Source organism: Bradyrhizobium sp. (assembly GCF_047605465.1).
Classification (GTDB): domain Bacteria; phylum Pseudomonadota; class Alphaproteobacteria; order Rhizobiales; family Xanthobacteraceae; genus Bradyrhizobium.
This window is the reverse complement of sequence record NZ_JASGFS010000048.1, coordinates 1-50,719: the sequence shown is the minus strand read 5'-3', so window position 1 is coordinate 50,719 and position 50,719 is coordinate 1. Positions and strand designations below refer to the sequence as shown.

Annotated in this window: 50 protein-coding genes and 1 pseudogene; 28 read left to right on the top strand and 23 right to left on the bottom strand. The window is 65.0% G+C overall.

The window, feature by feature from the left end:
• On the bottom strand, positions 1 to 162 hold a 162-nt coding region (locus tag QM712_RS26925; RefSeq protein ID WP_415026184.1), incomplete at its 3' end, for a 2Fe-2S iron-sulfur cluster-binding protein.
• A 152-nt stretch (positions 163 to 314) separates the two neighbouring features.
• Entirely contained in the window at positions 315 to 761 is a 447-nt protein-coding gene (locus QM712_RS26920) for an SRPBCC family protein (protein ID WP_415026183.1), read from the bottom strand.
• A 183-nt stretch (positions 762 to 944) separates the two neighbouring features.
• On the opposite strand from QM712_RS26920, the gene QM712_RS26915 reads away from it, so the two are divergent.
• From QM712_RS26915 to QM712_RS26905, 3 genes are all read left to right on the top strand, one after another.
• Positions 945 to 2,309, top strand: a complete 1,365-nt coding sequence (locus QM712_RS26915; protein WP_415026182.1) for a 3-carboxy-cis,cis-muconate cycloisomerase — start codon at positions 945 to 947, stop codon at positions 2,307 to 2,309.
• A gap of 15 nt (positions 2,310 to 2,324) precedes the next feature.
• Entirely contained in the window at positions 2,325 to 3,107 is a 783-nt protein-coding gene (pcaD, locus tag QM712_RS26910) for a 3-oxoadipate enol-lactonase (protein WP_415026181.1), read from the top strand.
• 110 nt (positions 3,108 to 3,217) lie between these two features.
• Complete coding sequence (locus QM712_RS26905; protein ID WP_124162311.1) at positions 3,218 to 3,610, top strand: carboxymuconolactone decarboxylase family protein; 393 nt, start codon at positions 3,218 to 3,220, stop codon at positions 3,608 to 3,610.
• On the opposite strand, the gene QM712_RS26900 is transcribed toward QM712_RS26905, so the two are convergent.
• Together QM712_RS26900 and QM712_RS26895 are read right to left on the bottom strand one after the other, a co-directional pair.
• On the bottom strand, positions 3,572 to 4,108 hold the full coding sequence (locus tag QM712_RS26900) for a hypothetical protein (RefSeq protein WP_415026180.1): 537 nt from the start codon (positions 4,106 to 4,108) through the stop codon (positions 3,572 to 3,574). The two genes, QM712_RS26905 and QM712_RS26900, sit on opposite strands and share 39 nt — an antisense overlap.
• Positions 4,109 to 4,398: 290 nt before the next feature.
• Positions 4,399 to 4,560, bottom strand: a complete 162-nt coding sequence (locus QM712_RS26895; RefSeq protein WP_415026179.1) for a hypothetical protein — start codon at positions 4,558 to 4,560, stop codon at positions 4,399 to 4,401.
• Between the two features lie 265 nt (positions 4,561 to 4,825).
• On the opposite strand from QM712_RS26895, the gene QM712_RS26890 reads away from it, so the two are divergent.
• The 5 genes from QM712_RS26890 (at position 4,826) to QM712_RS26870 (ending at position 10,075) form a co-directional block, all read left to right on the top strand.
• Entirely contained in the window at positions 4,826 to 5,743 is a 918-nt protein-coding gene (locus QM712_RS26890; protein WP_415026178.1) for an ABC transporter permease subunit, read from the top strand.
• 12 nt (positions 5,744 to 5,755) lie between these two features.
• Positions 5,756 to 7,081 carry a high-affinity branched-chain amino acid ABC transporter permease LivM gene (gene livM / locus QM712_RS26885; protein ID WP_415026177.1) on the top strand — a complete coding sequence of 442 codons (1,326 nt, stop codon included), beginning with the start codon at positions 5,756 to 5,758 and terminating at the stop codon, positions 7,079 to 7,081.
• Positions 7,078 to 7,911, top strand: a complete 834-nt coding sequence (locus QM712_RS26880; RefSeq protein WP_415026176.1) for an ABC transporter ATP-binding protein — start codon at positions 7,078 to 7,080, stop codon at positions 7,909 to 7,911. The genes livM and QM712_RS26880 overlap by 4 nt, the downstream gene beginning before the upstream one ends.
• Positions 7,912 to 8,071: 160 nt before the next feature.
• Positions 8,072 to 8,806: an ABC transporter ATP-binding protein gene (locus QM712_RS26875; RefSeq protein ID WP_415026175.1), complete on the top strand. Its 735-nt coding sequence runs from the start codon at positions 8,072 to 8,074 to the stop codon at positions 8,804 to 8,806.
• Between the two features lie 150 nt (positions 8,807 to 8,956).
• Positions 8,957 to 10,075 (top strand): branched-chain amino acid ABC transporter substrate-binding protein, encoded by a 1,119-nt coding sequence (locus QM712_RS26870; RefSeq protein WP_415026174.1) that lies wholly within the window; start codon positions 8,957 to 8,959, stop codon positions 10,073 to 10,075.
• A gap of 66 nt (positions 10,076 to 10,141) precedes the next feature.
• Here the strand turns inward: QM712_RS26870 and QM712_RS26865 are convergent, their stop codons facing one another.
• Entirely contained in the window at positions 10,142 to 10,534 is a 393-nt protein-coding gene (locus QM712_RS26865) for a response regulator (protein ID WP_415026173.1), read from the bottom strand.
• A 334-nt stretch (positions 10,535 to 10,868) separates the two neighbouring features.
• Between QM712_RS26865 and QM712_RS26860 the strand changes: the two genes are divergently transcribed.
• Together QM712_RS26860 and QM712_RS26855 are read left to right on the top strand one after the other, a co-directional pair.
• Positions 10,869 to 13,583 carry a PAS domain S-box protein gene (locus tag QM712_RS26860; RefSeq protein ID WP_415026172.1) on the top strand — a complete coding sequence of 905 codons (2,715 nt, stop codon included), beginning with the start codon at positions 10,869 to 10,871 and terminating at the stop codon, positions 13,581 to 13,583.
• A 59-nt stretch (positions 13,584 to 13,642) separates the two neighbouring features.
• A complete protein-coding gene (locus QM712_RS26855) occupies positions 13,643 to 14,641 on the top strand; it encodes a P1 family peptidase (RefSeq protein WP_415026171.1) in 999 nt (332 codons plus the stop codon).
• A 46-nt stretch (positions 14,642 to 14,687) separates the two neighbouring features.
• Here QM712_RS26855 and QM712_RS26850 read toward each other — a convergent pair whose 3' ends face one another.
• On the bottom strand, positions 14,688 to 15,485 hold the full coding sequence (locus QM712_RS26850; protein WP_415026170.1) for an EF-hand domain-containing protein: 798 nt from the start codon (positions 15,483 to 15,485) through the stop codon (positions 14,688 to 14,690).
• Between the two features lie 252 nt (positions 15,486 to 15,737).
• On the opposite strand from QM712_RS26850, the gene rpe reads away from it, so the two are divergent.
• Complete coding sequence (rpe, locus tag QM712_RS26845; protein WP_415026169.1) at positions 15,738 to 16,439, top strand: ribulose-phosphate 3-epimerase; 702 nt, start codon at positions 15,738 to 15,740, stop codon at positions 16,437 to 16,439.
• Between the two features lie 510 nt (positions 16,440 to 16,949).
• Positions 16,950 to 17,141, top strand: a complete 192-nt coding sequence (locus tag QM712_RS26840) for a hypothetical protein (RefSeq protein WP_415026168.1) — start codon at positions 16,950 to 16,952, stop codon at positions 17,139 to 17,141.
• Between the two features lie 239 nt (positions 17,142 to 17,380).
• Here QM712_RS26840 and QM712_RS26835 read toward each other — a convergent pair whose 3' ends face one another.
• Complete coding sequence (locus QM712_RS26835; protein ID WP_415026167.1) at positions 17,381 to 18,820, bottom strand: protein kinase domain-containing protein; 1,440 nt, start codon at positions 18,818 to 18,820, stop codon at positions 17,381 to 17,383.
• 5 nt (positions 18,821 to 18,825) lie between these two features.
• Positions 18,826 to 19,566 carry a metallophosphoesterase family protein gene (locus QM712_RS26830; RefSeq protein ID WP_415026166.1) on the bottom strand — a complete coding sequence of 247 codons (741 nt, stop codon included), beginning with the start codon at positions 19,564 to 19,566 and terminating at the stop codon, positions 18,826 to 18,828.
• Between the two features lie 296 nt (positions 19,567 to 19,862).
• On the opposite strand from QM712_RS26830, the gene QM712_RS26825 reads away from it, so the two are divergent.
• Complete coding sequence (locus QM712_RS26825) at positions 19,863 to 20,168, top strand: hypothetical protein (protein ID WP_415026165.1); 306 nt, start codon at positions 19,863 to 19,865, stop codon at positions 20,166 to 20,168.
• A 36-nt stretch (positions 20,169 to 20,204) separates the two neighbouring features.
• Here the strand turns inward: QM712_RS26825 and QM712_RS26820 are convergent, their stop codons facing one another.
• Complete coding sequence (locus QM712_RS26820) at positions 20,205 to 20,792, bottom strand: TetR family transcriptional regulator (RefSeq protein ID WP_415026164.1); 588 nt, start codon at positions 20,790 to 20,792, stop codon at positions 20,205 to 20,207.
• Between the two features lie 818 nt (positions 20,793 to 21,610).
• Between QM712_RS26820 and QM712_RS26815 the strand changes: the two genes are divergently transcribed.
• Positions 21,611 to 22,783 carry a M20 aminoacylase family protein gene (locus tag QM712_RS26815; RefSeq protein ID WP_415026163.1) on the top strand — a complete coding sequence of 391 codons (1,173 nt, stop codon included), beginning with the start codon at positions 21,611 to 21,613 and terminating at the stop codon, positions 22,781 to 22,783.
• Between the two features lie 85 nt (positions 22,784 to 22,868).
• On the opposite strand, the gene QM712_RS26810 is transcribed toward QM712_RS26815, so the two are convergent.
• Positions 22,869 to 24,224: a protoglobin domain-containing protein gene (locus tag QM712_RS26810; RefSeq protein ID WP_415026162.1), complete on the bottom strand. Its 1,356-nt coding sequence runs from the start codon at positions 24,222 to 24,224 to the stop codon at positions 22,869 to 22,871.
• Between the two features lie 133 nt (positions 24,225 to 24,357).
• Here QM712_RS26810 and QM712_RS26805 point away from each other — a divergent pair, with 133 nt between their 5' ends.
• Positions 24,358 to 24,522, top strand: a complete 165-nt coding sequence (locus QM712_RS26805) for a hypothetical protein (protein WP_415026161.1) — start codon at positions 24,358 to 24,360, stop codon at positions 24,520 to 24,522.
• Positions 24,523 to 24,667: 145 nt separating this feature from the next.
• Positions 24,668 to 25,312 (top strand): Crp/Fnr family transcriptional regulator, encoded by a 645-nt coding sequence (locus QM712_RS26800; protein WP_415026160.1) that lies wholly within the window; start codon positions 24,668 to 24,670, stop codon positions 25,310 to 25,312.
• A gap of 3 nt (positions 25,313 to 25,315) precedes the next feature.
• Here the strand turns inward: QM712_RS26800 and QM712_RS26795 are convergent, their stop codons facing one another.
• A complete protein-coding gene (locus QM712_RS26795) occupies positions 25,316 to 27,541 on the bottom strand; it encodes a putative bifunctional diguanylate cyclase/phosphodiesterase (RefSeq protein ID WP_415026159.1) in 2,226 nt (741 codons plus the stop codon).
• 238 nt (positions 27,542 to 27,779) lie between these two features.
• Positions 27,780 to 29,687 (bottom strand): acyl-CoA synthetase, encoded by a 1,908-nt coding sequence (locus QM712_RS26790; protein ID WP_415026158.1) that lies wholly within the window; start codon positions 29,685 to 29,687, stop codon positions 27,780 to 27,782.
• A gap of 255 nt (positions 29,688 to 29,942) precedes the next feature.
• Between QM712_RS26790 and QM712_RS26785 the strand changes: the two genes are divergently transcribed.
• Entirely contained in the window at positions 29,943 to 31,019 is a 1,077-nt protein-coding gene (locus tag QM712_RS26785; protein WP_415026157.1) for a SecDF P1 head subdomain-containing protein, read from the top strand.
• A gap of 253 nt (positions 31,020 to 31,272) precedes the next feature.
• Complete coding sequence (locus tag QM712_RS26780) at positions 31,273 to 32,079, top strand: Crp/Fnr family transcriptional regulator (RefSeq protein ID WP_415026156.1); 807 nt, start codon at positions 31,273 to 31,275, stop codon at positions 32,077 to 32,079.
• Between the two features lie 82 nt (positions 32,080 to 32,161).
• Here QM712_RS26780 and QM712_RS26775 read toward each other — a convergent pair.
• Together QM712_RS26775 and QM712_RS26770 are read right to left on the bottom strand one after the other, a co-directional pair.
• Positions 32,162 to 32,802, bottom strand: a pseudogene (locus QM712_RS26775) (glutathione S-transferase family protein).
• 150 nt (positions 32,803 to 32,952) lie between these two features.
• Positions 32,953 to 33,504 carry a cytochrome b gene (locus QM712_RS26770; RefSeq protein WP_415026155.1) on the bottom strand — a complete coding sequence of 184 codons (552 nt, stop codon included), beginning with the start codon at positions 33,502 to 33,504 and terminating at the stop codon, positions 32,953 to 32,955.
• 175 nt (positions 33,505 to 33,679) lie between these two features.
• On the opposite strand from QM712_RS26770, the gene murI reads away from it, so the two are divergent.
• The 6 genes from murI to QM712_RS26740 all read left to right on the top strand — a co-directional run bounded on the left by murI (position 33,680) and on the right by QM712_RS26740 (position 38,685).
• Positions 33,680 to 34,477 carry a glutamate racemase gene (murI, locus tag QM712_RS26765; RefSeq protein WP_415026154.1) on the top strand — a complete coding sequence of 266 codons (798 nt, stop codon included), beginning with the start codon at positions 33,680 to 33,682 and terminating at the stop codon, positions 34,475 to 34,477.
• Between the two features lie 112 nt (positions 34,478 to 34,589).
• Complete coding sequence (locus tag QM712_RS26760) at positions 34,590 to 35,363, top strand: HpcH/HpaI aldolase family protein (protein WP_415026153.1); 774 nt, start codon at positions 34,590 to 34,592, stop codon at positions 35,361 to 35,363.
• 73 nt (positions 35,364 to 35,436) lie between these two features.
• Positions 35,437 to 35,820: a cupin domain-containing protein gene (locus QM712_RS26755; RefSeq protein WP_415026152.1), complete on the top strand. Its 384-nt coding sequence runs from the start codon at positions 35,437 to 35,439 to the stop codon at positions 35,818 to 35,820.
• Positions 35,821 to 35,926: 106 nt separating this feature from the next.
• Positions 35,927 to 36,694: an acyltransferase gene (locus tag QM712_RS26750; protein ID WP_415026151.1), complete on the top strand. Its 768-nt coding sequence runs from the start codon at positions 35,927 to 35,929 to the stop codon at positions 36,692 to 36,694.
• 201 nt (positions 36,695 to 36,895) lie between these two features.
• On the top strand, positions 36,896 to 37,513 hold the full coding sequence (gene rpsD, locus QM712_RS26745) for a 30S ribosomal protein S4 (protein WP_415026150.1): 618 nt from the start codon (positions 36,896 to 36,898) through the stop codon (positions 37,511 to 37,513).
• Positions 37,514 to 37,617: 104 nt separating this feature from the next.
• Positions 37,618 to 38,685, top strand: a complete 1,068-nt coding sequence (locus QM712_RS26740; RefSeq protein ID WP_415026149.1) for a threonine aldolase family protein — start codon at positions 37,618 to 37,620, stop codon at positions 38,683 to 38,685.
• Here the strand turns inward: QM712_RS26740 and QM712_RS26735 are convergent, their stop codons facing one another.
• The 4 genes from QM712_RS26735 to grxD are packed head-to-tail and all read right to left on the bottom strand — an operon-like array spanning position 38,686 to position 42,164.
• Complete coding sequence (locus QM712_RS26735) at positions 38,686 to 39,948, bottom strand: serine hydrolase domain-containing protein (RefSeq protein ID WP_415026148.1); 1,263 nt, start codon at positions 39,946 to 39,948, stop codon at positions 38,686 to 38,688.
• A gap of 1 nt (position 39,949) precedes the next feature.
• Positions 39,950 to 41,236, bottom strand: coding sequence for a serine hydrolase domain-containing protein (locus QM712_RS26730; protein ID WP_415026147.1), 1,287 nt, complete (start codon positions 41,234 to 41,236; stop codon positions 39,950 to 39,952).
• A gap of 43 nt (positions 41,237 to 41,279) precedes the next feature.
• Positions 41,280 to 41,834 (bottom strand): O-acetyl-ADP-ribose deacetylase, encoded by a 555-nt coding sequence (locus tag QM712_RS26725; protein WP_415026146.1) that lies wholly within the window; start codon positions 41,832 to 41,834, stop codon positions 41,280 to 41,282.
• A gap of 3 nt (positions 41,835 to 41,837) precedes the next feature.
• Positions 41,838 to 42,164: a Grx4 family monothiol glutaredoxin gene (gene grxD / locus QM712_RS26720; RefSeq protein ID WP_415026145.1), complete on the bottom strand. Its 327-nt coding sequence runs from the start codon at positions 42,162 to 42,164 to the stop codon at positions 41,838 to 41,840.
• Between the two features lie 240 nt (positions 42,165 to 42,404).
• On the opposite strand from grxD, the gene egtB reads away from it, so the two are divergent.
• Both egtB and egtD read left to right on the top strand, forming a co-directional pair.
• Positions 42,405 to 43,703: an ergothioneine biosynthesis protein EgtB gene (egtB, locus tag QM712_RS26715; protein ID WP_415026144.1), complete on the top strand. Its 1,299-nt coding sequence runs from the start codon at positions 42,405 to 42,407 to the stop codon at positions 43,701 to 43,703.
• 135 nt (positions 43,704 to 43,838) lie between these two features.
• On the top strand, positions 43,839 to 44,810 hold the full coding sequence (egtD, locus tag QM712_RS26710; RefSeq protein WP_415026143.1) for an L-histidine N(alpha)-methyltransferase: 972 nt from the start codon (positions 43,839 to 43,841) through the stop codon (positions 44,808 to 44,810).
• Positions 44,811 to 44,819: 9 nt separating this feature from the next.
• Here the strand turns inward: egtD and QM712_RS26705 are convergent, their stop codons facing one another.
• From QM712_RS26705 to QM712_RS26695, 3 genes are read right to left on the bottom strand one after another with little or no spacing between them, the layout of a single operon-like run.
• Positions 44,820 to 45,449 (bottom strand): hypothetical protein, encoded by a 630-nt coding sequence (locus QM712_RS26705; protein WP_415026142.1) that lies wholly within the window; start codon positions 45,447 to 45,449, stop codon positions 44,820 to 44,822.
• Positions 45,450 to 45,492: 43 nt separating this feature from the next.
• The gene (locus tag QM712_RS26700; protein WP_415026141.1) at positions 45,493 to 46,686 is read right to left on the bottom strand and encodes a low temperature requirement protein A; all 1,194 of its coding nucleotides are present in this window, start codon (positions 46,684 to 46,686) and stop codon (positions 45,493 to 45,495) included.
• A 56-nt stretch (positions 46,687 to 46,742) separates the two neighbouring features.
• Positions 46,743 to 46,979, bottom strand: coding sequence for a BolA family protein (locus QM712_RS26695; RefSeq protein ID WP_018316584.1), 237 nt, complete (start codon positions 46,977 to 46,979; stop codon positions 46,743 to 46,745).
• Between the two features lie 191 nt (positions 46,980 to 47,170).
• On the opposite strand from QM712_RS26695, the gene QM712_RS26690 reads away from it, so the two are divergent.
• Positions 47,171 to 47,530, top strand: coding sequence for a DUF427 domain-containing protein (locus QM712_RS26690; RefSeq protein WP_415026140.1), 360 nt, complete (start codon positions 47,171 to 47,173; stop codon positions 47,528 to 47,530).
• A 109-nt stretch (positions 47,531 to 47,639) separates the two neighbouring features.
• Here QM712_RS26690 and QM712_RS26685 read toward each other — a convergent pair whose 3' ends face one another.
• Positions 47,640 to 47,813 carry a DUF1328 domain-containing protein gene (locus QM712_RS26685; RefSeq protein ID WP_415026139.1) on the bottom strand — a complete coding sequence of 58 codons (174 nt, stop codon included), beginning with the start codon at positions 47,811 to 47,813 and terminating at the stop codon, positions 47,640 to 47,642.
• Between the two features lie 182 nt (positions 47,814 to 47,995).
• Here QM712_RS26685 and QM712_RS26680 point away from each other — a divergent pair, with 182 nt between their 5' ends.
• Positions 47,996 to 49,183 (top strand): acyltransferase family protein, encoded by a 1,188-nt coding sequence (locus tag QM712_RS26680; RefSeq protein WP_415026138.1) that lies wholly within the window; start codon positions 47,996 to 47,998, stop codon positions 49,181 to 49,183.
• A 113-nt stretch (positions 49,184 to 49,296) separates the two neighbouring features.
• Here QM712_RS26680 and QM712_RS26675 read toward each other — a convergent pair.
• Positions 49,297 to 50,719, bottom strand: a 1,423-nt coding sequence (locus QM712_RS26675) for an AIR synthase-related protein (RefSeq protein WP_415026137.1), incomplete at its 5' end; no start/stop codon positions are given.

Genomic DNA, 50,719 nt, shown 5'->3' with positions numbered 1-50,719 from the left:
GCCGTCGAGATGCACGACGCAGGCGCCGCACTGCGAGGTGTCGCAGCCGACATGGGTGCCGGTCAGGCGCAGATGCTCGCGCACGAACTGCACCAGCAGGGTACGGGGATCGACATTGGCGGTAACAGGATTGCCGTTCACGATGAGGGAGATTTTTGCCATAAGCACTCTCTATCAGCGCCCCGACGGGTCCCGTCGAAGCGTTCTTATAATTATTCCAACCCATCATATGGGCCATTATGCCCGGGGGCAACATCGCCCGGGACACAAGGTGCCATGCCGAAAAAGCGCTCTGCGGAAGGGGTATCGGGCCTTCAGCCCTGTACCGCCTTGGCGAAATTCGTGAAAAATTCGTCGGCGAGTTTCTTCGCGGTGCCGTTGATCAGGCGCTGCCCGAGCTGCGCCAACTTGCCGCCGATCTGCGCCTCCACGTCGTAGGACAGCAGCGTGCCGCCGTCCTTCTCGGCGAGCTTGACCACGGCGCCGCCCTTGGCGAATCCGGCGACCCCGCCCTCGCCTTCACCCGAGATCCTGTAGCCGTTCGGAGGATCGAGATCGCTGAGCGTGACCTTGCCCTTGAACCGCGCCGACACCGGTCCGACCTTCATTTTCGCGGTCGCACGGAAACCGCCGTCGTCGGTCTTCTCCAGTTCCTCGCAGCCGGGGATGCAGGCCTTGAGCACCTCGGGATCGTTGAGCTTGGCCCACACGGCCTCGCGCGGCGCCGCAAGCTGGACTTCGCCGTTCATCGTCATGGCCATGGGGCGTCTCCCGGATCGCGCAACTGTAATGCCGTTCAAGTAACGCACGGGGGGCCCAAAGGAAAGAGTGGCACCCGGCCACGTGCAATGCATATTCGCAACTGCAAAAAGCTTGCGCGGAGGGTTCTGGATTGGCAGAGCCGGGGCCATGATGGTTAGGTCTCGGTCCAGGACTTGCGCAACATGAGTACATCCCTCTCCCCCCTGCTTGCGCCGATGCTGTCGAGCGCGGCGATGCGCGCGATCTGCGACGATCGGTCGATGCTGCAGAACATGCTCGATTTCGAGGCAGCCCTGGCACGGGCCGAAGCGGCCACGGGGGTCATTCCCCCCATCGCGGTGGCCCCGATCGAAGCCGCCTGCAAGGCCGGCGCGTTCGACATGGCGGCTCTGGCCGAGGCCGCGACGCGGTCCGGCAATCTCGCGATTCCCCTTGTGAAGGCGCTCACCGCCCAGGTCGCGAAGACGGACGCTGAGGCCGCGCGCTACGTGCATTGGGGCGCCACCAGCCAGGATGTGATCGACACCGCGACCATGCTCACGCTTCGCGCCGGCATCCACGCGCTGGACGCCGACCTCAGCCGCGCCATCAGGGGCTTTGCCGCGCTGGCGCGGGCGCACCGCAACACCGCCATGGTGGCCCGCACCTGGCTCCAGCACGCGCTGCCGATGCCGTTCGGGCTGAAGGCGGCCGAATATGCCGCAAGCCTCGCCCGTGCCCGCTGCAGGCTGCGGCGGCTCCGCCGCGAAGGGCTCGCGCTGCAGTTCGGCGGTGCCGCCGGCACGCTGGCCGCGCTCGGGGACAACGGACTCGCCGTCGCCGAACGACTGGCGCAGGAACTGGGCCTGCCCCTGCCCGAGGCGCCCTGGCACACCCATCGCGACCGGATCGCGGAAGCAGCCTCGTGCCTCGCGATTCTCGCCGGAAGCTGCGGCAAGATCGCCCGCGACGTTTCGCTGATGATGCAGACCGACGTGGCCGAAGCCTTCGAACCGGCCGGCGAAGGCCGTGGCGGTTCGTCGACCATGCCGCACAAGCGCAACCCGGTCGCAGCCGCGAGCGCGCTGGGTGCGGCAACCATGGCCCCGCAACTCGCCGCGACGATTCTGGCCGCCCAGGTGCAGGACCACGAGCGCAGCGCAGGCCCCTGGCACGCGGAATGGCCGACGCTGCCGCAATTGATGCTGGTCGCCTCCGGCGCGCTCGCCGCCATCGTCGACATCGCCGAGGGCCTCGACGTCGACGCCGCACGCATGCGCAGCAACCTCGATGCGACGCACGGCCTGATCATGGCCGAAGCCGTCACCTTCGCGCTGGCCGAGAAGCTCGGCAAGAGCGATGCGCACCATCTCGTCGAAGCCGCGAGCAAGCGCGCGGTGGCCGAGAAGAAACATCTGCGCGAGGTGCTGTCGGCGGACCCGCGGATCACCGTGCATCTCTCGCCGGAAAAAATTGCGGCATTGTTCGAGCCGATGGCCTATCAAGGTTCGTCGCAGGCGCTGATCGACCGCCTGCTCGACAGCCTCGACCGCGAACAGCCGGAATAGAACGGAGACCCAGCCATGCCCATGATCGATGCCGACGGTTGCCTGATCAACGTCTCCGTCGAGGGCCGCGACGGCGGGCCGACGCTGATGCTCTCCAACTCGCTCGGCTGCACGCTGCAGATGTGGGAGCCGCAGATGAAGGCGCTGACGCAGGTGTTTCGCGTCATCCGCTACGACCGCCGCGGCCACGGCAAGTCCGGCGTTCCTCCCGCCCCCTACACGATGGAGCGCTTCGGCCGCGACGTGCTGGCGATCCTCGACGACCTCAACATCGAGAAGGTGCATTGGTGCGGCCTGTCGATGGGCGGCATGGTCGGGCAATGGCTCGGCGCGAACGCACCGGAGCGCTTCGGCAAGATCATCCTCGCCAACACTTCCTGCTACTATGCCGAGCCGACCAAATGGCTGGAGCGCATCGACGCGGTGAAGAAGGGCGGCATCGCCGCGGTGGCCGACGCCGTGATCGCCGGCTGGCTGACGCAGGATTTCCGCGAGCGCGAGCCGCAGATCACGGCGAAGATGAAATCGATGCTGCTGGCCACGCCGGTCGAGGGCTACATCGCCTGTTGCGAGGCGCTGTCGACGCTCGACCAGCGCGAGCTGCTGCCGAGGATCAAGAGCCCGACATTGGTGATCGCAGGTCGCCACGACATGGCGACGCCGGTCTCCGCGAGCGAGCTGATCCGCTCCAAGATTCCCGGCGCGAGCATGACACTCGTCGATGCCGCGCACATTTCCAATGTCGAACAGCCGCACGCGTTCACCGACGCGGTGGTCGGATTCCTGACGCAACGCTAGCCACAGCCGTCATTGCTGGGAACGTAACGAGGAAGCAATCCGGGATGTCTCCGCGGATACATTTCTGGATGGCTTCGCCGCGCTCGCAATGACGCAGAGGAGGAAACAACATGGACGACCAGAAGCGCCGCGATGCCGGCATGAACGTGCGCCGGAAAGTGCTGGGCAATGCCTGGGTCGACAAGTCGATCGCGAACCGCAATGCGTTCAACACCGATTTCCAGGACATGATCACGCGCTATGCCTGGGGCGAGATCTGGACGCGCCCGCATTTCGACGAGCGCACGCGACGGGTGCTGGTGATCGGCACCATGGTCGCGCTCGGGCAATGGGATGAATTCCGCCTGCATGTGCGGGCGGCGCTCGCCGAGGGCGGCTTCACGCCCGACGACATCAAGGAAATCCTGCTCCAGCAGGCGATCTATTGCGGCGTGCCGGCGGTGAACCACGCCGTGAAGGAGGCCTCAGCGATTGTGCAGGAGCTCGGCCTGCTCAAGAGCTAGCGGCGCAGGCGCCTTGACTGGAGCCTGGGCGGCCTGCGGGGCCGCCTCGGGCCGTTCGATCACGAGCACGATGGCTGCACCGAGCAGGAGCAGGAGCTCGGTGGCGTGAAGCCGGAGGGCGGCCATCTCGCCGACCCTGGAGGCCATCACCATGCTCGCGAACGAGATCAGGCTGCCGATGCCAAGCGCGATGCCGAGCGCCTCGTCGCTGCCGCCGTTCCGGCGAGTGAGGGGGATGCAGAGCAGCGCGAGATAGATCGCGAAGAACGCCACGACGGTCAGCCGCCCCAGCGCCAGAAGCCAGGCCGCCCGGACGGTACTCATCCCCGCCATCTGGAGATTGTCGCTGAGGAACAGCGCGACCGCGACGCTCGGCCGCTCGTAAAGGCCATGCACGGGCGCCACCATGATGCTGAAGGCGACGAGCGTCCAGGCCGGAATGAAATAGGCCGCCAGCAGCGCGCCGTTGACCGAACCGATCCGCCAATTCCTGAACATGTCGCTTCCCGCATCGTTGGCCGCCGGCATTCGAAGGAACGCGGCGGCTTTGCGGGGAGCTAACGCGCATCGGACTATGCCGGCAATTTAAACCCTTTGTTTACCTTAATCCGTCCCCCGAATTCGGCGTTCCGGGCCTGGGCGAGCCCGGGAAAAAGGGCGCAACAAGAAGACGCAAGAAAAAGGCCCCGCCTCTCGGCAGGGCCTTCTCCACTCCCAGCTTCACTCTGTTCTTGGTCTCACTTCACGCTTGGCCTCACTTGTGGTGGCCTCACTCCTGGGCTCCCGAACTACTTGTCCTGACCGTGCTGGCCGCCATGCTGCTGGCCGGGCTTGTCGCCCTGACGCATCGGGTCATTCTGCTGCTGCTGTCCGGGTTTCTGGCCGCCGCCCTGTTGCTGGCCTGGGCTCTGGTGCTGCTGGCCCGGATTCTGGTTCTGCTGCTTCGTCATGGGGGAAAACTCCCTTGTTGGACGTCAGACCCGGGGATAACTGCCGGCTTCCGATTTGGTTGCCTCAGGAACCCGGTTCCTCGCATCTGCGGAACCGCTGCGGCGAAAATCACCTCTGTACAAGCCTTTATGCCAAGGCCTGCCCAGTTGCGGCCGCCAGTTCCCTCCTGTTACAAAACCAAGACGATGCTCAAGGGCTGCCGGGGCCCAAGAACTGTCTGCAAAGAGCTCCCTTTGAGCCGCTTCAGGTTTGGTACGGCAGCGCATGGATTATTTCGCCCAGCAGCTCATCAACGGCCTCGTCCTGGGCTCCATCTACGGCCTGATCGCCATCGGCTACACGATGGTCTACGGCATCGTCGGCATGATCAACTTCGCCCATGGCGACATCTTCATGATCGGCGGGTTCATCGCCCTCATCACGTTCCTGATCCTGATCTCGCTCGGCCTGACCGCGATCCCCGTGATCCTGCTCTTGGTGCTGCTGGTCTCGATGGCGATCACCGCCCTCTACGGCTGGACCATCGAGCGGATCGCCTACCGCCCGCTGCGCCATTCCTTCCGCCTTGCCCCGATGCTGTCGGCGATCGGCATGTCCTTCGTGCTGACCAACTATTCGCAGGTGGCGCAGGGCGCACGCGTCAAGCCGATCCCGCCCTTCATCACCGGCGGCTACACGCTGCACGAGAGCTCCGACGGCTTCGTGATCCAGCTCTCCAACATCCAGATCATGGTCGTCGTCACCACCATCGTGCTGCTGGCGATCTTCACCTGGCTGGTCTCGCGCACCCGGCTCGGACGCGACATGCGCGCCTGTGAGCAGGACCAGACCATGGCGGCGCTGCTCGGCGTCAACGTCGACCGCACCATCTCCATGACGTTCGTGATCGGCGCCGCGCTCGCCGCAGTCGCCGGGCTGATGTACCTGCTCTATTACGGTCTGGTCGATTTCTTCATGGGGTTCGTCGCCGGCATCAAGGCGTTCACCGCGGCCGTGCTCGGCGGCATCGGCTCGCTGCCCGGCGCCATGCTCGGCGGCCTCGCGATCGGCCTGATCGAGACGTTCTGGTCGGCCTATTTCTCGGTCGAATACAAGGACGTCGCGGCGTTCTCGATCCTGATCGTCGTGCTGATCTTCATGCCGACCGGCCTGCTCGGCCGCCCCGAAGTCGAAAAAGTCTGACGGACCGGCCGCGTGACATCCATCCCGCACGAGACCACGCAAACAAGTCGCACCGCCGGCATTCCCTCCATCCTGAAGACGGCGCTCGTCAACGCGCTGATCGCACTGGTGCTGTTCTCGCTGATGGTCGGCATCCGCACCGAGGCGGGTCCGGACGGCCAGCTCACCTACTGGACGCGCTTCGGCGAGCTCGCATCGCTGGTCGCCGCGGTGTTCGGCGGCTCGATCGTGATCGAGCTGCTGCGGCAGTGGATCGGCGCGTCCGGCGCCGAGAAGCTGGTGCCGCCTTCGGTGCAGAGCGGCATGTCGTTCGTCGGCCGCTACCTCGCGCCGGCGCTGCTCATCTTCACGCTGCTGGTGCCGGTCATCTTCTATAACCAGCGCTACATCCTGGATCTCGCGATCCTCGTGCTGACCTACGTCATGCTGGGCTGGGGACTGAACGTCGTGGTCGGTCTCGCCGGCCTGCTCGATCTCGGCTACGTCGCCTTCTATGCGGTCGGCGCCTATTCATACGGGCTGCTCGCCACCAATTTCGGCTGGTCGTTCTGGATCTGCCTGCCGCTGGCGGGCATCCTTGCCGCGTTCTGGGGCGTGCTGCTGGGCTTTCCGGTGCTGCGCCTGCGCGGCGACTATCTCGCCATCGTGACGCTCGCCTTCGGCGAGATCATCCGTCTCGTCATCATCAACTGGCAGGACCTGACCGGCGGCCCCAACGGCGTGTCCGGGATTCCCCGCCCCAGCTTCTTCGGCATTCCGCTCGACAACAGCGACGCCGGGCTCGCGGCCAAGCTCGGCATCGAGTATTCGCCGACCCACCGCATCGTCTTCCTGTTCTATTTGATCCTGGCGCTGGCGCTGCTCACCAACTGGGTGACGATCCGGCTGCGGCGGCTGCCGATCGGCCGCGCCTGGGAGGCGCTGCGCGAGGACGAGGTCGCCTGCCGCGCGCTCGGCATCAACACCACCACCACCAAGCTCACCGCGTTCGCGACCGGCGCGATGTTCGGCGGCTTCGCCGGCGCGTTCTTCGCCACGCGACAGGGCTTCATCAGCCCGGAATCCTTCACCTTCCAGGAATCGGCGCTGGTGCTTGCCATCGTCGTGCTCGGCGGCATGGGCTCCCAGCTCGGCGTGGCGCTGGCCGCGCTCGCCATGATCGGCGGCTTCGAGCTGTTCCGCAGCCTCGAGACCTACCGCATGCTGGTATTCGGCATGGCCATGGTGCTGATCATGATCTGGCGGCCGCGAGGCCTGATCGGCCACCGCGCGCCCACCGTGTTTCTCACCAAGGCCAAGGCGATCTCGTCCGACCTCGTCAAGGAAGGCCACGGATGAGCGCCGAGAAGATCCTGCGGGTCGACAACCTCACCATGCGCTTCGGCGGCATCGTCGCCGTGCAGGACCTTTCGTTCGCGGCCGAACGGACCAGGATCACGGCGCTGATCGGCCCGAACGGCGCCGGCAAGACAACCGTCTTCAACTGCATCACCGGCTTCTACAAGCCGACCGGCGGCACCATCCGCCTCACCCATGACGACGGCAAGGTGGTCGCGCTGGAGCGGCTGAACGATTTCCGCATCGCCAAGCAGGCCAAGGTGGCGCGCACGTTCCAGAACATCCGCCTGTTTCCCGGCATGACCGCGCTGGAAAACCTGATGGTGGCGCAGCACAACGCACTGATGCGCGCCTCCGGCTTCACCTTCCTCGGCCTGATCGGCACGCCCGGCTACCGCGACGCCGAGAAGCAGGCGATCGAGCTCGCAACCGAGTGGCTGAAGCGGATCAACCTGCTCGACCGTGCCGACGATGCCGCCGGCAATCTCGCCTATGGCGACCAGCGGCGGCTCGAGATCGCGCGCGCGATGTGCACGCAGCCCGCGCTGCTGTGCCTGGACGAGCCCGCTGCCGGCCTCAATGCGCGCGAGAGCGCCGCATTGAGCGAGCTCCTGCTCTCGATCCGTAACGATCAGGGCACCTCGATCCTGCTGATCGAGCACGACATGTCGGTCGTGATGGAGATCTCCGACCACATCGTGGTGATGGACCACGGCGTCAAGATCGCGGAAGGATCGCCGCGCGAGGTGCGCGACGACCCCAAGGTGATCGCCGCCTATCTCGGCGCCGACGAGGAAGAGGCGATGGCAGTGATGGAGAGCGGGTCGTGATTGCCGGTCTCTCCAGGTCGGCACGCTCGGGCGCGATCCGGGGGTCCACGCTTCCGTCGAATGTCGAGCTTCAGGACGTGGCCGGCCGCGACAAAGGGGAGCGGAGCGACGCCATCCTTCGGACAGCGATGCCCGGCCGCGACGGCAGCGAGGTTGCGGCATGACCACGCCCCTGCTCGCGATCCGGTCCCTGCGCGCCGCCTACGGCAAGATCGAGGCGCTGAAGGGCGTCGACGTCGAGATCAATGCCGGCGAGATCGTCGCGCTGATCGGCGCCAACGGCGCCGGCAAGTCGACGCTGATGATGACGATCTTCGGCAAGCCGCGCGCCCGCGCCGGCCAGATCCTGTATGAAGGCCGCGACATCACCGAAGTGCCCACGCACGAGATCGCGAAGCTGCGCATCGCGCAATCGCCGGAGGGCCGGCGCATCTTCCCGCGCATGAGCGTTGCGGAAAACCTGCAGATGGGCGCGGACGCGACCGCATGCACGGATGCCGAGCGCGACGCCACGCTGGCGCGGGTGTTCACGCTGTTTCCGCGGCTGAAGGAGCGCTACGCCCAGCGCGGCGGGACCCTGTCCGGCGGTGAGCAGCAGATGCTGGCGATCGGGCGCGCCCTGATGAGCCGCCCGCGCCTGCTCCTGCTCGACGAGCCCTCGCTCGGGCTGGCGCCGCTGATCGCGCGCCAGATCTTCGACGCGATCCGCACCCTGAACCGGCAGGACGGCCTGACCGTTCTGGTCGTCGAGCAGAACGCCAACCACGCGCTCAAGCTCGCGCACCGCGGCTATGTCATGGTCAACGGCCTGATCACGCTGGCCGGAACCGGCACCGAGTTGCTGCAGCGCCCTGAGATTCGCGCCGCCTATCTGGAAGGCGGCCGGCACGGCTGAAGCCGCCCGCATGCGTCGGAATGTGGCGAGATATCCCCGCCAATGCCCGTATTTTGCCGGTGACTTCTCGGAAAATTCATTCGAGAATGGCGCCGGTTTGGACCGGGCCTGCCCGGCAACTTCCACAGGCGACCACCCGCGAGGTATCTCATGAAATCACTGAAGCTCATCGGTCTGGCATTCGGCGCGTCGATCGCGCTGTCGAGCGCGGCGTTCGCGCAGGATGTCACCGTCGCAGTCGCAGGCCCGATGACCGGCGGCGAATCCGCCTTCGGCCGCCAGATGAAGAACGGCGCCGAGATGGCCGTGGCCGATATCAACGCGGCCGGCGGCGTCAACGGCAAGAAGCTCGCGCTCGACGTCGAGGATGACGCCTGCGATCCGAAGCAGGCCCGTTCGGTCGCCGAGAAGATCGCCAGCGCGAAGATGCCGTTCGTCGCCGGGCACTATTGCTCGTCGTCCTCGATCCCCGCCTCCGAAGCCTATGCCGACGGCAACGTGCTCCAGATCACCCCGGCCTCCACCAATCCGAAATTCACCGACAGCGGATTGTGGAACGTGGCGCGCGTCTGCGGCCGTGACGATCAGCAGGGCCTCGTCGCCGCCCAGTACATCGCGAAGAACTTCAAGGGCAAGAACATCGCGATCCTCAACGACAAGACCACCTACGGCAAGGGTCTCGCGGACGAGACCAAGAAGGCGCTGAACAAGGCCGGCATCACCGAGAAGATGTACGAGTCCTATAACAAGGGCGACAAGGACTTCAACGCGATCGTCTCGCGCCTGAAGCGCGACAACATCGACCTCGTCTATGTCGGCGGCTACCATCAGGAGAGCGGCCTGATCCTGCGCCAGATGCGCGACCAGGGCCTCAAGACGATCCTGATGGCCGGCGACGCGCTCGCCGACAAGGAGTACGCGTCCATCACCGGCCCGGCCGGCGAAGGCACGCTGTTCACCTTCGGCCCCGACCCGCGCAACAAGCCGACCGCGAAGAAGATCGTCGAGGCCTTCAAGGCCAAGAACATCGATCCCGAGGGCTACACGCTCTACACCTACGCGGCGATGCAGGTCTGGTCGGAAGCGGCGAAGAAGGCCGGCACCACCGACGCCAAGAAGGTCATGCAGGCGATGAAGGCCGGCAAGTGGGACACCGTGATCGGCCCGATCGAGTACGACTCCAAAGGCGACATCAAGCAGCTCGACTATGTCGTCTACAAGTGGGACGCCAAGGGCGGCTACGCCGAAATCAGCGGCAACGGCACCTGAGAACCGGCGGGTCCTGCACCCGGCCAAATCGTCACGAACGCCCCGGCTCGCCGGGGCGTTTTTCGATCAGACGGCGGCCTGCTCGGTTCCGTCGGCCGCGAAGTGGGCTTGCGCCGTCTTGAGCGCGCGCAGCAGGTCGTTCGGCCGAAACGGCTTCTGCAGGCAGACCACATTGGCCAGATCAGGCGCCTCGTCCATGAAATCCATCGCGGTCATGCCGGATACCGCCACGATCGGGAACCCCGGGACGCGCTCGCGGATGGTTGCCATGACGTCGACGCCGCTGGCGCCAGCCAGGAAAATATCGACAATCGCCGCGTCGAAAGCGCCTTCGCCGAAGGCCTTCAGCCCGGCCGCGCCGCTTTCCGCTTCAACGACGTCGTACTGGTTGACCCGCAGCACCATCGCGACCATGGCGCGGACGTCCTTCTGGTCGTCGATAACGAGGACACAGGGCATGTAACAACTCTCGGATTTCTATCGATAATTCGTTTAATTCAAACCCACCGTGCGGCAAGGCAGTATGGACCCCGCCGGTAAAGCCCACCTTACCAGTTCATAACTCTAAATCCCTGCCCAAGTTAAGTAAGCTGTAACCCTCGGTTGAGTCGCGGGCCCGTCCGTTACGGATGAGCATCCAAAGCCGGCTACCATCCAGATCAGGCAGCCGACCGAACACAGGACATGGAAAACCCATGCCGCCGCCCCACGAGAGGTGAACGTGCCCGTACCCAACGACCGAAGCACCTTTCTTTCGACATTGCCGGCTACACAGCGCGATCGCAGTGCAGCATTGGCGATCGTCGGCGTGTCCGCGATGTTCTTCGCGTTGGCCGTGCCCTTCGCCGGCATGCCGCTCCTGCCAGTGCCGGCTTTCGTGGCCAGCTATCAATCCGCGCTCGCGGTCATCGACATCATCACCGCCATCCTGCTGCTGTCACAATTCGCCGTGCTGCGCAGCCGCGCGCTGCTTCTGCTGTCGACCGGCTACCTGTTCACGGCGGCGGCGGCCGTCGCCCACGCCCTCACCTTCCCGGGTTTGTTCGCCCCGACCGGACTGTTCGGTGCCGGTCCGCAGACCACCGTATGGCTCTACATGATCTGGCACGGCGGCTTCCCGCTGTTCGTGCTGGCCTACGCGGGGGCCGCGCGCAAGAACGGCAACGGCGCCAACCGGGTCGAAGGCCCGACATGGCCGGCGATCACCGCCAGCGTGCTGGGCGTCATCGTCGCGATCGGCGCCTTCACCTGGATGGTGACCGCACGGCACGACCTGCTGCCGATCCTGCTGAAGGACGGGCACTACACGACCGTGATGCTGGGCGTCGTCTCCTTCGTATGGTCGCTGAGCGTCGCGGCTCTCGTCACGCTGTGGTTCCGAAGGCCGCACACGGTGATCGACATCTGGCTCATGGTGGTGATGTGCGCCTGGCTGTTCGACATCGCCTTGTCGGCCATCGTCAACGTCGCCCGCTTCGATCTCGGTTTCTATGCCGGCCGCATCTACGGCCTGTGCGCGTCGAGCTTCGTGCTCGCGGTGCTGCTGATCGAGAATGTCCGCCTCCAGGCACAGACCGCGGGGCTGGTCAGCGCGCTGCGGCGGCAATCCGATTACGAGCGCACCGTCTACGGCGAACGCCTGGGGCTGTTCAGCGCGGTCGTCGCCTCCTCCAACGACCCCATCATCACCAAGTCGCTCGACGGGATCGTCACCGGCTGGAACGGCGCCGCCGAACGACTGTTCGGCTATTCCGCCGAGGAGGCCGTCGGCAAATCGATCGACATCATCGTGCCCGAGGACCGGCGGTCCGAAGTGCGCGAGATCCTCAACCGCATCAGCAGCAACGAGACGATCGCCCAGCACGAGACGGTGCGAACGCGCCGGGACGGCCGTCAGCTCGACGTCGTCCTGAACATCTCTCCGCTGCGATCGTCCAGCGGCGATATCATCGGCGTGTCCAAGATCGTGCACGACATCACCGAGGAGAAGCGCGCCCGGGAGGTGCTTCGCCGGGAAACCGAAGAGCGCCGGAGCGTGTTCGAGACGTCGCAGGACCTCATCCTCGTCACCGACAGCGTCGGCAATTTCGTCCAGGTCAGTCCGAGCGTGACCGACATCCTCGGCCTGAAGCCGGAAGATCTGATCGGGCGCAGCGCGACCGAATTCATTCATCCCGACGATCTCGAGAGCACACGCAACGAGATGCGCGCCGCGCGCCGGGGGCAGACCAAACGCAGCTTCGAGGCGCGCTACTATCATGACGACGGACACGAGGTCGCGCTGAACTGGATGGGCACCTGGTCGGAGCCGATCAAGCGTCACTTCTTCATCGGGCGCGACCTGACCGAGAAACAGGCCGCCGAAGCACAGTTCCGCCAGGCCCAGAAGATGGACGCCATCGGTCAACTGACCGGCGGCGTGGCCCATGACTTCAACAACGTCCTCACCGTCATCACGGGCACGATCGGCATTCTGGGGGACGCGGTGTCCGACCGTCCCGAGCTCGCCGCGATCACCCGGCTGATCGACGACGCGGCCGAGCGCGGCGCCCAACTGACCAGGCACCTGCTCGCCTTCGCCCGCAAGCAGCCGCTGCAGCCGCGCGAGATCGACGTCAACGCACTGGTGCTGGAGGCCGCCAAGCTGCTGCATCCGACGCTTGGCGAACAGATCTCGATCACTCCGCAGCTCACCGAGGATGCCTGGCCGGCGCTGGTCGATCCGAGCCAGCTCTCGACCGCGATCCTCAATCTCGCGCTGAATGCGCGCGATGCAATGCCCGGCGGCGGCAAGCTGGTGCTGGAGACCCGAAACGTCTTCCTCGACGACGGCTATACCAGCATGAACGCCGACGTCGCCCCCGGCAACTACGTGATGATCGCGGTCAGCGACACCGGATCCGGAATTCCGGCGGAGCTGCTCGAACGGGTGTTCGACCCGTTCTTCACCACCAAGGAAGTCGGCAAGGGCACGGGCCTCGGGCTGAGCATGGTGTTCGGTTTCGTCAAGCAGTCCGGCGGACACATCAAGATCTACAGCGAGGAAGGCCACGGCACGAGCGTCAAGATCTATCTGCCGCGCTCCACCGGCGTGCAGGAGACCGAGCTCGAGGCACTCCAGAACGTGCCCGTCACCGGCGGCCACGAGAAGATCCTGATCGTCGAGGATGATGCGCTGGTGCGGCAATATGTCGTGACCCAGATCAAGAGCCTCGGCTACGCCGCGCTCGAAGCCGCAAACGCGGCCGAGGCTCTCACCATCATCGATGATGACGCCGCGATCGACCTGCTCTTCACCGACGTCATCATGCCGGGCGGGATGAACGGCCGCCAGCTCGCCGACGAGGCGGCGCGGCGGCGTCCCGACCTCAGGACGCTGTTCACTTCGGGTTACACCGAAAACGCTATCGTCCATCACGGCCGGCTCGATTCCGGCGTGCTGCTGCTGGCCAAGCCCTACCGCAAGTCCGAGCTCGCCAGGATGCTGAGGATGGCGCTGGCGAGTTGAGCCCGCAGTGTCCGTGCGCTATCGCTGGAGTGAACAGCGATAGCCCATGGAGCGGTGTCTTGAAGAATCTCCTGACCGATATTGCCGGCGTCCGCGTCGGCCACGCCGGCGATGCGAAGCTCGCTTCGGGCACGACCGCGATCATCTTCGACACTCCGGCGGTCGCGGCGATCGACGTTCGCGGCGGCGGCCCCGGTACACGTGAGGTCTCGCTGCTCGACCTCGCCAACACGGTCGAGCGCGTCGACGCGATCGTGCTCTCCGGCGGTTCCGCCTTCGGCCTCGATGCCGGCGGCGGCGTCCAGGCCTGGCTCGCCGAGCAGGGCCGCGGCTTCCGGATCCGCGACGCCGTGATCCCGATCGTGCCGGGCGCGATCCTGTTCGACCTGCTCAATGGCGGCGACAAGGCCTGGGGCCGCTTCTCGCCCTATCGCGATCTCGGGTATGCGGCCGCCGCCGCGGCCGGCACCGACTTCGCCCTGGGCAGCGTCGGCGCGGGCCTCGGCGCCACCACGGCAACCCTGAAGGGCGGGCTCGGCTCGGCCTCGGCAACGACGAGCAACGGTGTCAAGGTCGCCGCGATCATCGCCGTCAATGCGGTCGGCAGCGTCACGGTCGGCGACGGGCCCTCGTTCTGGGCCGCGCCCTTCGAGCAGAATGGCGAGTTCGGCGGACGCGGCCTGCCGGCTGCGTTTACCCCGGACATGCTGGCCCTGCGCATCAAGGGCGGTCCCGCCGCAAGCGAGCGTGAGAACACCACGATCGGCCTCGTCGTCACCGACGCGATCCTGACCAAGGCCCAGGCCAAGCGGCTGGCGATGATCGCGCAAACCGGATTCGCCCGCGCGATCTACCCGGTGCACGCCCCGCTCGACGGCGACGTGCTGTTCGCGGCGGCCACCTGCGAGAAGCCGATCGAACCGCTGGTCGAACTCACCGAACTGGGCATGGTCGCCGCCAATGTGGTCGCCCGCGCGATTGCTCGCGGCATCCACAGCGCCACCGCGCTGCCGTTCACCGACGCGCTCCCGGCATGGAAGGACCGGTTCGGATCATAGACGGTTCGCTCCCTCGCCCCGCTTGCGGTACGAGGCAAGAGCAGGCTTACACGCTCATCGACATCGATGACGCGGAGGTTGCGGCCGAGGCCTGCGCCTGGCGCTGCATCATCTGGCCGAACCAGTCGTAAGGCGAATTGCCGCCGCCCGATGCATTGGAGGAGCTGGACGCACCCGGCACCGTTGTCGACATCTTGAATCCGTCGGCATAGGTGACTGTGGTGGTGGTCGAGCCGTCGCCATTGCTCGTCGTGGTCGAGGTCGATCCATCGCTCGATTGCGACGAAGAATCCGAGTCGCTGCCGGACGCATCGCCGGCGCCACCGGCGCCCTGGGCATGGTGATGGCCGCCATGATGGCTGCCTTTCAACGCCTTCGACAACTCGTCGAGACTGACGCTGCCATCGGAATTCGCGTCGAGCTTCGAGAACACGTCGTCGGCCTGCGCAAGGTTTGTGCCGCCGGCACCCAGGGCGTTCTCGAACTCGGACTTCGTGATCTGGCCGTCGCCGTTCGCGTCGAGCTGCGAGAACAGATCGTTCAGCGCGTCCTGCGGGCTCGTCGACGTCGAGGAGGTCGAACTGGACGAACTGCTCGTGCCGTCCGACGACTGGCTCTGGGCAGCGATCAACGCGCTCATCGTCTCCGGCGAAATCGAGGGGCAATTGCCGGATTTGACCGACGAGGCTGCCGTGCCGGCGGTGCTGCCGCTGCTGCTATCGATCGAGAACGGATTGGTCGCGCCTTGCGAAGATCCCGTCGTCTGCGTCGCGGACGATTTCGAGCTCGTCAGCGACTGAATCGCATCGAGCGCACTCGAGGCGGCGCTGAGGGCAAACAACATTGCACAACTCCAACCGATGCGGCATGCCGCGGCCAATATCGGCCGATGAGGTCAGCAAGCGGCGTGCCATCGGAAAAACCCCAATGAAATCCGCTTCCGATCCGGATTGCGAGCCGCGGGAACATCGGCAATTCGTGCCGCGGACGGCAGAAATTTCCGCCCACAGGAAGCACGTCCGCCCTGCATTGCCCGCCGCGAGTGCCCATGTTAGGCGAACCCACCCTCTCACGGCCGCGACGGGAAACACCGCCCATGACCCAGACCTTCACGCCTCGCCCGCTGGCGATCGCCCCCTCGATCCTGGCGTCGGATTTCTCCAGGCTCGGTGAAGAGGTGCGCGCCGTGGATGCCGCCGGTGCGGACTGGCTGCACCTCGACGTGATGGACGGACACTTCGTTCCGAACATTTCCTTCGGTCCCGACGTGATCAAGGCGATGCGTCCGCACACGAAGAAGATCTTCGACGCGCATCTCATGATCGCGCCCTGCGATCCCTATCTCGAGGCTTTCGCCAAAGCCGGCTGCGACCACATCACCGTGCATGCCGAAGCCGGCCCCCACCTGCACCGGTCCCTGCAGGCGATCCGTGCGCTCGGCAAGAAGGCCGGAGTCTCGCTCAATCCGGGAACCCCGATCAGCGTGATCGAATATGTGCTCGACCTAGTCGATCTCGTGCTGGTGATGTCGGTCAATCCGGGCTTCGGCGGCCAGGCCTTCATTTCGTCCGCGATCGGCAAGGTTCGCGACATCCGCGCCATGACGGCGGGCCGCCCGATCGACATCGAGGTCGACGGCGGCGTCGGTCCCGACGTCGCTGGCCCATTGGCTGCGGCCGGCGTCAACGCGTTCGTCGCCGGCACATCCGTGTTCAGGGGCGGCACGCAGGAAGCCTACAAGGCCAACATCGCCGCGATCCGCAACGCGGCCGCAGGTGCGCGCGGCGAAGCGATCTAGATCGCTTCGCGCGACTCCAGATCGAACGGTCTTCAGCCTTCACGAGCGCTGCGACACGCGATCCTTAAAAATAAATTTAGATTCCGTACTCATCCGGGCTTCCCTGATTCGCGCAAATCACCGCTAGTGATTCCTGCGTGTTTTGGCGGGAGCACATCATGACGACAACTCTGGTCTGGACTGGCGTAGCGTTGTGGCTTGGTTTCAGTGCGGTGGCCGTGTTCGTCCATATCCCAGCAGCACGATCGGTGAAGGTTGCGGCACGCTCCGCACGCGTCACCCACCTTCTTCCACGCCGGGGCTGAGCCCCATGCGGCTCGCGATCGTGAAGCGCCAACCGAAGCGCAGGTGTCGGATTCCGCGGCGCCCGCATACCGACCTCGACTATTTCTTCGGCCGGCTCGAACGGACCGAAGCAAAGCCCGACAACAATCGCAGCGGCGATCGCGGAGCGGGATCCTCCGTTCCGGCCGCCACCTCGACATTCAAATCTCTCTCTGGATCGAACCGATGAACGCGCACTGTCCGACTTGCCTGAAGGAAATGACCAAGGCGTCCGCCTCCGGCAACCTGTTCAACTGCGAGCCCTGCCGGGAGATCGTCCAGTATTTCGGCGGCCATGCCGAGCATGGCGACTCCGGCCCGCGCTTCACCTGGCCCATCCGTCGCAAGCGCGCCGCCCACAGCGCCCACGCGGCCTGATCCGGCGCAAGGGGCGACCGGCCGTCTCGCTGCCCGTCCGGCCGCGGGCAGGCCAGCCGCCCCCAGGGTTCGGGAAATCGCGGTGATCGGCCGCATGCTTAGAGACGTGCGGTGACGCAGCGTCCTTGCCACGTGGATTTGAGACTTCGCCGCCAAGCCAAGGCTTTGTCCCGAGGAACCTGCCGGAGGCGGGCGTCTCGAAGGACGGCCGCAGCGAAATCTCCACCGCGATATGCCAGCTACCCTGCCGCTTCGCCGGCATCTGCATCGCCTGCATCCGCCGTGATCCGTGGCGGGCGCACCACGGTGACCGTACAGGTCGCTTCCGAGGCGACCTTGGACGAGACGCTGCCGAGCAATGTGCGCCTGAGCGACCCCTGCCGCGCACCGATGATGACGTGGTCGATCTGGTTGGTCTCGCAGAATTCGAGGATCGCGGCGGCGGGATCGACTGCTTCCAGCACGTGGACCGACAGCCGGCCTTCATCCAGCTTGAGCGGCGTGGCCCAGTGCCTCAGCGCCACCAGACGGTCGACATGCTTGTTGGACCCCTGCTCGTCCAGGGTCCGGTCGATGGCAATGCGGTTGAGTTTCAGGACATTGATGCAGGCGAGCCGAGCCGAAGGCAGCGTCGCCAGAATGCGCTCGGTGGTGACGCGCAACGCCTCGTTCAGTTCCGGTGCGCCCTCGGTCGCATCGAGCGCAACCGCGAGGATCGGGCTCGAGGCGATCTGCGCCGCGACATCGGACTTCGCGCGCGGCAGCGTGACACCCTGGTTGAAGCGGCGGCGCCACACGACGCCGAGGGAATCGCGCTTCAGCCGCTCCGAACGCGCGGTGAGCTTGACCTGATCCGGATGGGCGAGATCGAAGGCGAGTTGCGAGGCGGTCGGATAGCGCCAGACCGGCTCGATCTCCAGGCACCGCAGCACCACCTCCTGGAGCCAGGGCGGATAATCCGGCCGCAGCCTGCGCGGCGGCTGCGGATCGCGCCACAGCCGGCGCCGCATCGCACGCAGCGTCTCGCCTTCGCCGAACGGTCGTTCGCCCGTGGTGAAGAAATAGAGCAGCACGCCGAGCGAGAAAAGATCGCTGCGCGGATCGTCGCGCACCCCGAGCAGCCGTTCCGGCGCCATGTAGGGCGCGGTGCCGTAAGGCAGGCGGAACTCCTCCTGCAGGAGGTCGGGCAGATGATTGTGGTGCGACAGGCCGTAGTCGATCAGCACCGCATCGCCTCCGTCGCGAAACATGATGCTGCTCGGCTTGATGTCGTGATGGATCACGTTCTGCCGGTGCAGGTCGGCGAGCGCCGTCGCGATCTTCACCACCAGCAGCCGCGCCTCCTCGTAGGGCAGCGGCAGGTCGGGCAGCCGCTTGTAGAGCGTGGTGCCGGAAATGCGCTCGATCACGACATAGGCCTGGTGGGCGAAATCCCCGGTGCCGAAACAGGCCGGGACGTGCATCCCCGCCAATCGCGGCAGGATCATCATCTCCATCTCGAAGGAGACGATCGCGGCGGGGTCCTCGCCTTCAGACACCCGCGGGATCTTCATCAGCAGCGGCACCTCGATGCCGGGATGGGTCACCGTCCACAGCGTCGCCATGCCGCCGGCATGGACGCATTCGCCGATGGTGTAGCCGTCGATCTCCGCACCGGGCTTGACCAGGGATTTCGGCATCGCGGTCAGCGCCCTTGCGAGAGCCGGTCGGCGAGCCAGTGCGGCAAGCCGTTCTCGCGGATGCGGCCCGCCGCCGTCTCGATGTCGTAGGGCACGCGGCAATAGGTGATCTGGCACGACGCGGTATCGAACAGCACGAACGCCGCGGCGGGATCACCGTCGCGCGGCTGGCCGACCGAGCCGAGCACCGCGAGCCATTGCCGCCCGCGCAGGAGTTGCACCGGCACGCCGGTCTTCGGCACGAAGCTCGTCATCTTCGCCGTCACCGACATGGAGTAGAGGGCGGGACGATGGATGTGGCCGCAGAAGGTGACATGGGCGGGTGTGGAGATCAGGCTCTTCGCGGCGTCCGCCGTCGCGCGGACATAGTGCCAGCGCTGCGGGTTGGAGGCCTCCGAATGCACGTAGAGGCGATCGCCGTCCTCGACCAGCATCGGCAGTTCTGCCAGAAAACGCCGCTGTGCCACATCGAGGCGTCCGCGGGTCCATTCGATCGCGGTCTGCGCCTCGGCGTTCATGGTCTCGGTCGTCGTGTTGACCGCCTCGTCATGATTGCCGCGTACCGCGATGGCGCCGTCCTCGACCAGCCTCATCGCGGTATCCACGACCCATTCCGGATCGGCGCCATAGCCGACGAAATCGCCGAGCATCACAAAGCGCTCGGCGCCGAGCCCCCGCGCCGCCTTCAGGCACGCCTCGAATGCCTGCCGATTGCCGTGGATGTCCGAGAAGACAGCGAGAAGCACGCACCCTCCACCCTCAAGGTCCTATCCGGAGGCGATAAGGCCGAATTGAGAGACATCAAGACCATGCGCCAGCGCGGCGCGGTTTTCCAGCGGCACCTGCCGCGATGGCGAATCTCGCTCTTGATCGGCTGGGCACCCGCGCGGCTCGTGCGGCCGGCGGCGATCTGCCGGGCTCACGAGGATTCAGCAGCAGGACTGCCGCATCCCCCGGATGACCTGACGACTCTTAATGTGCCGGCGATTGGAACGGAGGCCATACGGTTCCGGTTAACAGCAGAGCAAAGGAGTGAAACGTCATGAGCAAGGGTCATCACAAGGCAGCCGCTCATCCCCCCATCATCACCGTAGGCGAGCTCATCGACGAACTTTGCCGCCTGCCCGACACCGCCGTCGTTCACTTCCGCTGCCCGACGCTGGATCAGGACCTGACATTTTATCGCCTGCGAAAGCGCTCGAAGGATGCGGTCGAAATCGCGGTGAATCCATATCCGGAAAGCCCGCCGGTCGTGCCGTCGTCCGACCCCGCCTTTCACGCGCGCCGACGATCTGCATCGCCCGCTCCGGATTACAACGGCGACACTCTTCACAAGGCAAGAGGCTGACCGGTCGTCTGGCGCCCTCCAAGGAGGGCTAGCGGACTATCCTGCCTTCAACCCGCGCAGCAACAGCGCGAGCGTCGCGTCGACGCGGGCTGCCAGATCGGCATCTTTCCACTCGTCGGCGTGCGCCGGATGGTGGAAGCGGCTGGTCGAATCGAAGATCGCGCGCGCAGTCGTCTTGACGTCGGCGACGTCGAAAACGCCCTGCTTCACGCCATCGGACAGGATCGCCACGATCTGGTCGATCATGGTGTCCTTGTGACACCTGACGGCCGCGCAGGCCTCGCGCGCCAGCGTCAGGTAGGTTTCGAACATCTCGGGATCGTCGAGGACGCGCGAGCGCTTGGCGGCAAACAGCGTGCGCAGCCAGCGGTCGAGCCGCTCCGGCGCGGGCCCCTGCTCTTCCACGATCTGGAGCAGCGGCGCGTCGATGCGGTCGAGCCAGCGTTTGGCAACGGCCTCGCGCAGCGAAGCCTTGCTCGGGAAATGGCGGTAAACGCTGCCATGGCTCACATCGAGCGCACGGGCAACGTCGACCACGGTGGCTTTGGCAAGTCCGTAGCGCCGCAAAACGTCCTCGGTGACTTCGAGGATGCGCTCCGGCGTCAAGACAACGGCTTCATTCATGCCAGCACCTTGTTCCCGTCAGGGTTCATACGGCGGCGGCGCTATTTCCGAAGCGCCCCTGCCGGTCGTTCGGAAAGCTCGCGCCTCAATGAGGCAGTTTTGCAGCCTGCGCCGCGATCTGGCGCGCCACCAGTAAATTGAGCCAATGCCCAATCGTGCCGGTGAGATTGATGATTTCGGTCGTCATTTTCTTACATCTCCATTCGTCCACGGCCCTCGCCCTTCAATGACGACCCTCGACCCGAGAAAATTCCGGATGTCAGGCTCCCCCTGGAGGTGACCGCGGGATGCCCTAACCGAGCATCCGGAGACGGATATACTCCTCTCACTGACAGATTTCAATATCTGTCAGTCAGTGATCGGCAGCTGATAGTTAATTTTTTATTGCTGGACGGTTCCCGACGAAGAGACGGCCGGTTCCCCGCCGGCAGGGTCATGCCGCCATTGGCGTCCCTGGCCCAACGTCCCCAAAGAAAGTTGCCGAAACGAACTGGGCCAAGGACCTTGAGTGCCACATGGCGTTCTCCGACCTGCTGAACACCTGCCTCGACGTCCGCTTCATCGTGCCGCCGGCCTCGCTGACCGGGCTCGACCAGGTGCTCATCGCCCCGGAGAAGAACACCGAGATACCTCATCGATTCCGCGATCAAGCAGCGCTTCGACTGCGGCCACTTCAAGCACGTGGAAACGATCTTCAAGCGCGCGTTTGGCGAGCTGAGCGTCGATCCGCAGGGCGGATTGACACCACCCTTTCTCTCTCGCATCCCGGTGGCTACGCTGAGCGAACCCGCCCTACCAACAAGAAACGGATCTACTCCATGCCCATCGTCAACCGTGTTGCCGCCCTCTCCGACGAAATGGCCGCCTGGCGCCATGACTTCCACGAGAATCCGGAGCTGCTGTACGAAGTTCACCGCACCGCCGGCATCGTCGCCGACCGCCTGCGCGAGTTCGGCTGCGACGAGGTGGTGACGGGCATCGGCCGCACCGGCGTCGTCGGTGTGATCCGCGGCCGCAAGTCCGCGTCTGGCAAGACCATCGGCCTGCGCGCCGACATGGACGCGTTGCCGATCATGGAGACGTCGGGCGTCGCCTACGCGTCCAAGATCCCCGGCAAGATGCACGCCTGCGGCCATGACGGCCACACCGCGATGCTGCTGGGCGCCGCCAAATATCTTGCCGAGACACGCAATTTCGACGGTACCGCGGTCGTGATCTTCCAGCCCGCCGAGGAAGGCGGCGGTGGCGGCAAGGCCATGGTCGAAGACGGCCTGATGACCCGCTGGAACATCCAGGAAGTGTACGGCATGCACAACATGCCGGGGCTGGCCGAAGGTCATTTCGCGACCACGTCGGGCGCGATGCTCGCCTCCTCCGACAACATCCGCATCACCGTCCACGGCAAGGGCGGCCACGCCGGAGCCGGACCGCACAAAGCCGTCGACAGCGTGCTGATCGGCGCACAGATCGTCAACGCATTGCAGTCGATCGTGGCGCGCAACGTCGATCCGCTGAAGTCGGCGGTCATCTCGATCACGCAGTTCAACGCCGGCACCGCCTTCAACATCATCCCTGAAACCGCAGAGCTTGCCGGCACCGTCCGCACGCTCGACCCCGACGTGCGCGATCTCGTCGAGCGCCGCATCGGCGAAGTCGCCGAAAGCGTCGCGCGCGCCTATGGCGGCTCGGCCGAGACGAAGTACACGCGCATGTATCCGGTGACGATGAACCACGCCCGCGAGGCCGGGGTCGCTGCCGACGTCGCCCGCGACATCGTCGGTGCCGAGCGCGTCAACGACAAGTTCATTCCGATGATGGGCGCGGAGGACTTCTCGTTCATGCTGGAAGCGCGCCCCGGCGCGATGGTGCTGGTCGGCATGGGCGACGGCCACGAATGCCATCACCCGGCCTACGTCTTCAACGACAACATCCTCGGCCACGGCGCCTCGTTCTGGGTGCGCCTGATCGAGACGGCGATGCCGGCGGGCTAGGAGAGCAAGGTGGGTCGGCGACGAGCTGACCCACTCCTTTCCGCTCTCGGCGAGCGCCGCCATCGCGCATGTCCGAAGACCGGGTTCACGCCGCCCGAATTGCCGCGAAGAAGTTTTCGACTTCGGAGCGCAGCTCGGCGGCCTGGCCCGAAAGCTCCCTGGAGGCTGTCAGCAACTCGGACGCGGTGACGCCGGTCCTGCCTGCGGCGTGGCTCACCCCGCCGATATTGCTCGACACATCATGCGTTCCGCGCGCGGCCTCCTGGATATTGCGTGCGATCTCGGCGGTCGCCACGCCCTGCTGTTCGACCGCGGCCGCAATCGCGGTCGCGACCTCGTCGACGGAGGCGATGGTCGCGCCGATCTGGTGGATGACGCCGACGGACTCTCTGGTCGCGTCCTGGATCGAGAGCACCTGCTGGCTGATCTCGCCCGTCGCTTTCGCCGTCTGCTCCGCCAGCGCCTTCACTTCGGAAGCAACCACCGCGAAGCCGCGGCCGGCCTCACCCGCGCGCGCCGCCTCGATCGTGGCGTTCAGCGCCAGCAGATTGGTCTGCCCAGCAATCGTGCTGATCAACTCGACGACGTCTCCAATCCGCTGCGCCGCATTGGTCAGGCCTTCGATCGCCGCGCCTGACCGGCCCGCCTGATCGACGGCGACGCCGGCAATTCTGGTCGACTCGGACACCTGGCGGCCGATCTCCTTGATCGACGAGGACAGCTCCTCCGTCGAAGCCGCCACGGCCTGCACATTGGTCGATGCCTCCTCCGACGCTGCCGCCACCGCGCTCGACTGCTGCGTCGAACGTTCGGCGCTTTCGGCGAGCGTGTTGGCAACGCCGTGCAAGCCCGAAGCCGAGCTTGCAAGCCGTTCGAGGACGGTCTGGACCCGGCCGTCGAACCCCCGAATGGCCGCCGCGATCTTTTCCTGCTGCTGCTGCCTCTCGGCCAGCATCGCTTCCTGATACGCCGAGATCGCGATGTCCATGTCCAGCATCACGGCGGAGTTGAGTGCGGTCAGCACCTTGGTCATTCGTGCCGGCGTCCACCGGTACTTGCTGACGGCCAGTGCCACCAGCCGGCAGAGTACGAAATTGTAGCCGCCGATGTACCAGCGCGGTTCGAGGCCGATCTTGTTGTGAATCAGCCCGATCGTGCGCACGCCGTGCATGTAGTCGTGATCGAAGCGGCCGTTGAACAGACGCGCCCAATGCGAGCTCTGGGCCTTCTTCAACCGCGGCATGTCGTTGCCGATCAATACGGCCAGGCGTGGCTCGCTCGACAGATGGCGGTAGAAGCCTTCCAGAATATCCGGCAGCGCCTGCTCGACCGATCTCCAGAATTCACGCAGCAGTTCTCCGGTCTGCTCATCGATGCGCATGAAGCGCATGCGCGCGTCGCGATCCTGGCTCCCGTCATTCAACGTGGATGCGAGTGTCATCGATTGTGCCCTTTGCAATCTGGCGGGGACGAAACGCTGGAAACGAACAATCAGTCGGCAAGGTCAATGCCGGCGACTATCGGCTCTCTCGGTTAAGGTTGATTGAGCGCAGATCAACGCAGGTGAAGTCGACTTGATGCAGATCAATAATCCAGATCAACAAGAATGGCGTCCTGCATCGAAAGCGATGACCGCTGCGGATCTCGACGAGCAAGAGATTACCGGCACTGCATTTCAAGTTTTCCGCCGTCAGAATTTCGCGACAAAAGAGCTGTTGACTAAGAGAGAATGTTACTGATCATGGCGCCGCAATTGAAATCCGGAGAACCCGCAACGATGCGGCTGTGCACTGGCGACTTCAGCGAACGATGAAGGATATTTCGCCTTGTGCAAGCTGCCCGAGAAGTGGCGCTTCCGGATTTTGCCGCGCCGTTTTCGAGAGCGTGTCCCCTCCGGGATCGCTCGGCACATCCGACTGGCAGCATCACGTCGTGGTCCCTGCAGGAAGGCAGCTGCTCACCGCGAACCAGACGTCACCTGACATCTATGTCTTCTGCGCAGGCTGGGGATTTCGCTTCCTTCAGATGCCGGACGGCCGGCGGCAGATCCTCGGCTTCCTGCTGCCCGGCGATGTCCTGACCGGTTCGCTGTTCAGCGGACGCCTGCACTTTTCGGTGAAGGCTCTGACCGCGATCCAGGTCAGCACGATGAAGCGGGCGGAGATCGACGCCCGCGTCGCGATGAATTTGGACATCCTGTGGGCCGCCGCAGAATGCTGCGCGGGCGAGGCCAGGACCGCCGACGAAACGATCGCAGCACTCGGCCAGTTCTCCGCCGAGGAGCGCATCGCCCATCTGTTCCTGCAGCTCATGAAGCGGATCGCCAGCCGTAACGTGATACGCGACGAACGCTATCGCGTGCCGCTCCGCCAGCAGCACATCGCCGATGCCGTCGGCCTCACGCCGGTCCATGTCAGCCGCGTGCTCAGCGCCTTCCGCGAGCGCCGCATCGCGGACCTCTCGAACGGTGTGCTCGAAGTGCTCGATCTGCGCGAACTGCAACGCCTGGGGACTCTCGACGGAGCCTGAGGCTCAGCTTCCTGCGGACCCCGCCGCCCGGCGAGCGCGCCCCGGATCGCTCCGGATCACCGGTGTGCACTCGAACTCGCCGTAGGGAACGGGCCGACCGAACAGATATCCCTGTGCGAAATCGATTCCCATCGCGCGAACCTCCTCGAACTGAGACTCGGTTTCTATTCCCTCGGCGGTCACATCGATACCCAGTCCCTTGGCCAGCGCCACGGCGGACGCGATCACGGCGGCGCATTCCCGCCTGTGCAGGCCCTGGACGAAAGACTTGTCCAGCTTGATCTTGTCGAACGGAAAATTCGTCAGATAGCTCGCCGACGAAAATCCCGTACCGAAATCGTCCAGCACGAGCGTGGCGCCCATGGCTTTCAAGCGCCGAAACGTCTGGAGTTGCTCGGATTGCTGCTCGAGCAGAACCGTTTCGGTGACTTCGATCTGCAGCCGTTGCGGATTGAGACCCGATCGCAGCAGTGCGCGCATGACGACGTCGAACAGATTGCCGCGCTTGAACTGCGTGGCGGACACATTGACCGCGAGCTGAATGCCGGACGGCCAGGATGCCGCATCGAGGCAGGCCTGCTGAATGATCCATTCGCTGAGAGGCTGGATCAGGCCCGTACGCTCGGCCAGTGGAATGAACCGATCCGGCGCGATGAGGCCGTCGGCAGGATGGCGCCATCGCACCAGCGCTTCGGCCGTATGCACCGAACGGGTTTCGATGTCGAGAATGGGCTGGTAATGCAGCTCGAACTCCCGCGCTGAGATCGCACGACGCAAATCCGCTTCCAGAGCCTTCTCGCCCTTGACCGCCTCGAGCATTGCCGGCTGATACAGGCGATAGCCATCGCGGCCCGCCGCCTTGGCTTCGTAAAGCGCCAGATCAGCCTTCTTCAGGAGATCCGCCGGGCTCAAGCCGTGCTCCGGACAAAGCGCGATCCCGACGCTCGCGCTGATGTCGAGCGGCTGTCCTTCGACTCCGAACGGCTCGGCCATGACCTCGACGATACGGCGGCCGAGATCAAGGGCAGTCGTGCCGACGTCATCGCCGGCGTGCCGGACGATCACGAACTCGTCGCCACCGAGCCGTGCGACGAGGTCCTGCTCCGATGCGAGCGAGCGCAAGCGCGTGGCGACCTCCTTCAGCAGGTTGTCGCCGGTTTCGTGTCCGAACGTATCGTTGACACCCTTGAATCCGTCGAGGTCGATCAGGTGAACGCTCAAGCGGCCGGCTCGCGCGTCAGCCCCGGCACCGATCCTCGCCAGGTCGAACAGCGCATTCCGGTTCAGCAGGCCGGTCAGGGAATCGTGCGTGGCCGCGAACGAGAGTTGGGTTTCGGCCTGCTTCCTCGCCGTGATGTCGACGCGGATCGCCATGTAGGCGACGGGCTTGCCGTGCGGCCCCAACTGCGGCGTGATGACGGTATCCACCCAGTACAGCTTCCCGCCCTTCGCGCGATTGCAGAGCTCACCCCGCCAGACCTCCCCACTCGCAAGGCGGCGGTACATGTCGTGGAAGAGCTCCTTGGTGTGAAGGTCCGATTTCAGCAGGCGATGATTTTGCCCAATGAGCTCCTGGCGCGAATAGCCGCTGATCTCGCAGAAATTGTCGTTGACGTAATTGATGATGCCCTTCACGTCCGTGATCGCCACGATGACGGCCTGGTCGATGGCGTATTGCTTTTCGATCAGCTCCTGCATCGCTTCATTGGCATGGATCTCGATCAACCGCTCCTTGGTGATATCCCGATGCACCTCCACCAGGCCGCCGCCGGCGATCGGATGCCGCGAGACCGAAATGAACCGGCCATCGCGAAGCTCGTGAACGGACCGCAAGGTTTCTGCATCGATTTCTCCTCCGGCCTCACCGATCCGGTCCAGGGCTCCGTGCCAGTTGGTCCTGGTCTCGATGATCCGGTCCAGCGGCATCCCCGGCCTGACGTCGGCCCGCGTCAAACCGTACATGGCTGCGAACTGCTCGTTGCTGGTGATGACACGAAAATCCGGCGCGAACACGCACAGCCCCGCAGGCACGCTCTCGATCGCACGGTCGAGCACCGTCGCGGAATCCAGACGGCCAGCCAAAGGCACGATCCAAAGCAGCGCGGCGGATACCAGCAGCACATAGGTGGTCAAGCTGTCCGCGCCGATCCGCAGCAGTGCCGCCGCCATGAGCAGCAGCACGAGGCTCGCCAAACCACCAATTCTCTCCGAACGACTTAGTGACTGCATCAGAGGTCCCTCCCCGACCCCAATGCGAACACTCACTGGTCTAAGATGAACTTAAGATCGGAGCCTTGGCGCCCGACTGCGGCCGCAGGCTGTGGTTGCAGTAAATGTTTGAACCGGCCGATTGATCGGTGTTCTTAATCTGGATCAAGAATCCGCGTGCGGCGCGGCGGATCGAGGATGAACCATCGTGATGCGCAGGCTCATCCGCGATCTCGCGCTACGCGCGGTCCATGGCGCGCTACGTATGCACCACTTCGTGCCGCATCACGAACGGCGCGAGCAGCGTGCGCACCTCGCCCGTGACCACCTCGCGCTGGTCCGCGGGCACGCCTGTTAGCGTCACGGTCGCGATCGAGCCGTGACTGCCGTGCGCACCGACCTTGACCTTGCAGTCGATGCCGCGCGCGACGAGCGGTGAGAGCACCTTGGCGAACACGCGCTGGGCGGCATCCCAGCGGAGCTGCGGCTTGAAGACCTTGCCGACACCCGTCACCGGCATCGGATCGATCGGGACGATCTGCACAGGCACGGCGGCACGCTCCGGCGTGCGCTCGCGCACCCATGATTCAAGCTCACCCGGCTCGACCTTGGCGCCCGGCTTCAGCTGCACGTAACCGATGGGCAGCTCACCCGCATAGGCATCGGGCTGGCCGACCACCGCGGCGAAGCCGACGGCGGGATGGCGGAACATGATCTCCTCGATCGGAGCCGGATCGATGTTGTGGCCGCCGCGGATCACCAGATCCTTGGCGCGGCCTGTGATCCAGAGATAGCCCTCGGCGTCGAGCCGGCCGAGATCTCCGGAGTTGACCCAGACTTCGTCGACGAAGGCGCCCTTGTTGTGCTCATCGTTGAGATAGCCGCCGAAGACGCCGGGACCGGCCATGGCGACGACGCCGATTTCGTCCGGCGCACAATCGCGGATCAGGCGGCCGTCGGCATCGAGCTGCACGACGCGCACGCGCGCGTAAGGCATCGGCAGGCCGACCGAACCGAGCCGGATCGGCCGCGAGGGATAGGCCAGCGTATGGACGCTCGACGTCTCGGTCATGCCGTAGACCTCGACCACCGGCAGCTTGAGCTTGTCCTGGATCGCGGAGCCCACGGCGACCGGAATCGCCGAGCCGCCGCCCGCGGCATATTTCAGGCTGGAGATGTCGGCATGGCCCGGCGGCACCGCGAGCGTCGCCGCCAGCACCGTCGGCACGCTCGACAGCGCCTCCGGCTTGAAGCGCTCGACCAGCCCCCAGATGTTCTTCACCGAGTTCGGGTTGCGCCATCCACCCGGCGACAGCACGACGAGCGAACCGCCGCTCGACAGCATCGTCAGCACCTGCGTCAGCGATCCGCCGACATGAAACAGCGGCATGCCGAACAACAGGTTCGCCCCGGGCTTCGACTGCAGCAGCAGGTTGAGCGCCCAGGCCTGGTAGACCTGATTGGCGTGGGTATGCCGCACCAGCTTCGGCGTGCCGGTGGTGCCGCCGGTGTGGAAATAGGCGGCGATGTCGCTACCGAGAATCTTGCGGCCGCTGACGAGCCGGTCGGCGGGCTGCTGCTTGATGAGATCGTTGAACGCATGGATCCCATTCGCGGGGTCGCCGCCGCCGACCACCTGCACGATCGCCTTGAGGTGCTTGAGCCGCGGCCTGATCTGCTCGACCTTCTGCCAGATGTCGGTGCCCGGCATCGGCCCGAGCGCCACCAGGATCTTGGTGTTCGCCGCCTCCAGGATTTCCGCGATCTGGTGCGGCTCGAGCAGCGGATTGACGGGATTGGCGATGCCGGCGGCTTCGGCGCCGAACAGCGTCACGAAGGCATCGGGCAACAGCGGCAGCATGAAGCTGATGACGTCGCCCTTCTCCGCTCCAAGCGCATGAAACATGTTGGCGGCCTGCGTCACGCGCGCGATGAAATCGCTGTAGGTCACCTTGAGCGGCGTGTCGGCCGGATCGGCGTTCTGCAGAAACTGGATCGCGGCCCCGTCGGGGTTGCGCGCGGCACCGAGCTTGATCGCATCGAAGGTGCTCTCCGCCGCGACGCGGTCCGCGTAAGGGACCTTTTCGAAGGCCCGGACCGCCTCGTCCGTTGCCAGATCCGGATAGTCGTTGCCGATCAGCCGATCGAGCGCGTGAATGCCCGCCATGGAATTCCGTCCTCCCTCATGTCCATTCCCCGCCGCCTGTCTTTTGACATTGGTTCAGGCGAGGCCTCATCGCGCCCGGCATTGCCGGGAGCGGATCGAGGACCGACAGAATGATGGATGATTTGGCGTTCGTCCATTCCAATGCGGCAACCGGTCCCGGCTCGAGCCCGGCTTGAACCTTCCCACCCGATCGGAGGACCAAAGGCTGGCACCATTTTCGACGCGAAATGCCGTGCCGTGAAACGCGAGGACAACATGACGACGCCCCTGCGCGACCGGATCGCGCGGCTGATCGCCGCGCTCGCGATCGGGGCAGCGATCACGCTGCCTGGAGGCGCCGGCGCCGAAGAGAACCAGATCGACAAGATGCGCGCGAAGGTCTCGGCTCTCGCCGGCACCATGATGGAGAAGCTGGGCGGGTCCCGCATCGACTACAGGGTCGACACCGACGGACTGCGCGAGGCCGTCCTCACTGATCTGCGCGACGACGTCTACAGGAACCTTCGGGAAGGCCGCATCGCCTTTTCCGGCCTTGCGATCCACGACGGCAGCGTCGAGGTCCGGATCGCCGATGCCGGGAGCCGCGATCAGTTCTTGCGCAAGCTCGCGTCGGACGCGACGCCTGCTCGTGCGCCCGGCACGGCCGACGGCGGCGACGGCCTGATCCGATTGACACCCTCGGATACCGCCTTCGCCAGCCGGCTGCACGAGCTGGTCGACGACTCCATCGCCATGATCGAGCAGCGCCTCAAGGACGACGGCGTCAAGTTCGCCAGCGTCCAGCCGGACGGGCCGGACCGGATCCGCATCTTCCTGCCCGGCGTCATGGAGCCCGAGCACACGACCGCGATTTTCGCCAGGAAGGTCACGGTCAGCTTCCGCCTGATCGATGTCTCGATACCGGCGGAGCAGGCGCAAGCCGGCTCGCCTCCGCCGAACGCGGAAGTCCTGCTCGGCAGCAAGGACCAGCGCCCCTATCTGGTCACGAAGGACATCGTCCTCGGAGGCGACGACATCAGCTATGCCGGCCCCGGCTATGCGACCGGCACCCAGGATCCGATCGCCTCGTTCCACTTCAACGGGCGCGGAACGCGGCGCTTCGCCCACATCACCGCGGAGAATGTGGGAAGACCGTTCGCCATCGTTCTTGACGACAAGGTGATCTCCGCCCCCGTGATCCGCGAACCGATCACGGGCGGCTCCGGTCAGATCTCCGGTAATTTCACCCTGGAGGAAGCCAACAGCGTCGCCATGATGCTGCGGGCCGGCTCGCTGCCGGGCCACCTGACCCTCGTCGCGCAACAAATCGTGCAACCTGCCGCCAAGCCATGAGGCGGGACGACACGATGGCCTTCCGTACGTCCGGGGCGGTCGGCGAATCCGAAGCCTGCGCCGAAGTCCCCGAATCACGGTCGCCGCGGTCATGGACGCAACCTACGGGCAATTGCCGAAATCACCATTCGGGATAGAATTTGCCTCTTGCGGAATGACGACGGAAGATTCCATTCAAGCGGTCGTCATTCGATTTCGGCTATACGTTCCAGAGTATCGACCAGTACTGAAGGCCTTACGCGGGGATAATACCATGCCGTCCGGCAGCGCAGACATTTCGTCGATCCTCGACCGCATTCTCAATGCGGCAACGGATAATCTCAGGATCGCGAAGATCCTGGTCCAGATGGGCCTCGATCCAAACGACGTCACCTGGGACGCGATCTTCAACCGGCTGCTCGAGATCTTCGTCCACAACATCACGCTGGCCAATATGTTCGCCGCGGTCGGCGCCGGCTTCTTCGTTGCCACCCTCCTGATGCGGACGATGGTGCCGCTGCGCGTCGCCAACATGATCGGCTGCGCTTTCTTCGCTCTTTTCGGCGCGCTCTCGGCCAACGTCTCGACATTCCTGCTTTATCTGCTGCTGCTCCCGATCAACGCCTTGCGCCTGCGGCAGATGCTCAAGCTCGTCAAGAAGGCGCGCCACGCCGCCGAAGGCGACATGTCGATCGAATGGCTCAAGCCGTTCATGACCGAACGCAAATATCGCCACGGCGATACGCTCTTCAAGCTCGGCGACCCCGCCAAGGAGATGCTCCTCACGGTCACCGGCAAATTCCTGGTCAAGGAGATCAACGTCGAGATCCCGCCCGGCGCGCTGATGGGCGAGCTCGGCTTCCTCACGCCGGACAACCGGCGGACCGGAACGATCGAATGCATCGAGGACGGACAGGTGCTGACGATCACCTACGACCGGCTGCTCGAGATCTACTTCCAGGACCCGCAATTCGGCTACTATTTCCTGGTCCTGACCAGCCAGCGCCTGCTGCAGAACATCGATCGCCTGCAGAAGCAGCTGGCCTCGGCACGCGCGACCACGACCAACAGGATCGCCTGAACCGGGCAGCCGATATGTTGCCACCCGGCTTGTGGTAGCCGCCCGGTCCGGCGATCGGGCGTCGGTGCAGCACCGAGCGCCCTCAGCTCAGCAACAGCGCCATACCGGGATCACCTTTCTCCATCGCACGCCGATAGGCCGGGCGTCTCCGATACGCCCCAGATATTTGATCACGTTCGGACACCGCGACAGATCATAGGGCTGGAAGTAGCGCATCGTGGTCAGCGAAAAGCCCATCATGATGTCGGCGGTGGTGAAGGCGCTGCCCGCCAGATACTCCGCCGCCGCCACCCTCGCATCGACCAGATCGAACGCGCGATCGACGCGTCCCCTGGTCGCGACCAGCATCGGATTGTCCTCTGCGAGTTTCAGCCGGTTCAGGATCATCAGCCGCCCCATGCCGGCTTGCAATGTCCCATTGGCGAAGTGAAACCAGTAAAGGAATTGAGCGAAATCGAGATCCTCGGGCGTGAGCGCAAGACGCCCCTTGCCATATCTGGCCATGATGTAGTCGACGATGGCGCCGGACTCGGCGAGCACGAGATCGCCATCGGTGATGACCGGCGCCGCCCCGATCGGGTGCAGCGCCTTGTATTCGGGCGGTGCCAGGATGGTCACGGGATCGCGCGTGTAGCGCTTCAGCTCGTAGGGAAGTTCCAATTCCTCGCACAGCCAGACGATGCGTTCGGATTGCGACTTGCCGAGGTGATGGACGGTAAGCATGGCGCCTCCTGCGACTGCGAATTGGATCCGTCGTGACGTCGTATCCTACAGTGTCATTGCCGGCGAAGCATCTCGCAGTCGGGCCCGCGCGACGTCACGCCGACGACGCGGCGGACAGCATTGCGGCGCGCTCCTGAGGCGAGGTTGGGCCTAGCCCGCCTCGTCGGTCACCATCCGCGCCACGACGCGGTCGCGGCGGATGAAGTGGTGCCAGAGAGCAGCGCCGAGGTGAACCACGATCAGCGCGAGCAGCACATAAGCAAAGAGAATGTGGCGATCCTCGTAGACACCCGCCGCGGCGCGGTCCGGCGAGGTGAATTGCGGCACATGAAACAGGCCGAAGAAGTCCGAGTAGTTCGGCGAGCGCGCGCCGGAATGGGCCCAGCCCAGCATCGCGACCACGATGACGGCAAGATAGAGCGCACCATGGCTGACATGGGCGGCGATCTTCTGCCAACGCGAGGTCTCGGGCGGCAGGGCGGGCGTCGGGTTCACGGCTCGCCAGATGAGGCGGATGACGGTGAGAAGCAGGATCACATAACCGATATCGGCATGGATCGAGCGATAGAAGAACCGGTCGGGACGTGCCGGGATGTGATTCATCCACCAGCCGAATGCGATCATGCCGATGATGGCGACTGCCAATCCCCAATGCAGCCACCGGGACACGCTGCCCCAACCGGTCTTCGTGTTTCTGATCATGTCAGTTTTCCCCGGAAAAGCCTGCGGATGTCCCCACTGCGGCGCGGCATCGCTGCTGATAGCGGGAAAATGCGGCAAGCGCGAAATGGAATCGTTCCAAACCGACTTCCCGGCCCGGCCGCCGCAAAACGGCCCCAAAAACCGAATGGTAACCATGGCTGGCTAGGGTGACCACGTGAGCAATTCCCCGACGATCCTGGTGTTCGATTCCGGTCTTGGCGGTCTCACGGTGCTCCGTGAGGTCGTGGCCGCGCGCCCGGATGCCCACTACGTCTATGTCGCGGACGACGCCTTCTTCCCTTACGGACACCACACCGAGGACGAAATCATCGCCCGCGTGGTGCCGTTGATGGGGGAAATGATCGGAACGCACGATCCTGACCTCGTCGTCATCGCCTGCAATACGGCCTCGACCCTTGTCCTATCGCATCTGCGCGCCGCTTATTCCGTGCCGTTCGTCGGAACCGTGCCGGCGATCAAGCCGGCCTGCGCGCGATCGAAGACCCGGCGCGTCTCGGTGCTCGGCACCAAGGGGACGGTCAAGCGCGAATACACCAAGGCGTTGATCCGCGATTTCGCACAGGGTTGCGAGGTGACGCTGGTCGGCTCGCCCGAGCTCGCCTCGCTCGCCGAACGCGCACTGGGCGGCAATCCGATCAGCGACCGCGACATCCTCGCCGAACTCACCCCCTGCTTCGTCGGCGATCCCAAGGACGCGGGCGCGCGCACCGATACCGTCGTGCTGGCCTGCACGCATTATCCGCTGCTGCTGGACCGGCTGACGACGCTCGCGCCCTGGCCGGTCGAATGGATCGATCCTGCCCCCGCGATCGCCCGCCGCGTATCGGATCTGCTCGGTCCACGCAGCGGCGACATCGCGCAGTCCGGCGCCGAGATGATCTTCACCTCGAACCGCACGCACGGGCTTGCGGCCGCGCTGACGCCGTTCTTCGGCGGCCGCGTGCCGGCGTAGAGGGCTGACGCGGCTCGGGCTCCGACGCGATTTCGCGCATGGAGGCCGCCTTTTCCGGTTCGCGACGCGCTGATAGGCTTGGCCGCCGTCATCTTGCCCCCAGGTTGATCCCATGCAGGTCCCGTCAACGCCGCTCAATCGCCTCCGGCAGCTCTGGCGCGAGGGGCGCCCCGCCTTCGGTGCGATCGCGACGATTCCCAGCGTGCAGCTGGTGCAGATCATGGCGCGCTCGCTCGACTGGATCATCGTCGATCTCGAACACGGGCCGATCGGTCTCACAGAGGCGCATGCGATGATCGCCGCCACGACGGGAACGCCGTGCACGCCGCTGGTGCGCATCGCCGCGAACGAGCCATGGCTTGCGAAAGCCCCGATGGACATCGGCGCCTTCGGCATCAACTTCCCGATGATCACCAACCATGCCGAGGCCGAAAAGGCGGTGCGCAGCGTGCGCTACCCGCCGCGCGGCGATCGCCTCTGGGGTCCCTTCCACGCGCCGTTCCGGTGGGGCCAGTCGATGCCCGACTACATGGCCGCAGCCGACGACGAGATGATCTGCATGATCACGATCGAGCATGTCGACGCCGTCGACCGCATCGACGAGATCATGGCCACGCCCGGCATCGACGTCGCCGTGATCGGCCCCGGCGATCTGGCCACCTCCATCAACAAGCGCGGGCAGATGGATGATCCGGAGTTGCTGCAGCTGATCGCGCGCGCCGAGGCCGGCATCCTCCGCAGCGGCGTGCCGATCGGCGGCGTGGCGCGCAGCGCCGACCAGGCCAATGCCCTGATCGACCGCGGCTACCGCGCGATCGCGCTGGGTTTCGACTGGTCGCTATTCCAGCGCGGCATCATGGCCGCATTCGACGGGATCAAGCGCTGACAGGCCGGCCGCGGCCGGTCTTGCCGCGAACGACGGCGCTGCTAGGCTCGGCTGTTTCAGGGAGGAAACAATCGTGCTCAAAAAAACCTTGCTCGCTCTGACCTTTGCCGGCTTCGCCTTCGCGGCCTACGCTCAGCAGCCCGGCATCAAGCGGACCCCGCTCCAGAAGATCGATTTTCCGGACGGCTATACGACGGTGACCGCGATCGCCGAACTGCCGCCGGGCGGCGCTGCCGGACGTCACACCCATCCGGGAGTCGAGACCGGCTACGTCATGGAGGGAGAGGTCGACCTCCTCATCGATGGCCAGCCGGACAAGCTCCTGAAAGCGGGCGATTCCTACGTGATCCCGGCGGGTGTCGTCCATGACGCCAAAACTCACGGTGAGAAGCCCTTGAAAATCCTAGGTATTTATATTTTCGACAAGACCAAGCCGCTGGCCACGCCGGCGAAGTGACGCGGCGAACCGACCGGCCCCAAGCGGGTTGGTTCGTGCTAGAGCATGCGGCGAGCGGGGAAGTCCCCTCGCCGCACCTATTTCAGTCTGCGGGAACCGGAGAACGATGCGCGGTCAACCAAAGAAGATATCGCTGCCGCGGCGTCTGATCTTCGACCTCATGCGCGCCTCGATGGGGGTGCCGTTCGTTTCGCTGTCCCGCCCGCTCCATATCAAGCCCCTGCTCGAGGCCCGCTCCGAGGCACTCACACCGGCCGGCTGGGCCGCCATGTTCGTCAAGGCCTTCGCCATCGTCGCCAAGGACGAGCCGGTGCTGCGGACCGTCTACGCCAAATGGCCGTGGCCGACGCTCTACGAGCTGCCCAAGAGCGTCGCGCTGGTGGCGATCGCCCGGGTCGAGGATGGCGAGGAATGCGTGCTGCCGCAGCGAATCGCTGCCCCCGAAGCCATGTCCCTCGCCGACGTGGACGCCCAGATCCGGCACGCCAAGACCGCGCCGATCGAGGATGTGCCGATGTTCCGCAAGATCATGCGGGCCACCCGCCTGCCGCTGCCGCTGCGGCGGCTGTCCTGGGCCGTGGGGCTGAATTTCGGCCGGCAGCGGGGCAACTGGTTCGGCAGCTTCTCGGTGACCTCCGTCGCCGCTTATGGCGGCGGGGAGCTCCATGCGGTCACTCCGGGCCCCTTCATCGTCAGCTATGGCACGGTCAGACCCGACCAGAGCATCCATGTCGTGATCCGCTGGGACCACAGGGTCACCGACGCGGCCCCGATCGCCCGGGTCCTGACCCGGCTGGAACAGGTCCTGAACGCTGAAATCGCTGCCGAATTGCGGGCAACCGGGTCGAAACCGATCCGCGCGATCCGGACGTGATTTTAGGGCTCCTCGCATTGACAGAACGGCCCGAACTCCCCTAAAAGCCGCCTGCTCGCGGGCCGATTTCGGCCCGCGAAGCGTTTCGCGACCCGTGGTCCTGTCCCTTTCATGCTTTGGGGATCGGACCTGTCGGTGCCGGGCCCAGCCCGTCACACAGGAGGGCGCGTTTCCTCAAACCACGAACCTGCAGAGGACGCGATGACTAAGCGCAGTGAGGCGAAGTACAAGATCGATCGCCGTATGGGCCAGAACATCTGGGGCCGCCCGAAGAGCCCCGTGAACCGCCGCGAATACGGCCCCGGCCAGCATGGCCAGCGCCGCAAGGGCAAGCTCTCCGACTTCGGCGTGCAGCTTCGCGCCAAGCAGAAGCTGAAGGGCTACTACGCCAACATCAGCGAGCGCCAGTTCCACGGCATCTACGTCGAGGCGAGCCGCCTCAAGGGTGACACCGGCGAGAACCTGATCGGCCTTCTCGAGCGCCGTCTCGACGCGGTCGTGTACCGCGCCAAGTTCGTTTCCACGATCTTCGCCGCGCGCCAGTTCATCAACCACGGCCACATCAAGGTGAACGGCCGCAAGGTCAACATCTCGAGCTACCAGCTCAAGGTCGGCGACGTCATCGAGGTCAAGGAAGCCTCCAAGCAACTCGCGCACGTTCTCGAAGCGAGCCAGCTCCCCGAGCGCGACATTCCCGACTATCTCGAAGTCGACCACGGCAAGATGACCGCGAAGTATGCGCGCATCCCCGGCCTCTCCGACGTGCCGTTCCCGGTGCAGATGGAGCCGCATCTGGTCGTCGAATTCTATTCGCGCTGATAACTCGGCGGATCGACTTTCAAAGGCCCCGGTTCACCGGGGCCTTTTCGTTATGGTAGCATGTCATCGATCGCTCAGACGCCGACCAGATGACGAGACAGCCCATGCTCTACACCCCTCCTGCCATCGATCCCAAGGCGCCGCCGGTGCGCATCAACCTGCTCTCGGACACGCAGACCAAGCCGACGGCTGCGATGCGCGAGGCGATGGCGCGGGCGGAGGTCGGTGACGAGCAGGTCGGCGACGATCCGACCGTGAACGCGCTGTGCGAACGCGTTGCCGCACTGCTCGGCAAGGAAGCCGCCGTCTACATGCCCTCCGGCACGATGTGCAACGTCACCGCGACGCTGGTGCATTGCCGCCCCGGCGACGAGATCCTCGCGCATGAGACCGCGCACATCATCGCGCGCGAAGGCGGCGCGCATGCCGCGATCGGCGGCTTCCAGGTCACGCAACTCAAGGGCCCCGACGGCCAGTTCACGCCGGAGACGTTCCGCAAGGCGCTGCACCCGCGCACCCGCTACCAGCCGCCGCAGACCGTGGTCAGCGTCGAGCAGACCGCCAATATCGGCGGCGGCACGGTGTGGAAGAAGGCCGCTCTCGACGAGATCGTCGCCATCGCGAAGCAGCACGGCCTCATCACGCACATGGACGGCGCCCGCCTGCTGAACGCCACCGTCGCGAGCGGAATTTCCCCGCGCGACATGACCGCGGGATGGGATTCCGCCTGGATCGACTTCTCCAAGGGCCTGGGCGCGCCGATCGGTGGCGTGCTCGCCGGCTCTCGCGCCTTCATCGACGCGGTGTGGCAGTGGAAGCAGCGCCTCGGCGGCTCGATGCGGCAGGCCGGCATCTGCGCCGCCGCCTGCATCCATGCGCTCGACCACCACGTCGAGCGGCTTGCCGACGACCACGCCAACGCGCGCGCGCTGGCGCGGGGACTGTCGCAGATCGCAGGCATCGAGGTTCAGGAGCCCGAGACCAATCTGGTGTTCTTCAAGCCCGATGGCGCCGGCGTTCCCGGCAACAAGATGGTTGCCGCGCTGCGCGCACGCGGCGTGACGCTGGCGATGATGGACGGCCGCATCCGCGCCTGCACGCATCTCGACGTCAACGCGAGCCAGATCGAGGAGACGATCGGCCACGTCAGGGAAATCGTGCGCGGAGCGTAGCTAGCGACCCATCGCCTGATAGATCAGCGTCTTCAGCGCCAGCTGGATCCGGCCGCGCTGCGTGGGGGTCTGCACCATGAAGACGCCGAGCAGATCATCCTCGGGATCGATGAAGAAGAAGGTGCCGCCGACGCCATCCCAGCGATATTCGCCGAGCGGCCACGACGTGGCGGGCGGCACCGACGTACGAACGGCGAAACCGAGGCCGAAGCCCGACGTCCCGCCGGGATAGTAATTCTGATCGCGCACGATCTTCGTCTCGGGACCGACATGGTCCGACGCCATCAGCGCGATGGTCTCCGGCTTGAGATAGCGCCGGCCCTCATAGGTCCCGCCATTCAGCAGCATCTGCGCGAAACGCGCATAGTCGCCGATCGTGCCGACCATGCCACCGCCGCCGGATTCCCATTTCAGCGGCCGCCTGGGATCGCGGACCTGGGTGTTGGGATTGATGTTGCGGTCCTGCGGCATCGGCTCGGCGATGCGCGGAAATTTGGCGGGATCGGCGACGTAGAACGCGGTCTCGGTCATGCCGAGCGGATCCAGCAGCCGCTCCTTCTCGAATTGCAGCAGCGTCTTTCCGGAGATGACTTCGACGACGCGGCCGAGCACGTCGGTGGAATGGCCGTAGTCCCACACTGTACCCGGCTGCTCGACCAGCGGCAGCGTGGCGATCTTCGCGACGAACTCCGCATTGGTGAGATCGCTGTCGAACAGACTGGCGTCGGCGTAGAGCTCGCGCACCTTGCCGCCGCCATAATAACCGTAGGGAAGCCCCGAAGTATGGCGCAGCAGGTCCTTGATCGTGACGGGACGATCGAGCGGCGCGAGCGCCAGCGTGATCTTGCCGTCTTCGCCCTTCTTCTCGACCCCGACCTTCATGCCGGCAAAGGCCGGAATGTATTTCGAGACGGGATCGTCGAGCCCGAGCTTGCCCTCCTCGACCAGCATCATCGCCATGACTGATGTGACCGGCTTGGACATCGAATAGAGGCGGAAGATCGTGTCCGCACTCATGGAAATCTCGGTGGCGACATCGCGGACACCGAAATTCTCGTAATAGACCGGCTTGCCGTGCTGCTGCAGCAGCAGAATGGCACCGGGAATGTTGCCGGTTGCGATCTCGTTCCTGACGTAGTCGGAGACCTTCGCCAGCCCTTCCGGAGAGAACGTATGCGCGGCCCGCCCATCGGAGCCTGCGCCGGCTCCGATGGCACTGGACAGAAGCACGAGCGCCGCGATCAGCGCGCGACGCCCACGCATGTCACTTCTCCATGGCTTCATAGACCAGCTGCTTCAGCGTCCGCTGGATGCGCTGGCGTTCGGTCGGGGTCTGCTCCAGCAGAACGAAGAACATGTCCTGCTTGGGGTCGATGACGAAATAGCAGCCCGAAGCGCCGTCCCATTTCAATTCGCCGAGGTCGCCGGGCGGCGGCGGCTTGGCGTTGCCCGGATCGGTGCGGACCGCGAGCCCGAGGCCGAAGCCGAAGCCATCGCCGGGGAAGTAGAAATAGTCGCGATCGACACCCGAGTTCGGGCCGATCTGGTCGGTCACCATCAGCTTGAATGTCTCGGGCTTGAGGATGGTCTTGCCGTCAAGGCTGCCGCCGTTGAGCAGCATCTGCGCGAACCGCTCATAGTCCGCCATGGTGGAGACCATGCCGCCGCTGGCCGACTGCCATTTCTTCACGACGGTCGGATCGTTGATCCGGCCGACCCGGAAATCGCTGTCGTTCAGCACCGGTTGCGCCAGCAGCTTCTGCTTCTCGGGATCGGTGACCAGGAAGCCGGTATCGACCATGCCGAGCGGGCCGAGCAGCGTCTCGCGTTCGATGTCGAGCAGCGGCTTGCCGGCGGCGACTTCCATGACGCGCGCCAGGATGTCGGTGGAATGACCATACTGCCAGAGCGCGCCTGGCTGGTTGTGCAGCGGCAGCTTGGCGATGCGTTCGGCGAACTCGGCCAGATCGAAATCGCCGGCATAGATGTTGGCATCGCGATAGGCCTTACGGACCAGGCTGTCGCCGTAGAAACCATAGGTGATGCCGGAGGTGTGCGTCATCAGGTCGTGCACCGTGATCGGCCGTTTCAGCGGCTCGAGCTCGAGCGACTTGGAGCCGTCGTCGGCCTTCTTCTCGACGCCGACCTTCACGTTGGCGAACGAGGGGATGTATTTCGAGACGGGATCGTCGAGCTTGATCTTGCCGTCCTCGACCAGCTTCATCGCAGCCACCGACGTGATGGCCTTGGTCATCGAGAACAGGCGGAAGATGGTCTTGTCGGTGATCGGCGCCTTGCTCACGACGTCCTGCACGCCGAAGGCTTCGTGATAGACCGGCTTGCCGTGCTGCTTGATCAGGACCGTCGCCCCGGCGATCTTGCCGGTCGCGACCTCGTTCTTGAAGAACTCGCTGATCTTGGCGAGCTTGTCCGGGTTGAAATGCGCACCCGCCGGGATCTCGTAGGTCCCCTCCGCCCGTCCTGCCGATATTGCGCCGAGCGACATCAGCGCACCGCAGACGAACGAGCATAGTCCAAGTTTCGAAATCATATTCCCTCCCCGGAACACGGTGCGGCGGAGTGTACCGACCGGCTCAATCGGCACAAGGGCCGCCGTGCCGCATCAGTGCCTCCGCGTGCAGGTTGGCGCTCGGCTCCGAGAAGCAGCAGAACAGCACACGTGCGACCGATGGCGCCTCGGACAACGCAGCGATCGTCGTGCGGACCGCGATATCAGCGGCCCGTTCTGCCGGAAAGCGATAGACGCCGGTCGAAATCGCGGGAAATGCCACCGAGGCCAGCGCATGCTCCCGGCACAGCTCCATCGCGCGACGATAGCAGGAGGCGAGCAGATCGTCCTCACCAAGCGTACCGCCGTTCCAGACCGGGCCGACGGTGTGGATCACATGCGCGGCCTTGAGCCGGTAGCCCCTGGTGATCTTGGCGTCGCCGGTCTTGCAGCCGTGGAGCGTACGGCATTCGGCGAGCAGTTCGGGCCCGGCGGCCCGATGGATCGCTCCATCCACGCCGCCCCCGCCAAGGAGCGACGTGTTGGCGGCGTTGACGATCGCGTCAACGCCGAGTGTCGTGATGTCGGCGACGATGATGTCGAACTCCGCGCCGCAAAACCGGCGCGTCAGCCGGGTCACCTATCAGGCCGCGACGGCCACGCCCTTGTCGGCGAAGAGCTGCTGCAATTCGCCGGCCTGGAACATCTCACGGACGATGTCGCAGCCACCGATGAACTCGCCCTTCACATAGAGCTGCGGAATGGTCGGCCAGTTCGAATATTCCTTGATGCCGTTACGCAGCTCGGCGGATTCCAGCACGTTGAGGCCCTTATAGCCGACGCCGATATGGTCGAGGATCTGGACGACCTGGCCGGAGAAACCGCACTGCGGAAATTGCGGCGTGCCCTTCATGAACAGAACCACGTCGTTCGACTTCACTTCGTTGGCGATGAATTCCTCGATGCTCATATCCGTGTCCTTCTGGGGCAGAGCCCTCAATCGTCGCTTCGGGCCGGCTCAGCCCATCTAACCCGATACCTGCCCATATATGTAGCGCAAACTATTGTGCATCCAAAGTAAAATGGCGGCGACGAGGCTCCCGGCGGCAGCTCGGGGGCGCCGCGCCCCAATGGGCTGATGACGCTAATATCATCGCCGGGGAGGACTTTTATCCCGTTACGGAGGCCCTATCTAGGACGAACCCTGGTTTTGGAACCGGGCAACGCCAACAACGTTCTCTTGTCTTGTCTGGAGAAAAACGTGACGAAACAAGCCCCCGCTACGGCCACGTCCCCGATTTCGTCACCATTGTCCGAGCCGGGCGGCCTCGCCCGGAGGCTGGAGAGCGCCTTTCTCGCCGTCCGCAACGAGACCGAACGCCGGGCCGCGCCGCTTTCGCCGGAGGACCAGCAGATCCAGTCCATGCCGGATGCGAGTCCGGCGAAATGGCATCGAGCCCACACCACCTGGTTCTGGGAGCAATTCCTGCTCGGCGAGCACTGTCCGGGCTACCGGCCCTTCCATCCCGATTTCGCCTTCCTGTTCAATTCCTATTACGTCAGCGCAGGTCCGCGTCACGCCCGCCACCACCGCGGCGACATCACGCGGCCGAGTGCCGACCAGGTCGGCGCCTATCGCAAATATGTCGATGCCGCGGTCGCGAGATTCTTCCGAGAGGCCGACACGGACAAGCTTCAGGCGATCGCGCCGCTCGTCGAAGTCGGGCTCAATCATGAGCAGCAGCATCAGGAATTGATGTTCACCGACATCCTGCACGCTTTCGCGCAGAACCCGGTCTTCCCTGCCTACGATCCGGATTGGCGATACCCGGCTTCGACCCGCGCCGGCGAGGACTGGCTGTCGCTGAACGAGGGCATCCACACCGTCGGCCATGTCGACGACAGCTTCCATTTCGACAATGAGAAGCCGGCGCATCGCGCCCTCGTCGGTCCGGTCCGGATCGCCCGCAATCTCGTCAGCAACGGCGAATGGCTCGCCTTCATGCGCGACGGCGGCTACGCGACCGCAACGCTCTGGCTGATGGACGGGATTGCCGCCGTGAACAACGAGGGCTGGGATGCCCCCGGGCATTGGCGCGAGATCGACGGTCAATGGCACGTGATGACGCTGGCCGGCCTCAGGCCGGTCGATCCTGACGCGCCCGTCTGCCATATCAGCTACTACGAGGCCGACGCCTTCGCGCGCTGGGCGGGAAAGCATCTGCCGACCGAAATGGAATGGGAGGTCGCGGCTCGCGCGGGCGCGCTCAACGATGCCTTCGGCATCGTCTGGCAGTGGACCCGCAGTTCGTACTCCCCCTATCCCGGCTACCGCGCCATCGAAGGCGCGCTCGGCGAATACAACGGCAAGTTCATGGTCAATCAATTCGTGCTGCGCGGCTCCTCGCTCGCAACGCCGGACGGGCACAGCCGTATCACCTATCGCAACTTCTTCTATCCGCACCATCGCTGGCAATTCACGGGGTTGCGGCTCGCCGACTACGACTAGGGCTTGATCCGGAAAAGCGCGCAGCGGTTTTCCGGAGGATCATGCCCGAACAGCAGCCTGAGGCGCGATCCCGTCGCGCTTCGGAGTGTCATCCGACGACAACCGCGCGCCGGACAGCGCGTTCAGGAGAGCATCATGAATGTGCATGCCAGCGCTTTGGCCGAGGCCCATCTTCCCGACGAGCAGACCACCGCGTTCGCCCGCGAGGCCATCGAAGACCTGTCGCAGCAGCCGAAGCGCCTGTCGCCGAAGTATTTCTATGACGCGACCGGGTCGGAGCTGTTCGAGGCGATCACGCGCCTGCCGGAATACTATCCGACGCGCACCGAGCTTGCGATCCTGCGCGAGCGCGGCGGCGAGATCGCGAAGATCATTCCGGAACACGCCGCACTGGTCGAGTTCGGCGCAGGCGCCACGACCAAGGTCCGCCTGCTGCTCAACCACTGCAAATTCGCCGCCTATGTGCCCGTCGACATCTCCGGCGACTTCCTGCAGGCGCAGGCGAACGGACTGAAGCGCGACTTCCCCTCGCTCGGCATCTATCCGGTCGCGGCCGACTTCACCACGCCGTTCGAGCTGCCCGCAGCGGTGGCGGCGATGCCCAAGGTCGGCTTCTTCCCCGGCTCGACCATCGGCAATTTCGAACCGCACGAGGCGCAGGCGTTCCTGAAGAGCGCGCGGCAGATCCTGGGGCGCGGTGCCCTGATGATCATCGGCGCGGACCTCGAGAAGGACGAGCGCGTGCTCCACGACGCCTACAATGACGCCGCCGGCGTCACCGCCCGGTTCAACCTCAATGTGCTCGTGCGCATCAACCGCGAGCTTGGCGGCAATTTCGACCTCTCCGCCTTCACCCACCGCGCGATCTACAATCGCGAGCGGCACCGGATCGAGATGCACCTGATCAGCAGGAAGAACCAGACGGCGCGCCTGCTCGGCACCAGCTTCTCGTTCCGCGCCGGCGAAAGCATCCACACGGAGAACAGCTACAAATACAGCCTCGAGCGTTTCGCCGGGCTGGCGCGGGGCGCCGGCTGGCGGGTGCGCGAAACCTGGATGGATGCGGCGAAGATGTTCTCGGTGCACGCGCTGGAAGCGGCGGAATGACCGCTGCAGCTACGGACGCTCGGCCTTGATGGTCATGGTCGAGGGCTCGCGAAGCTGACCGGCCGGAAGACCGCCGGTCGTCGTGACCACAACCTTGTTGCCGTCGATCCTGACGTCGCCATTCCAGCGATCGCCGAGCGCAACGCTGCGGATGGTCGTGAGGTTCAATCGCTCGTAGCGCTTGCCCTCGCTGTCGAAGGCGGGCGCCGGCTCGGCCGTCAGAATATGCAGCGAATAGAACACGCCCGTGCCGCCGCCGCTGTAGCTGGTGGCGACGACCAGCAGCTTGTTCGCCGTCATCCCGATGTAGCGATAGGCCTCCTCCTCGGAGGGGCTCTTGTCGCCCGGAGCGATCCGGCTCTGCACGACCCAGGCACCGTTGCGCCTGATGGGATCGGCATAGAGATTGCTGCCGGTCGCGGCCTTGACGTCGATCGTGACGATGATGCTGCCGGAATCGGCGAGATTGCCATCGCCCATGTCGCGAAAGACATTCGGCGGGACCGGCTCGCCGTCGACCGTGAAACTCTGCCTGAGTTCGTCGATCGTGCCGGGGCTTGCGGCCCCAGCGATCGGGCCCGCAAACGTGACGCAACAGAGCAGTAGAAGCGTGAACTGAAACCGCACGGAAACCTTCATCGAGGGTGGTTTCGTCGTTAGACGCTCGCCCGGGCTCCGCGGTTCAATGCGCCTCCGCTTCCTCCGGCGTCGATCCCAGCGACATCGACTCCCACACAGCCACGACGATCATGATCACCGTCGTCGCGACCGACAGCCAGAGCGGGGACAGGTCGGCCCCGAACCAGCTCAGCGCCAGCAGCAGGATGATGCCGATGCCGTGCGACAACTGGAGAAAGCCGCGGATCGAATATTTGAAGAGGATGGTGCCGATCAGGAAGACCAGCGGGCCTCCGATCGTGCTCACGATGGTGCGGACGTCGGAGTGCCCGGCCGGATGCTTGAGCACCAGTTCGTCGGAGACCGCGGTCAGGATGATGCCGGCGATGATCGGCATGTGCAGATAGGTGTAGGCGAGCCGCGCCAGGCGGCCGGATTCGGCGGATTTGGAGATGCGCTCGGAGCCGGCCTCGGCGCCCTTGTGGAAGTAGACCCACCACATCGCGATGGCGCCGGCCAGCGCGGAGACGAAAGCGAGGATGTTGTCGGAGGTCCAGTCCAGCTCGGCGAAGGTGGCACCATTGACGACGACGGCCTCACCGAGCGCGATGATGATGAAGCCGGCGCAACGCTCGGCCATGTGACCGCCTTCGACGGCCCAGGCCTCCACCGACGAGAAGCCGAGCTTCGGAACCCAGAAGCGAACCGATGGCGAGACATATTCGATCGTCAGCGCGACGATCCAGAGCCACAGCCTCTCTTCCCCATGGGCCAGACCGCCAAGGATCCAGAAGATCGCGGAGCAGCAGAGCCAGACGAGAATCCGGATGGCATTGTGGCGCACGGCAGTCCGGTGGCGCGGGGTCGCGAACAGCCAGAAGGCGGTTCGCCCGACCTGCATGGTCGCGTAGGCAACGGCAAACCACAGCCCCCGCCCTTCGAAGGCCGTCGGGATCGTGGTCGACAGCACGAGGCCGCCCAGCATCATCGCGAAAAGCAACAGCCGGACCGGCGTCAGGTCCGGATTGAGCCAGTTCGTGACCCAGGCGGTGTAGACCCACACCCACCACACTGCCAGGAAGAGCAGCGTGACCTCGACCGCGCCCAGCGGCGTGAAGTGGTGCAGCAGCGTGTGCGACACCTGCGTGACGGCGAAGACGAAAACGAGATCGAAAAACAGCTCGGCATTGGTGACGCGGCTGTGCTGGTTCGGCAAGATGACGCGAAACATCGCGCCGCGCGGATTGTCCGCAGCCATCATTTCCCCCCGTCACACGATCTGGTCGGATGCTCGCTGGTCAGGTGTGCTTCAGATCAAGCGCCCGGCACGCCGGTCTGCAGCGCCAGCGCATGCAGCACGCCGCCCATCTGGCCGCGCAGGGACTGATAGACGATCTGGTGCTGCTGGACGCGGGACTTGCCGCGGAAGGATTCCGAGATCACCGTCGCGGCATAGTGGTCGCCATCGCCGGCGAGGTCACGGATCGTCACCTCGGCATCGGGGATCGCTGCCTTGATCATCGCCTCGATATCGTGGGCGTCCATGGGCATTCGGGTCTGGCTCCTTGTCTCGACGTCGTCTCGGCTTCGAATCGCTGCCGGGGTCCCCGGACCGGCACTGGTCAAACTTAGCGTGATCGGCCTTCTACGTCACGCCTCCAGCCAGTATATTCCTGATCCAATCAGGATAAAGGCACGACAAAGTGCCGCGCGCGGCAGATTGATCGAAAGGGCGTGAAATCATGAAGCTTCCAGGTCCCGACCATCCCATCACCATCACCCAGAACCCCCGCCGCGTCAGGGTCACGGCAGGTGACGTCGTGATCGCGGAAACCTCCAAGGCGCTGATACTGAAGGAAGCGAAATATCCGGCGGTGCAATATGTCCCGCGGGAGGACACCAACATGTCGCTGCTCGAGCGCACCGACCGGGTCACCCATTGCCCCTACAAGGGCGACGCCAGCTATTACAGCATCAAGGCGCGTGGCAAGACGCTGGACAACGCGATCTGGACCTACGAGACGCCCTTCCCCGCGATGACGGAGATTTCCGGCCATCTCGCTTTCTATCCGGACAAGGTGACGATCGAGGAAGTGGGGTAGCCGCGGATCATCCGATTCCGCGGCGATGCGATCGTTGAACTGCGATCATTGAACAGGGGGTGTGGCGCTTCGCCATCCCGCGATCAGAGACGTGTTTTCCGGGGCTTGGCTAAACCCTGAAGATTGTCAGGCCCAGCACGAGCAGCACCAGGAAGATCACGACGAAGATGTAGAACAGGAAGCGAGCGACGTCCGCGGAGGCCGCCGAGATGCCGGTGAAGCCGAGCACGCCGGCCACGATCGAGATCACGAGGAAGATCAGCGCCCATTTCAGGATCGTCATCGCCAGCTCCGATATTGCCACCGCGACCGGCCTTCCCAGCCCGTCAACGAGACTAACTTCGCTGTGCGGAACTGGTTCCTCGCGGCGCCCGGCGGCCCGCGCCGCTGGCACAAACTGCCCTTGCTGAATCGGGTTCCCGGCTGCACAGTCGGCCCGGGACAGGAAGCGCGACCGGGGCAGCCATGATCACGATGTCACATTCCGCGGCGATCGGTGCGGACGTGCACGCCGCGCCCAAGGCCAAGGTGCGTAACCTGTCGCTCGACCGCGCGCGCACCTTCCTGACGCTGGTGGTGCTGCTGCATCACGCCGTCATTCCCTACACCTATTTCGGCCACACCGATCCGACCTCCTGGATCGGCTTCGACGTGGTCGTGCTCGCCACCGACAGCTTCTTCATGGCGATGTTCTTCTTTCTGTCCGGCCTGTTCACCTGGCCGGGCATCGCGCGCAAGGCGCCATCGGTCTTCCTGCGCGATCGGCTGTTGCGGCTTGGCTTGCCGTTCGTGGTCGCGGCGTTCACGGTCATCCCGATCGCCTATTACGCGATCGCACTGCGGCAGGATCCCGAGCTGACCTTCCCGGCGTTCTGGTGGAAGACCGTGACGGCCGGACCGTGGCCGAGCGGGCCGATCTGGTTCGTGTGGGTGCTGCTCGCATTCGACCTGACCGCGAGCCTGCTCTACCGGGTCTCCGCCCATCTGGTCGATCCGGTCAACCGGGTGTCGGTGCGAGGTTTCGAGCAGCCCGCCATGTTCTGGCTGCTGCTCGCCGTCGTCACGGCGATCGTCTATGTGCCCGCGCTGCTCTATTTCGGCGCCAACAAATGGTTCGAGTTCGGACCGTTCTCGGTGCAGGCAAGCCGGATCCTGCTCTACTTCAGCTATTTCTTCATTGGCGTGAGCGTCGGTGCCGCGAACTTCGATCGCGGCGTGCTCAGCGCCGAAGGCCAATTGCCGAGGACGCGCTGGCTGTGGGTGATCGCGACGCTGATCCCCTACTGCCTGATGTGGTGCATGATCTACATCAAGCGGGAAATCCTGGGGAATCCGGACGTGCTGCCGCATTGGTATCAGGCGATCTACGGCACGTTCCTCGTGCTGTTCTCGGCCGCGATCCTGCTCGCGATCCTCGCCTTCTTCCTGCACGACAAGTCCCCGGGGCCAAGCCTGCTCGACCGCATGCAGGCGGACGCCTACGGCATGTTCCTCGTGCACTATCCGATCGCGCTGTGGATTCAATATGCGCTGTTCGACTACGACCTGCCCGCCATCGTGAAGGCCGCGATCGGCTTCGTGCTGACGGTGATCCTGAGCTGGGGCGCGACGGCGGCGCTGCGGAAGATTCCGGGCGCGTCACACGTGCTGTGACCGAGGCGAGTCATTTCGGGGCGATGCGCGGTATCGCACCGGTTGCGCAGTTACGTACCTGAGCACATCGAGATTCCGGGGGCGCGCTTTCGCGCGTCCCCGGGAAATGGCTATCAAGCCGCCTTGCCGCTCATGTAGTCCGGCAGCCAACGCTCGAACGATTTGCGCAGGGTGTCGATCGCGACGGGCGCTTCGCCTGCGATAGCGATCGCGTCGCCACCCGTGGTGCCGATCCGCACGCAGGGCACTTCGCAGCCGCGCATCTTGGCGAGCACGCGGCCGGCCTCCGCCTCGGGCACCGTGACGAGATAGCGCGCCTGGTCCTCGCCGAACCAATAGGCCTGCGCCACCAGCGCGGCCGGTGCCGCGAGCAGCTTGGCACCGATGCCGCTCGCCATCGCCATCTCGGCGAGCGCGATCAGGAGGCCGCCATCAGAGAGGTCGTGCACGGCAGTCGCGGTGCCCGCATGGATCATGCCGCGGACGCAATCGCCATTGCGCTTCTCCGCGGCGAGATCGACCGGCGGCGGCGCACCTTCCTCGCGGCCGCAGATGTCACGCAGATATACGGACTGGCCGAGCCAGCCATGGGTCTCGCCGATCAGAAGGATCGCTTCACCCTCGGCCTTGAACGCGAGCGAGGCCGATTTGGTGAAATCGTCGAGCAGACCGACGCCGCCGATCGACGGCGTGGGGAGGATCGCGCGGCCGTTGGTCTCGTTGTAGAGCGAGACGTTGCCGGAAACGACGGGGAAGTCCAGCGTGCGGCAGGCTTCCGAGATGCCTTTCAGGCAGCCGACGAACTGGCCCATGATCTCGGGCCGCTCCGGATTGCCGAAATTGAGGTTGTCGGTGATGGCGAGCGGCTTGCCGCCGACGGCGGTGATGTTGCGCCAGGCTTCGGCCACGGCCTGCTTGCCACCCTCGAACGGATCGGCCTCGCAATAGCGGGGCGTGACATCGACGGTCAACGCGAGGCCCTTCGGACCGTCCTCTACGCGCACCACGGCGGCATCGCCACCGGGACGCTGCAGGGTGTTGCCGAGGATGACGTGGTCATACTGCTCCCACACCCAGCGCTTGCTGCACATGTCGGGTGTCCCGATCAGCTTCTCGAGCGCGGCCCCGAGGCTCATCGGCGCCGGCACCTCGCGGGCATGCACGACAGGCAGCGCGGCCGAGGCGACATGCGGTCGATCATACAGCGGCGCCTCGTCACCGAGCTCCTTGATCGGCAGGTCAGCCATGACATCGCCGCCGTGCTTGACCACGAAGCGCTTGCTCGGCGTGGTGTAGCCGACGACGGCGAAGTCGAGGCCCCACTTCTTGAAGATGGCCTCGGCCTCCTTCTCCTTCTCGGGCTTGAGCACCATGAGCATGCGCTCCTGGCTCTCCGAGAGCATCATCTCGTAGGCGCTCATGCCGGTCTCGCGGGTCGGCACCGCATCGAGATCGAGATCGACGCCGAGGTCGCCCTTGGCGCCCATCTCGACCGCCGAGCAGGTCAGGCCCGCCGCGCCCATGTCCTGGATCGCG

What these genes read in the sequence shown, in the direction of transcription:
- QM712_RS26740 (WP_415026149.1), top strand. Translation starts at nt 37,618, where the DNA reads ATGCTCTACACCCCTCCTGCCATCGATCCCAAGGCGCCGCCGGTGCGC.
- QM712_RS26700 (WP_415026141.1), bottom strand. Translation starts at nt 46,686, where the DNA reads ATGGCTGCGGACAATCCGCGCGGCGCGATGTTTCGCGTCATCTTGCCG.
- QM712_RS26680 (WP_415026138.1), top strand. Translation starts at nt 47,996, where the DNA reads ATGATCACGATGTCACATTCCGCGGCGATCGGTGCGGACGTGCACGCC.
- QM712_RS26895 (WP_415026179.1), bottom strand. Translation starts at nt 4,560, where the DNA reads ATGACGAAGCAGCAGAACCAGAATCCGGGCCAGCAGCACCAGAGCCCA.
- rpsD (WP_415026150.1), top strand. Translation starts at nt 36,896, where the DNA reads ATGACTAAGCGCAGTGAGGCGAAGTACAAGATCGATCGCCGTATGGGC.
- pcaD (WP_415026181.1), top strand. Translation starts at nt 2,325, where the DNA reads ATGCCCATGATCGATGCCGACGGTTGCCTGATCAACGTCTCCGTCGAG.
- QM712_RS26685 (WP_415026139.1), bottom strand. Translation starts at nt 47,813, where the DNA reads ATGACGATCCTGAAATGGGCGCTGATCTTCCTCGTGATCTCGATCGTG.
- QM712_RS26915 (WP_415026182.1), top strand. Translation starts at nt 945, where the DNA reads ATGAGTACATCCCTCTCCCCCCTGCTTGCGCCGATGCTGTCGAGCGCG.
- QM712_RS26785 (WP_415026157.1), top strand. Translation starts at nt 29,943, where the DNA reads ATGACGACGCCCCTGCGCGACCGGATCGCGCGGCTGATCGCCGCGCTC.
- QM712_RS26770 (WP_415026155.1), bottom strand. Translation starts at nt 33,504, where the DNA reads ATGATCAGAAACACGAAGACCGGTTGGGGCAGCGTGTCCCGGTGGCTG.
- grxD (WP_415026145.1), bottom strand. Translation starts at nt 42,164, where the DNA reads ATGAGCATCGAGGAATTCATCGCCAACGAAGTGAAGTCGAACGACGTG.
- QM712_RS26880 (WP_415026176.1), top strand. Translation starts at nt 7,078, where the DNA reads ATGAGCGCCGAGAAGATCCTGCGGGTCGACAACCTCACCATGCGCTTC.
- QM712_RS26835 (WP_415026167.1), bottom strand. Translation starts at nt 18,820, where the DNA reads ATGCCGAAATCCCTGGTCAAGCCCGGTGCGGAGATCGACGGCTACACC.
- QM712_RS26840 (WP_415026168.1), top strand. Translation starts at nt 16,950, where the DNA reads ATGAACGCGCACTGTCCGACTTGCCTGAAGGAAATGACCAAGGCGTCC.
- rpe (WP_415026169.1), top strand. Translation starts at nt 15,738, where the DNA reads ATGACCCAGACCTTCACGCCTCGCCCGCTGGCGATCGCCCCCTCGATC.
- QM712_RS26695 (WP_018316584.1), bottom strand. Translation starts at nt 46,979, where the DNA reads ATGCCCATGGACGCCCACGATATCGAGGCGATGATCAAGGCAGCGATC.
- QM712_RS26870 (WP_415026174.1), top strand. Translation starts at nt 8,957, where the DNA reads ATGAAATCACTGAAGCTCATCGGTCTGGCATTCGGCGCGTCGATCGCG.
- QM712_RS26795 (WP_415026159.1), bottom strand. Translation starts at nt 27,541, where the DNA reads ATGCAGTCACTAAGTCGTTCGGAGAGAATTGGTGGTTTGGCGAGCCTC.
- QM712_RS26890 (WP_415026178.1), top strand. Translation starts at nt 4,826, where the DNA reads ATGGATTATTTCGCCCAGCAGCTCATCAACGGCCTCGTCCTGGGCTCC.
- QM712_RS26900 (WP_415026180.1), bottom strand. Translation starts at nt 4,108, where the DNA reads ATGTTCAGGAATTGGCGGATCGGTTCGGTCAACGGCGCGCTGCTGGCG.
- QM712_RS26690 (WP_415026140.1), top strand. Translation starts at nt 47,171, where the DNA reads ATGAAGCTTCCAGGTCCCGACCATCCCATCACCATCACCCAGAACCCC.
- QM712_RS26905 (WP_124162311.1), top strand. Translation starts at nt 3,218, where the DNA reads ATGGACGACCAGAAGCGCCGCGATGCCGGCATGAACGTGCGCCGGAAA.
- QM712_RS26920 (WP_415026183.1), bottom strand. Translation starts at nt 761, where the DNA reads ATGGCCATGACGATGAACGGCGAAGTCCAGCTTGCGGCGCCGCGCGAG.
- QM712_RS26815 (WP_415026163.1), top strand. Translation starts at nt 21,611, where the DNA reads ATGCCCATCGTCAACCGTGTTGCCGCCCTCTCCGACGAAATGGCCGCC.
- QM712_RS26825 (WP_415026165.1), top strand. Translation starts at nt 19,863, where the DNA reads ATGAGCAAGGGTCATCACAAGGCAGCCGCTCATCCCCCCATCATCACC.
- egtD (WP_415026143.1), top strand. Translation starts at nt 43,839, where the DNA reads ATGAATGTGCATGCCAGCGCTTTGGCCGAGGCCCATCTTCCCGACGAG.
- QM712_RS26730 (WP_415026147.1), bottom strand. Translation starts at nt 41,236, where the DNA reads ATGATTTCGAAACTTGGACTATGCTCGTTCGTCTGCGGTGCGCTGATG.
- QM712_RS26790 (WP_415026158.1), bottom strand. Translation starts at nt 29,687, where the DNA reads ATGGCGGGCATTCACGCGCTCGATCGGCTGATCGGCAACGACTATCCG.
- QM712_RS26735 (WP_415026148.1), bottom strand. Translation starts at nt 39,948, where the DNA reads ATGCGTGGGCGTCGCGCGCTGATCGCGGCGCTCGTGCTTCTGTCCAGT.
- QM712_RS26705 (WP_415026142.1), bottom strand. Translation starts at nt 45,449, where the DNA reads ATGAAGGTTTCCGTGCGGTTTCAGTTCACGCTTCTACTGCTCTGTTGC.
- QM712_RS26850 (WP_415026170.1), bottom strand. Translation starts at nt 15,485, where the DNA reads ATGTTGTTTGCCCTCAGCGCCGCCTCGAGTGCGCTCGATGCGATTCAG.
- QM712_RS26820 (WP_415026164.1), bottom strand. Translation starts at nt 20,792, where the DNA reads ATGAATGAAGCCGTTGTCTTGACGCCGGAGCGCATCCTCGAAGTCACC.
- QM712_RS26875 (WP_415026175.1), top strand. Translation starts at nt 8,072, where the DNA reads ATGACCACGCCCCTGCTCGCGATCCGGTCCCTGCGCGCCGCCTACGGC.
- QM712_RS26760 (WP_415026153.1), top strand. Translation starts at nt 34,590, where the DNA reads ATGCAGGTCCCGTCAACGCCGCTCAATCGCCTCCGGCAGCTCTGGCGC.
- QM712_RS26780 (WP_415026156.1), top strand. Translation starts at nt 31,273, where the DNA reads ATGCCGTCCGGCAGCGCAGACATTTCGTCGATCCTCGACCGCATTCTC.
- QM712_RS26865 (WP_415026173.1), bottom strand. Translation starts at nt 10,534, where the DNA reads ATGCCCTGTGTCCTCGTTATCGACGACCAGAAGGACGTCCGCGCCATG.
- QM712_RS26750 (WP_415026151.1), top strand. Translation starts at nt 35,927, where the DNA reads ATGCGCGGTCAACCAAAGAAGATATCGCTGCCGCGGCGTCTGATCTTC.
- QM712_RS26810 (WP_415026162.1), bottom strand. Translation starts at nt 24,224, where the DNA reads ATGACACTCGCATCCACGTTGAATGACGGGAGCCAGGATCGCGACGCG.